The organism is Thalassospira alkalitolerans (assembly GCF_002115745.1).
Classification (GTDB): Bacteria; Pseudomonadota; Alphaproteobacteria; order Rhodospirillales; family Thalassospiraceae; genus Thalassospira; species Thalassospira alkalitolerans.
In genome coordinates, this window is the sequence record NZ_JFKB01000025.1 from 1 (window position 1) to 46,927 (window position 46,927).

A 46,927-nucleotide genomic window follows, 5' to 3' on the forward strand; every position below is an offset into this window, starting at 1 on the left:
GCACGGGAGAGTAGGTCACCGCCGGGCCTTCCAAACACAGCATTCTTATTCCCTATTTATCGAACACATAAAACCCCTGACCTTTATTGGTCAGGGGTTTTGTTGTTGTGGTCTTTTTATCGAAATCCTTTACCGCGTTTTAAGCCATTCCTGACCGGGAAGTGAGCTTAAAAGCGTTTTGGTATAGGGATGTTGCGGCGTGTTCAGAACATCTGATGCCGCGCCATGTTCCACAATTTCACCTGATTTCATCACCGCGACGCGGTCACATATCTGGGCGGCAACGCACAGATCATGGGTGATGAAAACAACCGCGAGATTGAATTTATCGCGGATATCCAAAAGAAGTTCCAAGACCTGTTTTTGAACCGACACATCAAGGGCGGAGACCGGTTCATCGGCAAGCAGAAAATCAGGTTCAATCGCCAAAGCGCGCGCAATACCGATCCGCTGACGCTGGCCACCGGAAAATTCATGCGGGAAACGATTGGCGGCCTCTTTGCCAAGTCCGACAAGAGATAACAGGCGATTTGTCCGTTCTGTGGCTTCTGTCGATGAACATCCGCGTAATTTGGGGCCTTCGGCGATGATACGCCCGACCTTGTGACGCGGATTAAGCGTTGAATAAGGATCCTGAAAAATCATCTGAATGCGATGGCGCTCATTGCGCAGCCGTATCGGGTTCATTTTAAGGAAGTTCTCGCCTTCAAGGAGGACTTCACCACTATCAGGTTCGATCAGGCGGATGATCAGCCGCGCCAGTGTGGATTTTCCTGAGCCGGACTCCCCGACAATGCCAAGGATTTCGCCGCGCTGGACATTTAGGTCAATATTTTTGACGGCTTCGACCGTGCGTGTCGGCTTTCCCAATAATCCGCCGGAACTGACAAATGTCTTGTTCAAACCTTGAATGGCAAGGCCGTCATTTGTGGATTTTTTCAAGGGTCGCGTATGGGTTTTAAGGCCCGGAACGGCGGCAATCAGAGCTTGAGTATAGCTGTGTTTGGGGGATTCAAGGACTTCTTTTGCCGTGCCGGTTTCGACAACCAGCCCTTTTTCCATCACCACAACATGATCCGCAATTTCCGCAACAACCCCAAAATCATGGGTGATAAACATCACCGCTGTTCCGTGATCTTTGCGAAGTGTATTGATCAGCGACAGAATTTGCGCCTGTGTTGTGACGTCCAGTGCTGTGGTCGGTTCATCGGCAATCAGCAATCCCGGCGAAAGAATAAGCGCCATGGCGATCATGGCGCGCTGGCGTTGTCCACCGGAAAGCTGATGCGGATAGGCATCATAAACATCTGATGGATGAGGCATTTGAACTTCATCAAGGGCCTCGACAACTTTTTCACGCCGTTCCCGGGCATTCATGTTGCGATGGTTTTCAAGGACCTCGTCTATTTGGCGCCCGACCGTCAACAACGGGTTTAAGGCCGTCATTGGTTCCTGAAAGATCATGCCGATCCGGTCGCCACGAATTTCGCGCATTTCGGCTGGTGTGCAAGACAGTAGATCCGTGCCATCAAGTTCAATTTTGCCTGATTGTACCTGAACACGCGGGACGGGTAACAGACCAAGAATAGCGCGCGTCAGCATGGACTTGCCAGAGCCGGATTCCCCGACGACACATAAAATTTCACCGGGTTTGATCTGCATGTCGATGTTCTGTGCGGCATAGGGGCGATCGGCCCCTTGCGGCAATGAAATCGACAGGTTGCTTATCTGTAAAACGGGGTGTGTGGTCTGTGTGTTTTCTGTGCTCATTCGTCTTTCTCCCGCAGGCGAGGGTTGAGCACATCATTAAGGCCTTCGCCGACAAGATTGATGGCCATAACGGTTAACAAGATTGCAATGCCCGGAAAGGTGCAAACCCACCAGGCGGTTCTAAGGATGGAACGCCCGGAACCAATCAAAAAGCCCCAGCTCATGATATTGGGATCACCAAGCCCCAGAAACGACAGGCCAGATTCCAGCAAAATGGCCGTGGCAATCATCAGGGACGCCGAGACGATGATCGGCGACAGCGCATTTGGCAGGATTTGCTGCAAAATGATTTTCCAGCTTGGCATGCCCATCGTAATGGCCGCCTGAACAAATTCACGTTTGCGCAGGGATAAAAATTCGGCGCGAACAAGTCTGGCGACAGTTGGCCAGGACACGACAGCGATGGCGATGACGACAGATTTCAATGACGGCGACAGAATGGCGACAAGCAGAACCGCAAAGATAAACGATGGGATGGTTTGAAAAAGCTCTGTCAGCCGCATCAAAAGGTTATCAACCTTGCCACCGTGAAATCCGGCAAGCCCGCCGATAACCGTGCCGAGCAAGACGGCAACAGATGTTGCGACCAGCCCGATCAACAAGGATGTTCTTGCACCATGGGCAATTCCCGATGCAACACTGCGGCCAAGGCTGTCAGTCCCTAAAAGAAACTCGGTTGAGGGCGGTTCCATCGGTTTGCCGAGCAGTTTGAATGGATCGGCGGGAAACAGGACATTTGCCAGAAGTGCCAGAAGAATGAGTGCAAGCAGGATTGTCAGCCCAAAAACAGCCGACTTGTTCCTGGAATATTGTTGCCAGAAATTTTTCATTGCAGATCAATCCTCGGATCGAGAAACGTATAAAGGAGATCAACACAAAGATTCATGATGACGACAAGGCACGCACAGGTGAAAAAGATCCCCAAAAGAAGATTGAGGTCGCGCGAAAACAGCGCGTCATAAGCCAGCATGCCAAGCCCCGGCCAGCCAAAAACAGATTCAACAAGAACCGATCCGCCTAACATGCTGCCAGTTTGCACACCGGCCAGCGTGATGACAGGCAGCAGTGCATTGCGCAGAATATGGCGGAATGTCACAACCCGCTCGGGAAGGCCTTTGGCCTGTGCGGTCATGACATAATCCATCCCCCGTTGTTCGAGCATGGAGGCGCGCATCAAGCGCGTATAGGCGGCCAGATAAAACAGCGATAGCGTGGTAACCGGCAAAATCATATGCCATGCGATATCGACAACCCGGTCCCAGCCTTCATAAAAGGCACCAATGGTTTCCATGCCGCTGGTCGGCAGCCAATGCAGGTGGATTGAAAAAACCACAATGAACATCAACGCGATCCAGAAAAGCGGGGTGGCATATGACACCAGCGCAAATATCGAAATCAGATTGTCGCGCCATGTGTTTAACCCGACGGCGGCAAAAAGCCCCAACAAGCAGCCAAATGTCGCAGACAGAACCAAGGTCGATACCATCAGAAGAAGTGTCGGGACCAAGCGCGTCAGGATCAGGTCAAGAACCGGTGCGTCCTGACGAAATGAATAACCAAGGTCAAGTTGTGCCATATTGACCATGTAATGGCCCAGTTGCGTGTACCAAGGTTGGTCAAGGCCAAAGCTTTCACGCAGTTGGGCAAGGTATTCCGGGGTGGCGGAACCGGCTTCGCCGGCCATGACGTCAACGGCATCGCCGTCCGCCAATTGCAGCAACAAAAAGTTAAGGACGACAATCGCGATCAGCACCGGGATCGCTTGCAACAATCGCCGCAAAAGATAATTTAATCGATTCATGATGTTCCTGATCCTGGTCGAAGATGGAGGCCCCGGTTAAGGGGCCCCCGGGTCTTTTTCACTGTTCAATCCAGGCGCGGTCAAAGCTGCTGTAGGCGCCAAGCGGGCTTACAATCGTGTCTTTGACTTTGTCGAGATAAACGGTGGTAAATTCCATTTCTACCAATGGGATAACAGGAAGATCTTCGGCAAGAATCTGCTGAATCTTGGTGTAGATGTCCGAACGTGTCATGGGATTGATTTCCTGGGCACCTTTGTGCATCAGGTCGTCAACTTCCGGGTTGGAATAGCGGCTTGAGTTAACAAAAACCGTTCCCTGTTTGATCTGTTCGGACAGGTATTGGCGATGCATGCCAAGTACGGGATCGGCCAATTGATAGAAAAAGTTCGAATTGACCTGAAAATCATAGTCGGTGAAGACACGTTTGAGCCAGGTCGGAACATCTTCGTAGCGCAGGGTGACGGCAATGCCGATATCGCCCAAGGTCTGTTTGATGTATTCACCCAGTCGCTGCCAATCTTCGCCATAGGCAATGATGTCATGCACGATTTCAAAGCGCACACCATCTTCCCCGCGCGGGAAACCGGCTTCGTCAAGAAGGGCATTGGCTTTTTCAATGCGGTCTGCAACGGCATAGTCGCGGACTTCGTCGGAATAAAGCCAGACAGAGGCAAAGTTGGAACTGATGGAGCCGGTGGCAGGCTTGCCATAGCCATAAAAGATATTGTCGATGATGAACTGGCGATCGATTGCGTAAGAGATCGCCTGACGGACTTTGACATTATCAATCGGTGCGCTTTTGGTGTTCATTTCCAAAAGCATCATCGGGTTGATCATGCTATAGCCTTCGGTCGTGACCGTTATGCCATTGATTGCGTTAAGACGTTTCGCATCGACATTTGGCACGGCGTTAAACGCGGCAAACTGAACTTCCTGATTTTCCAGTGCGGCGGCACGGGTTGCAGCATCGGGGATGAAACGGGCCACGATCCTGTCAAGATAGGGAAGCCCCTTTTTCCAGTAGTTTTCGTTCTTGTCCAAACGGACATACTGGCCTTTTTTCCATTCAACGAATTTGAACGGACCGGTGCCAATCGGCGCGTTTGCTGTCGGGTTCTGACGTGCGTCTGTTCCCTCGAACAAAGGCTTGGAGACAATGGGGGACTCATAACCGCTAAAGGCGCGGATCATATACGGGGCCGGGTTGGCCAGTTTGAAAACAGCCGTATAGGGATCGGGCGTTTCAACCGCGGTCAGTTCCTTAAAGCTGCTTGAGGCGCGCGGATGTACTTTTTTCAGAACATCCATAAACGTGTATTGGACATCTGCGCTGGTGAAGTCAGAACCATCGTGGAATTTCACACCTTTTTGCAGATGGAAAGTGATGGTCTTGCCGTCGTCGCTGATATCCCATGTTTCCGCGAGGCCGGGGATCGGTTTCAAATCGAAATCATATTCGAGAAGACCGTCATAGATTTTGGTTGTTACCTGTCCAATCGGCCCGGATGTCGAAAGATATGATGCAAGGGTCGGCGGTTCAGGTTGAACCACCATAATCAGCGTTCCCCCGGATTCCGGTGTTTGCGCCGCAGCAGCGCCAATCCAGCCAAAAAGGCCGAAGGCGAAAGTGGCCGCCAGTCCAAGACATTTACGTCTTATCATTGTGAAGCTCCTTATTCCCTGATTGGTTGTCCGTTTATTTTTTTGGTGCGTTTCCCCACAGTTTCTTTATGGCGCGACTGAAAAGTCTCCGTCATGTGCCTGTTCAAATGCATAAGCCGCCTGCAAAACGGCAAGATCGGCATATTTGGGGCCAACAATCTGTAACCCGACAGGCAGACCTTGATCGGTCAATCCGCAGGGGACTGAACAGGCCGGCTGTTGCGTCAGATTGAAGGGATAGTTAAATCCGGCCCAATCGGTCCAGCGTGTGTCACTTGACTGTGCCGGAAATTCCAGCCCTGCATCAAAGGCCGGAATGGGGGTGGTTGGTGTCAGCAGATAATCATAGTTTTCATGAAACGCGATCATCTTTGCGCCCATCTCTGCGCGAAGCTGACCAGCTTCGATATATTGATGCAGGCTGATCTGCTGACCTTGGGTCGCAATTTCGACAAGCCCTGGGTCCAGCTGTGCTTTTTGGCTATCGCTTAGGTGTCTGATCCGATATCCCGCACCGGCAAACCAGTGATCATGGAATATCGACTGACAGGGATCGACGGGCGAGGCGACCTCGGTAACGTCGGCACCCAATGCTTCGAATACCTTGATCGCATTTAGAAAGGCATCTGCGATCTGCGGATCGACCTTGATGTGGCCAAGGTCGAGGCTATAGCCAAATTTTTTGCCTTTAAGGCTTGTTGCCAAATGGTCTTCATACCGAATGCCATCGGGCTTTAAGGCGTGCCAGTCCCGGTTATCGGGGCTACTGATAATGCTCAGCATGGCGGCGGTGTCATAGACCGTGCGCGCCATCGGCCCCACATGGGCAACGGTTCCAAATGGGCTGATCGGATAGGCCGGAACACGGCCAAAACTTGGCTTATGCCCAACAATGCCACAAAAACTTGCCGGAATGCGGATCGATCCCCCGCCATCTGTGCCGACATGAAGAACGCCAAGATCGGCGGCGGCGGCGGCCGCGGCCCCACCGCTACTGCCGCCCGGGGTTTTGGTCGTATCCCAAGGGTTGCGGGTAATGCCAAATTTTTTGGAATCCGTCACAGCCTTCCACCCCAGTTCCGGTGTGGTGGTCAGTCCAACAATCACGGCACCGGCTTCTTTAAGTCGGGCGACAATCGGTGAGTCATCTTTGGCCGGGCTATCTTGTCCTAAAACGGCACTGCCAAATGTGGTTGGCCAGTCTTTTGACAGGACGATGTCCTTGACGGTGCAGGGAACGCCATCAATCGGAGAAAGAGGTTTTCCGGTTTTCCAGCGCGCTTCTGACGCGCGAGCAGACGACATCGCATCTTCAATGCATAAATGGGAAAAGGCATTTATCGCCGGGTTGCGCTGTTCGATGCGATCAAAGACCGCCGCGCATGTTTCGACCGGCGATGTTTCGCCCGCGTTAAACTGTTGCGTTAACTGTCGCAGGTCGGTTTTTTGCGGAGCATTTTTTTGTTGCATAGACCGTCAACTCCTTGAAGGGATGACCGATGTTTGCAAAAAAAGTTTGCTCTGAATAATTCATTAATAGATTGTATATCATCGGAAAAGCCGATCAATCGGTGATTGCCCGTTGGTAGCTGCTACGCAGCGTTGCGACAAAATTGTTCAAAAGACAGGTCGCCGCAGTGTTTTGAAGCATGACACCCGACGACGGTAAAAGTTCGATATCAGGAGGAAATAAAACATAACATCAGGGAAAACCGATGAACTTCACGCTGAAACAGCTTACATACGTTCAAGCCGCAGCTGATCATCGCTCTATCGCCTCTGCGGCGCAAAAACTTCGTATTTCTGCTTCGTCTATCGGGGCGGCTATTGATGGGTTCGAACAACGCTTTGAAATCCAGATCTTTGTAAGGCAGCCCAGCAAAGGGCTGATGTTGACCCCGCCCGGCAAGGTTTTGATCGAGAAGATCAACCATCTTTTGCTGGAAGCCAAAACTTTTGATGCGCAACTTTCCGGTCATGATGAAAGCCTCGTCGGGGAACTTGTAGTTGGCTGTTTCGCGCCAATTACCCCCCATATTCTGCCCTTGATTGTTCGGGCAATGAAAAGCCGGTTTCCCGGCCTTATCATTCGGATACTTGAAGGCGACCTCAGAGAGGTCAATGGCTTTCTGGCAAGTGGTGCCGCCGAAATCACCCTTGGTTACGATCTTGGCTTGCCCGAAGGAATATCGTTTACAAAACTTGGCGAAGTCCGGCCGCATGCGATTTTCAGCACGTCCGATCCGTTGGCAAACCGAAAAAGCGTATCGATCACGGAATTGGTTGGCCCGCCAATGATCCTGCTTGATTTGCCGGAATCCCGAACATATTTCGATCTTCTTTTTTCCTATGTTCGCAAAACACCGAATATTGCGTTTCGAACCGGAACATATGAAACAGTCCGCAGTCTGGTTGCGGCGGGTATGGGGTTTTCGATCCTTAATCTGCGTCCGGCAATTGATCAGACCTATACGGGCAATGAAGTGGTCTGTGTTCCGCTTGAAGAAGACCTTCCTGCACCGTCAATTGGTTTTGGCTTTCGAATACGGGATTATATCTCGCCTGCGGCACGTGAATTTGCCGAAGAATGCAAACGTGTTTTTGCGACCGAAAGAGTGGCAAGCATGTTTGTTCCGCAATATCGGGGCGATCGGATTCTTCAAAGTGTTTAGGGGGAAATACTTTGTGTTTTCAGCCCTTAACCAAGGGTGTCGATATGGATTTTCGCTTTTAAACCGTTGTGTGTTGGTGCCTTGGGCAGGATTCAGGGCCCTGTTGGGGGTGCGGTATTGCAAAACGCGTTGTTATATGGCTCACAAAATTGTGAGGCTGGGATATCTGTTATGTCACAGGGACTTGATAACCCGTGTGCAAAAGGTGCAATGACCTGCATCCCTTGGGTTGTTACTTGATAGGTATCGCTATTACAGGCGATCAGGTTTCACGCAAAGGATGACATCATGAAAAATGCACTTGTATTGGGCGCTGCACTGACCGCCGCTATTTCACTTGCCGCGGTTAATTCTGCGCAGGCACAGGGTGCCAAGGAAAAATGCTTTGGTGTTTCACTGGCCGGTCAAAACGATTGTGCCGCCGGTCCGGGGACAACTTGTGCCGGAACATCGAAAGTCGATTATCAGGGCAATGCCTGGAAACTTGTCCCGGCAGGAAGCTGCGAAGATATGAGCTTTACCACAGCCGATGGCCGCGATGTCACGGGTAGCCTTGAAAGGCTTGATCGCGATATCCCGAAATCCTGAAGCGCTTAAAGCCCCGGTTTAAACCAACATGCCGACCGGAAATGGCCGGTCGGCGGTTTTACCCGAAGGATTACGGATAAGGATCGCGGATGATGTTTGAAACCACACAGGCAAACAGATTGCCAAATCAATTACCCAATCGGGCCGGTGTCGGCTTTAAGGGCGAGCATGCCCATGATGTGATCGGCAAGCCCGGACAAGTTGGTTGGTTTGAAATTCATCCGGAAAATTACATGGTCGCAGGCGGGCCGCGCTTGGCGATGCTTAAAGCCCTGCGGGCCGATCATCCGCTTTCCATGCACGGGGTCGGACTGTCGCTGGGCGGCGGAGAACGGTTGGATGTTAATCATCTGGCCGATCTTAAGCGTCTGGTGGATATGTTCGATCCCGCCATGGTTTCCGAACATATTGCATGGTCAGCCCATGACGGGCTTTATCTTGCCGATTTGCTGCCAATCCCGATGACCCAAATCGCCCTTGATCAATTGGTTGATGCCATTGATCAGGTTCAAAACGCGATTGGTCGTAAAATCCTGATTGAAAATCCGACGTCATATCTGGCGCTTCCAGTCAATTCGATCCCGGAAATCGACTTTATCACGGATGCGGCAAGGCGATCAGGCTGTGGGCTCTTGATCGATGTAAACAATATTTACATTTCTGGCCATAATCTTGGCTTTGACGCCAATGAATACGTTGATGCCATATCGGCTGATTTGGTCGGTGAAATCCATTTGGCCGGGCACGAAGCCGATGCAGATCCAACCGATAATGTCCTGATCGATACCCATTCATGCCCGGTTTCCGATCCGGTATGGGATTTGTTTGATCGGTTGATCGGGCGAATTGGTGTGCGGCCGACCCTGATTGAATGGGATAATGATGTGCCCGATTGGCCGAGTTTACATGCCGAGGCCGCATTGGCGGATCATCATTTGGCACGCGCGGAAAATGCTGTGTCAGGGGATGTTGGGTCTGGGAATACGGCGGCGGAAACACCGCGTGCCAAGGTCGCATCATGAACCGGGCAGGGGCATTTTATGATGATTTTAGCAATGCATTGATGGCCTCGGATGACGCAGAGGCCCCGACCGGCATCGACCCGGCGATGACCGGGCGGTTTGCGATTTATCGCAACAATGTTCATCGCGGGCTTGGCGATGCGCTATCTGCGGCCTATCCGGTGGTGTGCAAACTGGTGGGCACGGATTTCTTTGATGGCATGGCGCGCGAATTTTTTCGAACTGAGCATAAGCGTGCCGGGTCATTGGCTTTATATGGCGCGAGTTTTGCCGATTTTATCGAAGTCTTCCCTGCGGCATCGTCGTTACCCTATTTGGCTGATATGGCCCGGTTGGAACGCGCCCGGTTGGAAGTCCTGCATGAAGCCGATGCCAACACAATCGCAACGGAAACCTTGACCACCCGTCAGGATGATCTGGCATCGCTTGCCTTTGTGATCCATCCGGCTTGTCGCCTGATATGCTCGGCATTTCCGATCCAGTCGATCTGGTTGCGTCAACAGGATGACGGCGAAAAAGACCCGATCCGTCACATTGGTGAAAATGTTCTGATCACCCGGCCGCAAATGACGGTGAAGCATGTCAATCTTGATCTGGCCGGGGTGCTGTTCATGCGATCCCTGATGGATGGTGCAATGGTGGGCGATGCCTACGCCGCTGCCATCGATATTGATCCGAAATTCGATGTTACCGCCAATTTTGCCAAATTGATTACGGCCGGGGTCTTTGCCGGTCTGAGGGAAGACTGAAATGCAAACGGAAACGGAAACCGGCCGTAGCAGCCTGATTGAAACAATAACCGGCCTGCATGACCGGGTGTTTGGCTGTCTGATGGTAAAAACAAATGGCTGGTTTATCGGTTTTGCGGCGCGTTTGTGGTTCGCGGCGATCCTGTTGCCGTATTATTTTAACAGCGCGCTGACCAAGGTGGCAGGCGACAGCTTTCCGTCGGCGGGGGCCTTTGCCCAGATATTGCCCTCGATCGCCGAACAATATGTTTATGACACCGCCGCGATTCCGTTCTTCCCCTGGCATCTGATTGTGATTGCCGGAACGATTGCCGAATTTGTCCTGCCGGTTCTGATTGTTGCCGGGCTGTTTACCCGGCTAAGTGCGCTTGCGATGATCGGCTTTGTCGGGGTTCAAACGATTGTTGATATTGTCTTTCACGGGGCGGTGACGGGCGAACTGTTTGACGGATTGCCCGATCAGTTGATCGATCAGCGCATGTTATGGGCGTTTATCCTGATGATTTTGGTGGTCAAGGGCGGCGGCAGGATATCGATTGATTATATCCTGTCTCGTCGTTCGTAATCGCGATTGGCAGGGAGGTTAATGGTGCAGCCAAGGCAGGCTATTTTCCCGCCAGCGCGGCCAAGCGTTGATTGCTGTCACGCAAGGTTGCCAGATATTCCTGACTAACGTCATGAACCGACATGATATGGGCATACAGCAATTCTTCGGCGGCCTTGTGATCGCCGCGTAGGATGGCGTCAACAATGCCCTGATGTTCTTCATGTGATGATGCCAGGCGCGGCAGGCTGTTAAATTGTACGCGCCGGAACGGGGCAACGCGCCGACGGACCGATTGGGTGACTTCCACCAGCACATCATTATGAGTGCCGCCATAAATCGCATTATGAAATTCGCGGTTCTGGCTTTCATAGGCCGCATTATCGCCAATGCGCATCGAGTGGGCCAATTCGTGATGCAAGTCTTCAAGCGCGTGCCGTTCGCCGCTTGTCATGCGTTTGGCAGCAAGCCGTCCGCACATGGCTTCAAGTTCGGCCATGCTTTCAAACATTTCGGTTAACCGTTCCGGCGTTGCCAGCGAAACATAAACACCGCGATTGGGGATTTTTTCGGCCAGTTCGGTTGCGGTTAGCAATTGCAATGCTTCGCGGACCGGGGTGCGCGATACGCCAAACCGTTTTGCAAGCTGGGTTTCTTCAAGCCGCGCACCGGGAACAAGCAGGCCGGTGACAATATCGTCTTCAAGCGTCTGACAGAGTTTCTGGGCAATGCCGACCGGCTCTGGCGGGTGCTGCGGTGCTTGTTGCAGGTGGATCATCTGACGTTTCGGCCCTTTGGCAATGTTTTTCTATGATGTTCTGAGCATCCTATACATCCGATGTATACATGATAATGGGCGTGAAATCCAAGGACAACTGCGACGTGTGGGATTTTCGCTCCGGGCCTGACATCTGAATGTTTAATTAATATGCACGTATGGTGTGCAATTAATATATTTGATTAAATAATAATCAGTAAAATATCTCTAAAAGGTTGGTGTTATCAGTTAAGTTATTGAAAAATAAAGAATGGCACGTCAGTTGCACGGTGTATACACAATGCGGACGGAAATCCGTTGAGATTACCTTTCCTCGTATTGTGCTATCTCTAAAGGGAGACACCGATGACCAACCTTAAACGGCGTGACTTTTTGAAAAAGTCCACCATTGGCACCGCAGCGGCGGGGGCCGCTGTTTTTGCCACGCCTCATATCGCGCGTGCCCAGGAAACCTATAACTGGAAAATGACCAATGCCTATGGCCCGGGATCACCGTTTTATGTGACCGGTCCCGGCAGTCCCGAGGATTTCTGTAAGCGCGTGACCGAAATGTCGAGCGGGCGTTTGAACATCCAGCATTTTGCCGCTGGTGAACTGATCCCGGCCCTTGAAGGTTTTGATGCGGTTCAGGCCGGTACGGTCGAAATGAATGCTGCCAATGCCTATTTCTGGGCCGGCAAGATTTTTGCCGCACAGTATTTTACCACCGTTCCGTTTGGCCTGAATTTTCAGGGTGTAAACGCATGGCTGTATCATGGTGGCGGGCTTGAACTTTGGCACGAGCTGTATCAGCCCTATGGCCTGATTGCGTTCCCGATGGGCAATACCGGCGTTCAGATGACCGGTTGGTTCCGCGAGCCGATCAACAGCCTTGATGATTTCAACGGCCTGAAAATGCGTATTCCGGGTCTGGCAGGCAAGGTCTATCAGCAGATCGGGGTCGAGGTTAAGTTGCTTCCGGGTGGCGAGATTTTCCCCGCCCTTGAACGTGGTGTGATCGATGCGGCTGAATTCGTCGGTCCGTATCAGGATCGTCGTTTGGGTCTTCAGAAAGCTGCCAAATATTACTACACCACCGGCTGGCACGAACCATCCAATGTGACCGAACTTTTGATCAATCAGAAAGCATGGGAAAGCCTTCCGGCGGATCTTCAGGCGATTGTCAAAAATGCTGCACAGGCGTGTAATCTTGACAGCCATTCATGGTGCGAAGCCAATAATGCCGAGGCCCTTCGTGATCTTGTTGAAAACGATGGCGTGATCGCACAAACCCTGCCAGACGATATCGTCAACAAGCTTAAAACCATCACCAAGGATACGCTGGAGGCAGAGGCCGCCAAGGATCCGCGGACCAAAAAGGTTCATGATGCGTTTATGGCCTTCCGCGATACCCATCGTGAATGGGCCGCAATCAGTGAAAAGCCCTATCACGGCATCATTTCATCCAAAGACGGGATGGGCTGATATGAATTCGACCCGCACAGAACCGTTTTTGGATCGCATATTGGGCCGCATCGTCGATGTCGCCGGATGGGGGGCCGCGCTAAGCGGTCTTGCCCTTGTTCTGGTGGTCGGCGGTAATGTGCTTTTGCGCTACGTGTTTAATACCGGCAGCGTCGCCATGCAGGAATTGGAATGGCATTTGGTATCGCCAATTGCCCTTTTGGGGATGGCCTATGGCCTGCGCCATGGCGGTCATGTGCGGGTCGATTTTCTTTATGACCGGCTAAGTCGCCGTACACGGGCCGGAATTGATCTGTTTTCGGCCCTGTTGATGGTTGTTCTTGGCGCGGCGGTTATCTGGTTTTCAATCCCCTATGTCGGGCAATCAATCATGATGGCCGAAGGATCACCTGATCCCGGGGGATTGCCGTATCGCTTTTTGCTTAAGGCATTCATTCCCATCGGGTTTGGATTGCTGTTTGTTCAGGCCATCGCACAGGCCTTGATCAACTATCGCGATGTTATTGGCATGGTTGATCCTGCCGGTTATGCCACCGAAATGCCTGGGGAATAATCAAAAATGACTGGAAATGAATGGCTGGCCATTGGCATGGTCGGGGGCTTTTTTGCCTTTCTTGTACTTGGCGTGCCGGTGGCGATTTCGCTGGCGATTTCGGGTTTTGCCTTTGGTATTCTGGGCTTTGGTACAGGGCTTTTTAATCTGTTGCCCGCGCGTATCTATGGCGTGGTGACGAACTATACGCTTTTGGCCTTGCCGCTTTTCATCTTCATGGGGGTGATGCTTGAAAAGTCAAAACTGGCCGAGGAGCTGATCGATGTCATCGGCCATGCCATGGGCCGTTTGCGCGGCGGTATGGGGCTTGCGATTGTCATTGTCGGGGTTCTGATGGGCGCCTCATCGGGCGTTGTCGGGGCCACCGTGGTCACGGTTGGTCTGCTATCGCTTCAGCCGCTGATCAATCGAGGATATGACAAGGGGGTGGCGTGTGGCGTGATTTGCGCATCGGGCACTTTGGGCCAAATCATTCCGCCCAGTCTTGTTCTGATCCTGCTTGCCGATATTCTGGGTGAATCCGTCGGCACATTATTTGCCGCCGCCATGGTGCCGGGCTTGATTTTGGCCGGGATGCTGGGACTTTATCTGGTGCTGTTGGGGATTTTCAAACCCGAAATGGTGCCCGCCATCCCGCAGGAAGAACGCGATGCCATGGGCAGACGCGAACTTTTGATAAAAATCGTCAAGGTGGTTGTGCCGCCACTGGCCCTTGTCTTTGCGGTTCTGGGATCCATCGTTGGCGGGATTGCCGCCCCGACCGAGGCCGCATCCATGGGCGCGCTTGGCGCGTTGATCCTTGCTCTGATCGCCGGGCGTTTGAATTTCCGCGTGATGCGCGAAGTCCTTCATAGCACGCTGATCACCAGTGCGATGGTGTTCTTTATCCTGATCTGTGCGCAGCCCTTTGGCCTTGCATTCCGCGGTTTGGGTGGCGAGGGGTTGGTTCATGCCATGTTTGAATGGGTGCCGGGTGGCGACATGGGCAATTTGCTGTTCATGATGGCGGTAATCTTTGTTCTGGGCTTCTTCCTGGAATGGATCGAGATTTCCTATATCGCGCTTCCGATGTTCTTGCCGGTATTTCAAAACAGCGGCATCGACATGGCCTGGCTTGCCATCCTTGTGGCGATGAACCTGCAAACCAGCTTCCTGACACCGCCGTTTGGCTGGGCGTTGTTCTTCCTGAAAGGGGTTGCGCCCAAAAGCGTCACCACAATGGATATCTATCGCGGGGTGATCCCGTTTATCGGTATTCAGGCGCTGGCGCTGATCCTGTTGTTTGTCTTCCCGGGGCTGACAAGTTGGCTGCCCAATTTGATCGGGTGGTAGGTTTCTGATCCACGATGTGAAATTCGTCTGATGCGCACAACGTTTTGGCGTTAGGATTTATCGAAATACATCGAAATACATCGAAATAAACGGACATGCCGGTTTCATCCGGCATGTCCCGATTTTTTAGCACGCCGGAGGTCCCTTGAAATGCTGAGAACCCGAACAAGCCTTGGCGGCATGGTTACCGCCCCGCATCATTTGGCCGCACAGGCCGGGCGCGATGTTTTGCGCGAAGGCGGCAACGCGGTCGAAGCGATGATTGCCGCGGCGGCAACCATCGCGGTTGTCTATCCGCATATGAATGCGATTGGCGGTGATGGGTTCTGGTTGATTGCCGAACCGGGCAAGGACCCGGTGGCAATTCGGGCCTGCGGCGGGGCGGCGGGGCTGGCAACGCCGGAATTTTACCGCGATCTTGGTCATGATAAAATCCCGGCCCGTGGTCCCCTGGCGGCATTGACCGTTGGTGGGGTGATTGGGGGCTGGATAGATGCTGCAAAAATCGCACAAAAACTTGGTGGCAAGCTGCCAATGTCGCGCCTTGTCGCCGATGCGGTCCATCATGCGCGCATCGGTGTTCCGATTACGAAATCGCAACACGAATTAACCCGCGATAAAATGCCCGAACTGAAAGACGTGCCGGGCTATGTCGCGACCTATGCCGCAAACGGCATCCCCAAAATCGGGGATGTTTTAAAACAGCCCGCCCTTGGCGCGACGCTGGAACGGCTTGGTGATGTTGGGCTGGATGATTTTTATCGCGGCGATATCGCACGCACCAATGCCAAGGGGCTTGAGGCCGTCGGAAGCCCGCTGCGCCTGTCTGATTTTGAAAACTATCATGCCAAAACCATGACCCCGCTTTCGGTTAAACTTTCATCGGGCACTGTCTTTAACATGGTGCCACCAACCCAGGGCACCGCATCGCTGATGATCCTTGGCCTGTTTGACCGGTTGGGGGTAAAAACCGGCGAGGGATTTGATCATATCCATGGCGTGATCGAGGCCACCAAGCGCGCCTTTATCAAACGCGATGCCCATATCGGCGACCCCGACCGGATGGATATCGATCCGATGTTGCTTTTGACCGATGCGATGCTGGCAGGCGAGGCCGCCAAAATCGATATGCAATCAGCTTTGCCTTGGCCCCATGTTGCCAAGCCGGGCGATACGATCTGGATGGGGACAGCCGATAAAAACGGTACGGTGGTTAGCTATATCCAAAGCATTTTCTGGGAATTCGGATCGGGCATTGTTGTGCCGGAAACTGGCGTGCTGTGGCAAAATCGCGGGGCGAGCTTTACGCTGCATGATGGCCCCAATCAACTCGGCCCCAACCGCCTGCCATTCCATACGCTTAACCCCGCCATGGCGCGGCTTAACAATGGCAATGTCCTGACCTATGGCACCATGGGGGGTGAGGGACAACCGCAAACCCAGGCCGCCGTCTTTACCCGCCATGTGATGTTCGGACAGGATTTGCAGGCCGCCATCACCGCGCCGCGCTGGTTGCTGGGTAAAACCTGGGGCGATGAAACCACGACGCTGAAACTTGAAAACCGCTTTGCCCCGGCCTTGATCGCAAGCCTTGAAAAAGCCGGTCACGCGGTCGAAGTCGTCGGCGATTTCGAAGACATGATGGGCCATGCGGGCGGCATTTTGATGCATGCCAATGGCATGATGGAGGGGGCAACCGATCCGCGCGCCGATGGGGTGGTTGCTGCGCTTTGACGGTGCGACGGGGCCGAGCCGGTTTGCAAACTTTTACGTGCAATCGATTGCTTTTGTGAAACTTTCCGCTACGCTTTAAGTCCTTGATCGCGTTGATATGCGCTTTGCAAAATAAGGACGGATGGTGTGAGCGGAATTTCCCTTGTCGCTGCCGGTGTGGCGGTCGTTCTGGTTCTGGTGCTTTTTGCGGTTGTTAAGATTTACAACCGTCTGGTCGCCCTGCGTCAAAGTACCCGCGAAGGATGGAGCGGCATCGACGTGCAACTTAAACGTCGTGCAAATCTGATCCCCAATATCGTTGAAACGGTCAAGGGATACGCATCGCACGAAAAGAATTTGTTCGAAGAAGTCACCCGGCTGCGTGCCGAAACCGGCATGATTGCATCCGATGATGCCGCCGGGCGTCAGGTGGTCGAAGGGCAGCTTTCAAATGCGTTGATGCGTATCTTTGCCGTGGCCGAAAATTATCCTGAATTGCGCGCCGACAAGACATTCATCGAATTGCAAAGCACCCTTGCCGAACTTGAAGATCAAATTCAAATGGTGCGACGTTATTACAACGGAACTGTGCGCGATCTGAATATCTCGGTGGAAACATTCCCCAATAATATCATTGCCAATATGTTCGGTTTCGCGACCGAAGAATATTACGAAGTTGAACAGGTCATCGACAAAGCCGTTCCCGACGTGAAGTTCAATTGATAGCGCGAAAAGGGCGGTGGTGATGGCGATGTTACACCGGTTGGCCTGTTTCCTGATGGGGCTGATTGTCATTCTGGTGCTTGGCAATCACGGTGCTGTCGCGCAATCAAATTCTGAACGGAATGAACGCATAATATCCTTTGCGGCATATATTACCGTTCTTGAAAATGGCGATATCCGCGTGATCGAAAAGATCAAGGTCAATGCCACCGGTGACAAGATCAAGCGGGGCATTTATCGCGATATTCCCGTCATATCCCTTTCGCAATTCGGGCTTTATGACGTATCGGGTTTTGATATCGAATATCTGTTGCGCGATGACAAGGGCGAACCCTTTTTTACCAAAACATTCGGCCCCGGAATTCGCATTTATATCGGTGATCCCGATCATTTTATTACCAAGGGCGTTCATGCCTATGAAATTGCCTATGTGATGTCGGGGCAACTTGGCCATGGCAACGGCCTTGATGAGTTGTATTGGAATGTTACCGGCAATGGTTGGGATTTGGGCATTGACGAGGCAACGGTTCACATCGAAGTCCCAACGGGCGCAACCATCGGACAGTTTTCGGCCTATACCGGGGCCGAGGGCCAAACCGAAAGCGATTATAAGGTTTTGGAAAATAGCGGCGGGGAACTTTGGCTTGCGACAACGGGCCGACTATCGCCGCGCGAAGGATTGACCATTGCAGTGTCCTGGCCCGAAGGATTTGTTCAGCATCCGGGGCTGACCGAACAATTGTTTAAATTGGCGACGGATAACCGGGGGCTGCTGGCCGGGGTTTTCGGGGTGATGATCCTGCTGGTTTATTTTGGGGCGGCATGGCATCAGGTCGGGCGTGATCCCCGGGCTGAAACCGTTATTCCCCGGTTTGAACCGCCCAAAGGCATGTCACCCGCCATGGTTGGTTTTTTGTGGGGGCAGGGCAATGGCGGTGAAAGCTTTGTCACCAATGCCTTTGCCGTCATTCTGACAAGCCTTGCGACCAAACGGATTGTCACCATTCGTGTGACACCATTTAAAGAATACCAAATAGGCAAGGTGCAGGGCGACCGATCCGACCTGCCCGAAGAAGAAATCGATATGTATAATACGCTTTTGGGCAGTTCAAAGGCACCGGAAATAACGATTGGCGATGGCTATCTTCCCCAAGTTAGAACCGCCCGCGATGGCATTGCGCGCCATTTCAACACCGATTTGCAAAACACCTATATCATCCGCAATGGCCGGGAATGGAAAACCGGCTGTGTGATCGGCCTTATGGCGATTATTGCGATACTGGTTCTGGACCCATCTGTTGGTATGGTTGATCTTGAATCCGCCTTGGTTGCTGGATTTTGCGGTGTGTTTGCATTCGGGGCCGGGATGATCTTGTTCAATATCTTTCGGCGGCTTTTGGCCAATTTTGGGGTTCGGCGCGGCGGTAAACTCCCCGATGCGGTCAAGCTGGTTATTGTCAGCACAGTTGTTGCCGCCCCCGTTTTGGGTGTGATGGGGGGGCTGGTGAATACGGTTTCACCATTGGCCATTTTCACAATCATTCTGATCATTATCATTTGCGGCACATTTTCGATTTGGCTCGAAGCCCCGACCAAAGCATTCCAGCAATTGCTTGGCCATATCGCGGGCTATCGTCGCTATCTGACGGTGGCCGAAGAAGACCGTTTGAATTTTGCCGGTGAAGAAAGTGAAATAACCGCTGCTTTGTTTGAAAAACATCTGCCCTATGCCATGGCACTGGGCGTCGAAGACGTCTGGACCGACAAGTTCGAAGCCAGCCTGCGAAAACAGGCTGCAAACGTTGGCCCGGATGGTGATGCTGATCTTGATGGTGTAAGCCGCTATAACCCGACTTGGTATCGCGACACACGGGGCGATTGGCGCGGATTACGCAGTTTCTCAGCACAAAGCGTTGGACGGTTTAGCTCGGCGGCTGTTTCGTTTGGTGCGCCGGCCCCGGCCCCGGCAAAATCAATTGGATTTTCATCCTCTGGCGGGGGATTTTCCGGTGGTGGTCGCGGCGGCGGTGGTGGCGGTGGCTGGTAATGCACCATATGACAAAGGCCCCGCAATTGCGGGGCCTTGTGCGATTAACTAAATTCCCACTCGATCACATGCCGGTATGTTTCACCGGGATTAAGCCAGGCACTTGGAAAGTCCGGGCGATTTGGGGCGTCGGTGAAGGCCTGCGGTTCAAGCGCGATGCCAACGAATTTATCAAGGGCGGTGCCGTCTTTGGCGGTCATCGCATTGGTGAAATGCTGTGCCAGATAAAGCTGCAAACCGGGTTCGGTTGAAAACAGTTTAAAGCCCCGGCCGCTGTCGGGATCGGTCAGGGTGGCAATCTGGCGCAAGTCGCCGCGTTGCCCGTTCAGGCAATAACTGTGATCAAACCCCTGATCGGCATGGGCCATGTTTTGTGCGATCTCGGACGGGTTCCTGAAATCATATCCAGTGCCGGTAACGTTTTGGCGCCCGGGCAAGGGGATCAGGCTGTCGTCAAGGCGAAGATAGGCATCCGCATCAATTTGCAAGATGTGATTGGTTGCCGGTTTATCAAGGCGCCCCGACAGGTTCCAATAGGCATGATTGGTCATATTGACCGGGCAGGTTTGATCGCAGGTCGCCGTCATTTCAAGTCGCAGGCGGTTATCGGCGATGATGCTATAGGTCGCGGTGGCATCGAAATTTCCCGGATATCCCTGGTCGCCATCGGCACTGTGCAGGTCAAACCGAATGGCGGTTTTGCTGGTGTTCTGCACCTGCCAGTTGTGATCGTTAAATCCAATTTTGCCGCCATGCAGATGGGTTTTGCCTTCATTCGCACTTAGCACGAATTCGGTCCCATCCGGGCTGGTATAGCGCGCATTGGCAATGCGTGATGCAAAACGACCGCAAATCGCCCCGATATAACTGTCCTGTGCTGCATAGGCCGCGTCATCGGCAAGGCTGACGGTGATGTTGGTTTCTGTCCCGTCATCATTACGCAGCCACAGCTCGTGAAGGCGTGCGCCATAGGGCGATAGGACAAGGCGCATTTTCGCCGTTTCAAGTTGCAACATATTGTCTTTTTCCTGTTTGGTTCCGGCCGGAACCGTGGCGACGATGGCGGGTTTGTTAATCATGGCGCAATGCTTCTGAAATCCCTGCTTCTTGTTGTTTTTGCTGCTTTTTTGGCTGTTGTCAACCGCGCTTTATACGCGAAAGACATGACCTTGATTTAGTCCGTTGAGTTATTTCAAATCATATTGTATTACTATATGGCTTTTGCAATAAAGCAGATTTTAGGGAGGAAATAATGAAAAGTCTTAAGCAGTTTGCCGTCTCAGCCGCGGCCCTTGGTGTTGCGCTTGGTCTGTCATTTGCCGCACAGGCAGAAATGATGATCGGCTTCTCGCAGATTGGTTCTGAAAGTGGCTGGCGCACCTCGGAAACCGCATCGATCAAGGCCGAAGCCGAAAAACGCGGCATTGATTTGAAATTTTCCGATGCGCAGCAAAAACAGGAAAACCAGATCAAGGCCGTTCGGTCGTTTATCGCCCAAGGCGTTGATGGCATTCTTTTGGCCCCGGTGGTTGAAACCGGCTGGGATCAGGTTCTCAAAGAAGCCAAGGATGCCGGTATTCCGGTTGTTCTGGTTGATCGGGGCGTTGCCGCCGATGACAGTCTTTATCTGACCAAAGTGGCATCGGATTTCGTGGTTGAAGGTGCACTTGCCGCCGCATGGCTTGCGGCAGAAACCAATGCAGTTTGTGACGTTGTTGAATTGCAGGGGACTGTTGGTTCATCGGCGGCCAATGATCGCAAGGCCGGTTTTGAATCGGTTGTTGGCAATTTCCCGGCAATCAACATCATCCGGTCGCAATCAGGTGACTTTACCCGTTCAGGCGGCAAGGAAGTGATGGAAAGCTTCTTGAAAGCTGAAGATGGCGGTAAAAACATCTGTGCGGTTTATGCCCATAATGATGACATGGCCCTTGGTGCGGTTCAGGCGATCAAGGAAGCTGGTCTGAAACCGGGTACAGATATCCTGATCGTATCGATTGATGCGGTTCCCGATATCTTTAAAGCGATGGCCGATGGCGATACCAATGCGACCATCGAATTGAACCCGCATTTGGGCGGGCCGTCGTTTGATGCGATTGCGGCGGCCAAAGAAGGCAAAGATGTGCCGAAATGGATCAAAGCCAATGGTCCGCTTTTCCTGCCTGATACGGCTGCCGAAGAATACAAAATGCGCAGCAAGTAAGGCCGTCTTGTTCTTTTGTCCGGGCAACACGGGCAGGGGATAAAGACAAATGTGTAAGGCCCGAACGCACCCTTGTCATCGCACAAGCGGTGCGTTCGGGTACCTCTGGCCCGGAAAATCCGGGGACCGGATAAAAAAACATAGAGGGAGAGGCGCCTATCCATGTCTGAACAGACGCAATCCGTGCTTTCGATCCGTGGGGCGGCCAAATTTTTCCCCGGCGTCAAAGCGTTGCAGGATGTCGATTTCGATTTGCAATCGGGTGAAATTCACGCGCTTTTGGGGGAAAACGGCGCGGGGAAATCGACCCTGATCAAGGTGATTACCGGGGTTCATCCGCGTGATGCCGGTTCGGTCACGCTTTCGGGCCGCGAAATCCATCCAAAACATCCAGGCGATGCGCAGGCGCTTGGTATTTCCACGGTTTATCAGGAAGTTAATCTGGTGCCGACGCTGTCGGTTGCCGAAAACCTGATGTTGGAACGCCAAACCTTGAAATTCGGGTTTATCGCGTGGAAAAAAACCGAAAGTGATGCCAAGGCCGCGCTTGATACGCTTGGCCTTGATATTGATGTTAATCGGCCGCTGGGATCGTATTCGGTCGCGATCCAGCAATTGATTGCGATTGCACGCGCGGTGGCGCTTGATGCGCGGGTTTTGATCCTTGATGAACCAACCGCAAGCCTTGACGGCGAGGAAATCAAAACCCTGTTTCGCATCATGGGTGAATTGCGCGCCAAGGGGCTTGGCATTATTTTTGTCACTCATTTTCTGGATCAGGTTTACGCAATTACCGACCGCATCACGGTTTTGCGCAATGGCCGCTTGGTCGGCACCTTTGTCACCCGTGATTTGCCACAGATCGATTTGATCAATCATATGCTGGGCCGTGAATTGGCCGAGGTCAGTTCGCACCGTCATCTTGATGAAAGCGGTTTTACCGGCAAGGGCCGCCAGATCCAGATTAAGAACCTTGGCAAAAAGCGCGTGCTTGAGCCGGTATCACTTGATCTTTCGGGCGGTGAAATCGTTGGTTTGGCCGGGCTTTTGGGATCGGGGCGGACGGAATTGTCCGAATTGATTTTTGGCGCGACAAAGGCTGATAGCGGCTTGGTTTTCCTTGACGGGGAACCGGTGATGTTACGATCCCCGCGTCATGCAATCCGGGCCGGTTTCGGGTTGTGTCCCGAAGACCGCAAACAGGATGGCATTGTTGCCGAGCTTAGCGTGCGTGAAAACATCATGCTGGCCCTTCAGGGGCGGCGCGGATGGTTGCGCCCGATTGCGCGTGCCGAACAACAAAAAACCGCCGACGAGATGATCAAGGCGCTGGGGATTGCGACACCCGATAGTGAAAAACCGGTCGGGCAGTTAAGTGGTGGCAATCAGCAAAAAGTCATTCTGGCGCGCTGGCTGGTGTCCAAGCCGATCTTCCTGATTTTGGATGAACCGACACGCGGCATTGATGTTGGCGCGCACGCCGATATCATCAAGCTGATCAAAGAGCTGTGTGACGAGGGGCTGGCATTGCTGGTCGCGTCAAGCGAGCTTGATGAAATCGTCGCCTTTGCCGACCGTGTGGCGGTGATGCGGGATCGTGAAAAGGTTTCCGAACTTACGGGTGCTGATATCACCCAGGATAAAATCATCGCGGCGATTGCCCAATGACCAGCTTGCAAAACAAAAACAAATTACGCGAAAGCAGCACCATGTCCATGTCTGCATCTTCTTTGATTAGCCGGCAATGGTTTGGCCCGGTCGCGGCACTTGTGCTGATTATCATCGGCATCGGAATCATATCACCGGACTTTTTCAATATTCGTATTGTTGACGGGCATCTGTATGGATCGCTGGTTGATGTGGTGCATCGCGGGGCGTCAACCGCCCTTGTTGCGGTGGGGATGGCGGTTGTTATCGGCACACGCGGGATTGATCTTTCGGTCGGGTCGGTGATTGCGATTTCCGGGGCCACCATGGCGGTTCTGATCCGCGATACCGATCTGCATCCGGCGATTATCATTCTGGCCGCCCTTGGGGCCGGGGTTTTGTGCGGGCTGTGGAACGGGCTTTTGGTGGCCTATCTTGATATCCAGCCGATCATTGCTACCCTGATTTTGATGGTGGCCGGGCGGGGCATCGCACAGATGATCACCGGTGGCCAAATCGTGACCTTCCACGGTGCGTTTTTCGAAGGCATCGGCAGTGGCTATATCCTTGGCATTCCCTGGCGGGTGATCATTGCGGCGGCGGTTATTGGCATTCTCTATGCCGTGATGCGCAAAACGGCCCTTGGTTTGTTTGTTGAATCGGTTGGCGGCAATGCCCGCGCCAGCCGGTTGGCGGGCATTGATGCCCGCGGGATCAAGCTTTTGGCCTATGCGATTTCGGGGCTGTGTTCGGCCTTTGCCGGGATCATTATTGCGGCTGATATTCGCGGCGCGGATGCCAATAATGCCGGGCTGTGGCTTGAACTGGATGCGATTTTGGCGGTTGTCATCGGCGGGGCATCACTGATGGGCGGGCGGTTCTTCCTTGGCATGACTGTGATCGGGGTTTTGATCATTCAAGCACTTAGCACGGGGATTTTGCTGTCGGGGTTGCCGTCGCAATACACGTTGATCGTCAAGGCCGGGGTGGTGATGGTGGTTTTGCTGGTGCAGGCACCGAAATCACGTGAGTTGATTGGCACGGCGTGGGGTAAGTTGATGCGGGGAAAATCCAATGAAAATTAATGAACGCTATTACCCGCTTTTGGCGACGCTGGCGGTTTTGGTGCTGCTGTATGGTTACGGCATTGTCGAACACCGGGCGTTTTCAGATACTTATGTTCTGGGCGCACTTCTGACCGATAATGCGTTTTTGATCATTACTGCCGTTGGCATGACCTTTGTCATTCTGTCGGGCGGGATTGATCTTTCAGTCGGCTCGATGATTGCCTTTGTTGGTGTTCTGATGGCCGAACTTGTGACCGGATTTGGCCTGCATCCGTTGATTGCTGTGGTGATTTCGATGGCGGTGGGCACGGCATTTGGCGCGTTTATGGGGCTGATCATCGCCAAATTCGATATTCAGCCGTTTATCATCACGCTGGCCGGGATGTTTTTCCTGCGCGGGATGTGCTTCCTGATTAATCTTGATTCCGTGCCGATTGATCATCCATTCGTGTCGGATTTCGGCGGGTTTAAAATTCCACTGCCCGGTCGTGGCTGGATCAGTGCGGCGGCTCTTTTGATGTTGATCACCGTGATTGCCGGGGTTGTGATTGCGCATTACACCCGGTTCGGGCGCAATGTTTATGCCATTGGCGGCGACCGGCAATCGGCGGAATTACTCGGTATTCCGGTGCATGGCACAATCATTCGGGTTTACACTTTATCGGGGTTTTTCAGTGCTTTGGCCGGTGTTGTTTTTGCGTTTTACACCGCATCGGCTTATCCACTGGCAGCGGTCGGGGTGGAGCTTGACGCGATTGCCGCCGTGGTGATTGGCGGAACGCTTTTGACCGGGGGGATGGGCTTTGTTGTCGGCACGTTCTTTGGCGGGATTATCATGGGGGTGATCCAGACCCTGATTGCGTTTGACGGGTCGCTTAATAGCTGGTGGACCAAGATCATGATCGGCGCACTTTTGTTTGGTTTTATCGTGCTGCAACGCCTGATCACCCGGTCATTTTCGGGGATGCGCGCCGGGGCAACATGACGGGATTATCGCGCAGAAAGTAGCCGTTTTTAGCGGTTTTTGTGAATGGGGCAGCAGCTTGAATCGTTACGCCTTTTCTTGATTTGGTCTTGCTTTGGTCTTGTTGTGTGCGGGACTGCGAGTGTGCGGTTTGGTCACTTGGGCCTGCGGGTTTTGAGGCCGGATTGAGCCTGTTTGGCGGGGTGTTTCGGGGGTGAAATTTGCGTGTTTTTGGGTGAGTTTCCGGGCCTGATTTAGTCTGTCAGGAAGCTGATTTTCTGTCCCGGAAACAGGTCGGAAAGTCGATCTTGCGGGGGTGTTTTTGAGGGGTAATCGGGGGTGTGGTTATTAACTTAAAATACGCAATGGTAAGAATTATTCATTTTTGGTGAGTAATGGGGGGTTTGTTTACTGCGCCGGGCGGGGGTGCTGGGCGGTGCCGGATTTCGGGGCTGTTTTAAATGGTATGAGGATAGCAAAACGGGGCGGCCAAATTGGCTGCCCCGGATCGGTTTTTGGAGTGGTCAAACGTTCGGATCGGTTTTGGTGCCATCAGGTGTATCGAAAACGTTACAGCCTGATCTGTGGCCCGTTCATCTATCGCCGGATCATCTTAACCCGGATCAAAGCTTGATCATCCCCAGTCAGATCATCCCCAGTCAGATCATCTCAAACCGGATCAAAGCCCGATCACATCCCAGTCATGTTCGCTTTTCATGCCGAGTTGCTGACGGAGCTGTCGCATGGTGCGGCGAAGCAGGCGGCGCATGGCTTCGCGGGCGTCGCCGGGTTCGCGCTGGCCGATGGCGTTGTAAACCGCCAGATGATCGGGCAGGGATTTGACATGCGCCTTTGGCCCGCCCGAAGACAGGCGGAAAGAGCCGATCAGGGCGGTTTCGATCAACATGCCGAAGGATTTCATGAAATCATTGCCCGAGGCATCCAAAATGGCCTGATGGAAAGCCAGATCGGTCATATAGACCGCATCGGTGCCGAGTTCGGCATTTTCCATGCCGACATAGGCGGCCTCGATCGTGGCAAGCTGTTCTTCGGTGGCGCGTTCGGCGGCCATGGCGGCGGTATTGGGCTCGATAATCATGCGGGTTTCAAACAACCCGTATAAAAACGCCGGGTCGGGATCGGGGAAATGCCAGGACAGAACATCAGGGTCCAGCAGGTTCCAGCTTGTGCGCGGTTTAACCCGCGTGCCGGTTTTGGGCCGACTTTCAATCAATCCCTTGGCCGACAGGATTTTGATCGCCTCGCGCAGGGCGGTGCGTGACACGTCAAGCGATTCACTTAAGGCAGCCTCGGTCGGCAGAACCTCGCCCGGGGCCAGTTTGCCCGAGACAATCCGTGCGCCCAGATCGTGCGCAACGATGCTGTGCAGGCTGCGTTTGGCATAGGTTCTCGACATGGACGACGACATTGGACTTCCTCCGGCGCGGTCTGTGGGAAGGCGACAGGTCAAGGGTGACCGCGCTCTGATATTATTCATATAATATGAATTAATTTTTAGGGCAACTTCTGTGCGACCACCAATGCCTTGTGTTGCAACGCATATATTTATTTCGGTGGGTTTGTGCAGGCCCTGATTGTAGCCCGGTTGCCCCGCGTCCAAGGTGATTTTATATAGCCCAGTTATCGCCAAAGCGGAAGCAATGACTTTGGGGTTTGTCGCTTGACAGGGCGATACATCCTGCTAATTAATGTTATTGTATGAAGAATAAACAATGAAGAATAAAGCTGTCAGGAGGAAGCATCATGTGCAGGACAAAGGATCATCCCGACCGGGGGTAGCGGCAAATCGGGCATTTGTTTGCCAGGCCATCCCGGATGATGAAATTTTTTTGCCTTGTTGCAATGCACCGGCCACAATCGGCCGTACCTTTTACCAGCTTTAATCATGATCTTATTGGTCCACCGGCGGGGTGTTTGCCGATGGACCGATCCGCCGACATCGTGATTGCGCCGTTTACCGGCGGATCGCGAGACAGAGCAGATGCAGACGAATAACGAACAGACGAATAGCGACCAGATCAAGACCAGATGACGGGAGAGAATTGACCATGCCGGACCGCAAACCGACGACTTATACAAGCCTTGCCGATGCGTCGGTATTTATCACCGGTGGAGCATCGGGCATTGGCGAGGCGCTTGTCAGTGCCTTTGTCGCACAGGGGGCGAAGGTCGCCTTTGTCGATATCGCCGAGGATGCCGGTATCGCGCTTGTTGAAAAGCTTGGCAAGGATGCCAAACATACGCCGCTGTTTATCACATGCGATATTACCGATATTGCGGCCCTGCATAAGGCGATTGCCGATGCGGCCAAGGCGCATGGCCCGATCACGGCATTATTGAACAATGCCGCCAATGATACCCGCCATAAATGGCAGGATGTGACGCCGGAATATTGGGATGAACGCCAGGCGATTAATATCCGCCCGTCGTTTTTTGCCATTCAGGCAGTCGCCCCGATGATGCAAAAGGCCGGCGGCGGCGCGATTATCAATTTCGGCTCGGTCAGCTGGATGATGGGGCAGGGCGGGATGCCCGGCTATACCACGGCAAAGGCCGCCACCCATGGATTGACGCGCGGCATGGCGCGTGACCTTGGCAAGGATGGCATTCGGGTTAATACGCTGGTGCCCGGCTGGGTCATGACGCAGCGCCAGCTTGACCTTTGGGTGGATGACGCCGCCGAGCGCGAAATAGACGAGCGTCAGTGCCTTAAAGACAGGGTAATGCCCGATGATATTGCCCGGATGGCGCTTTTCCTAAGCTCGGATGAAAGCCGCATGGTGACGGCACAGAACTTTATTGTTGATGGCGGCTGGGTCTGATCGACGGATCGGAAGGGGCTGTTTTTCTTATGCCAAGAATATCAGGACGGATTACATGAGACTGGTTCAATACACAGATACTGCCGGGGCACAGCATGTTGCGATTGTCGAGGATGCCGATACCCTGATCCCGCTTGTCGGGGTTTCAACCACGCGCGAATTGGCAAATATTGCGATTTCATTGGCGGGCACCATGATGGATACCGCCAAGACCCACAAGGGCGATACGCGGATTGATTATAACGAGGTTGTCGAAAGCGGGCGTTTATTGCCGCCCGTTACCCATGCCGATCCGGCGCATTTCCTGGTTACCGGCACCGGTTTGACCCATTTGGGATCGGCATCGGCGCGCGCCAATATGCATAAGGCCGATAACAAGGCCGCCGACGAAACGGATTCAATGAAAATGTTTCGCATGGGCGTTGAAGGCGGCAAGCCAAAACCCGGCGAACACGGCGTGCAGCCGGAATGGTTTTACAAGGGCGATGGATCGATTGTGGCCCATCCCGGCGCGGATATGCCCAGCCCGTCCTTTGCGCTTGATGGCAGCGAAGAACCCGAAATTGCCGCGATTTACGTGATTGATCCCTATGGCAATCCGGCGCGGATCGGCTTTGCGATTGGCAATGAATTTTCCGATCATGTGACCGAACGCCAGAATTACCTTTATCTGGCGCATTCAAAATTGCGCGCCTGTTCGATGGGGCCGGAATTGCTTTTGGGCGATCTGCCCAGCCATGTCGAAGGCATGTCGCGGGTTTATCGCGATGGCAAGGTGATTTGGGAAAAACCGTTTGTTAGTGGCGAGGACAATATGTCTCACAGCTTGGCGAACCTTGAATACCATCATTTCAAATATGATTTGTTTTGCCGCCCGGGCGATGTGCATGCGCATTTCTTTGGCACGGCAACGCTGAGCTTTGCCGATGGCATTACAACGCAGGATGGCGATCAGTTTGAAATCGAGGCCGCCCCGTTTGGCCGTGCGCTGCGTAACCGGCTTAAAGTGCAGGCGGAACGCAAGGTGACGGTTAAGGCGATCTGATCGGCAAGAGACACCAAGATTTTATCAAGGGGCAAAAGCCCTGTCTCCCTCCAGAGCGACCACTCCCCGGCTCAAGCAATTGGGCCGGTTTTTTTTTGTTTTCGGGGTGGGGGCATTGCGGTTGGACCACAATTCTTCTTCTGCTAAAATCCGCTGCCAGACTGGCCGCGTCTCATGTCAGTTGCGGTTGGACCACAATTCTTCTTCTGCTAAAATTCAATCCCCTTTTTTGTATTGCATCCAATAGTTGCGGTTGGACCACAATTCTTCTTCTGCTAAAATGGCCTTCCAGCCGATCAAACGGTTGATCGTGTTGCGGTTGGACCACAATTCTTCTTCTGCTAAAATGCACTGATTGGATACTAGACACAATAGATGGTTGCGGTTGGACCACAATTCTTCTTCTGCTAAAATATGAGTAATAACAGCACCACCGGCATATTTGTTGCGGTTGGACCACAATTCTTCTTCTGCTAAAATGGCTTAGAAGGTCGTTCGGCTTTTGCGCGAGTTGCGGTTGGACCACAATTCTTCTTCTGCTAAAATGGGGCGGCTATCATCATTGGCGGCCTGCCGGTTGCGGTTGGACCACAATTCTTCTTCTGCTAAAATTTCGATCCGAGAAAGCTCCGCCTTCTTGTAGTTGCGGTTGGACCACAATTCTTCTTCTGCTAAAATAGCCCGATGAAACATAAGCGTTGCTGTGTTGTTGCGGTTGGACCACAATTCTTCTTCTGCTAAAATAGGAACTTCTGCCGGGGTTGATTGTGTTTGGTTGCGGTTGGACCACAATTCTTCTTCTGCTAAAATGAATACATCGCGCTATATGGCGAGGACTTAGTTGCGGTTGGACCACAATTCTTCTTCTGCTAAAATTGATGTTCAGCACATCATAACCAGAATAAGTTGCGGTTGGACCACAATTCTTCTTCTGCTAAAATGTTGTATTCGCCAACGCCATCTTCGCCTGCGTTGCGGTTGGACCACAATTCTTCTTCTGCTAAAATGCGCAGAAAGGGCAGGAGCTTTCGACACTTGTTGCGGTTGGACCACAATTCTTCTTCTGCTAAAATGACCTTGCGCAGGAATACGGAGTTGACCCAGTTGCGGTTGGACCACAATTCTTCTTCTGCTAAAATGGTAAGATGGTCGTACATCACATTGTATGCGTTGCGGTTGGACCACAATTCTTCTTCTGCTAAAATGTTGTATTCGCCAACGCCATCTTCGCCTGCGTTGCGGTTGGACCACAATTCTTCTTCTGCTAAAATGCGCAGAAAGGGCAGGAGCTTTCGACACTTGTTGCGGTTGGACCACAATTCTTCTTCTGCTAAAATGACCTTGCGCAGGAATACGGAGTTGACCCAGTTGCGGTTGGACCACAATTCTTCTTCTGCTAAAATGGCAGCCCGATGGGCCTTAAGGCCGAGACTGTTGCGGTTGGACCACAATTCTTCTTCTGCTAAAATGTCACATCACCAATCACAGAAAAACCAAAAGTTGCGGTTGGACCACAATTCTTCTTCTGCTAAAATAGCCTTTGGAAAAGCCCCTGATTTCAGGGGCTTTTTTGCGTGTTTGACAGGGCAAAAACCGGTATTTTCAGGTGTCAGAACAGTTCGAACTGGCCGGGATTTTTTCGTGAATCCTGTTTTGTTCTTCCGGTGTAAGAAACGATGTTTTCATATTGTTTGTCGGTAAAATACAAAATATCGACTTTGCCGCCACTGGGCAGTTTGGTTCGGACCTTGCGGGTTATGCTTTCGGATTGTTCCTTGCCTGCACAAAACCGCAGATAGACTGAAAATTGTGCCATTTCAAAACCAAGATCAAGCAAATGGGTGCGAAAGCCGGTTGCGGCCTTGCGTTCCTTTTTGGTCATCACCGGCAAGTCAAACAACACCATGATCCACATCATCCGATATCCCGATAGCATGATCAGCCCAATTCAAGCGGCAGGGGGGCAAGAGGCAGCGTAAGTTTTTCGATGTCGCCCAGATAGCATTGCGCCAGTGACCCGGCGAGGCGATGTAGGCATTGCATGACCGGGGATGCCCCGGCATCGGTTGGCAGATCATGGGCGGTTATGGTCGCCATAAGCCGTTTTGTATCGCTGTCGAGGTCAAAATCAGCGTCGTCCGTGTGATGTGCACAGTGGCGAAAGACAATCAGATCGACAATCGGACGAAAGGGTTCGATCAGATCATCAACCAAATTCATTGGATTGACTGTGCTGCGATGATGCAGGCCAAGAGAGGGATGTAACCCCGCCGCCAGCGTTGCCCGTGCGGTGGCGGCCCGCAGGACGGCATAGCCATAATTTAACATGGCATTGGGGCCACTGCCGAACCGGTCCCGGCGAAAGTCATTGCCAAACATCAATTGCCAATACCGTTGGGCGGCCTGGGCTTCGATATTGTCGGGGTCGCCGGATTTAACCTGGCGGATTAAGGACCCGACCGGCACATGCGGTTTGCCAAGGGTTTGCAGTACAGCGGCCTGGGCTTCGATTTTGGCTTGAACCAATTGTTTCCACAGCCGGTTTTTCATTGATTTTGATGCGTCGGCCTGTGCCATGATGCGTTTGGATTGCTGGTGATGGGCATTTGCCGCCATCAGATAGCCAATCGGCATGTGGTTGGGGCCGCATAATACGACCGGTACGGATCGTTCGGCCAGTTTGGCGATCAGATTGTTGGAATAGGTCAGGCCATGGGCGGAACAGATCAGTGCGCCAATATCATCAAGCGGTACTCGACCGATGACATCATTGCCGGATCGGATTTCCATTGATCCGCGTGCGACCGCCAGATGGCGGTCATCACTGGCGATTTCAATAATACGGTCCATTATCCGTCCTCTGGCGTATCGCCGCGCAGCTTGCCCAAGGGATCGACAAACAGTTTTCGGGCGCGGCGTTTGCGAAGGGCGTCACCGGAACAATAAGTATATTTAAACGGATCGTCCTTGTCGCGGTTGCGGCTGTCGGTATTGGCTTCATGGTGGCGGGTAAGGGTGATCATGCCAGACGATAATTGGACCACTTTGCAAACGGTCATTGTGCCGTCGATGTCAACCATCAACATATCGTCGCGGAACAGGCGCATGACCCGGCGAGCGGTTGGAAAATTGCGTTGCCATTGCGGGGTGAATCCGGGTTGCACGGCATCAAAGCGCGATATTATTTCGTCGCCCCATTTGCCATCCGGGCGCTGATAGATTTCAGCACACAGATTGCCGTCGCCTTTGTATCCTTTATAGACCTTGCCCGCGCGGTCATGGATCGGGATGACCGATAGTTTGGTTTCAACGCGCACGCGCTTTGTGCCGGTTTGGACCGACCAGTTGCGCAGGGCATCCTTGAATGGCGCCCCTGCACCGGTATCGGCAACGGCATCCACAAGACTTTGGCGGATGGTCAGATCGCGGATGGTTTCAATATCCTTTTTTGAGCCAAAGGACATGACATCCTTGCGGGTGACAACAGTTGAAATGCCCTTGGCATTGGTTTCCACAATGCCATAGGCGGTATCATTATGAAGGGCACCGGGGGTTGCGGCCCCGTGTCGATGACCGGGAACAAAACCGGCATCAGGTTTGTGCGATACGATGATTTCATCGACTTTGTGGCGCACTTTTTCGCGAAAATCGGCAAAAGGTTCGGGCATATCAGCGATGATACGGTCGAGGTCTTCGGCCTCGGCGATGGCGGCAGCGCGGGAAATGCGGTTTAAAATGCCCCGGTCGGTAACGCCGATGACGATGGCATCAATGGCGTGGTGACGGTGATCGTCGCGGTTTTTGGTGGCATTGCCGGTCGACAGAATGCTTTCAAGGCCCCAATGACGGCGCAGCCATGCGGTCAGACGGCCCGGTGTCACCCAAACCGCGTTCGGATCACAGATTTTCGATACATATTCCCGCGCGATACGGCTTAGATATTGGGTGTCGGTTAATTGCCGATCCAGAAAATCGCCATCACGTTCAAGGCGTTCCATCGCATCGGGGGCAAAACGCCATGATTTGTTATGGGGCAGACGTGCCCCGCGGGTGGCGATTTCGGCCCAGTCATAACCGGTTTCGCCATCGCGCCCGAAGGCTTCCCATGGGGTTCTGTTGCCTTTTGCCCGGTTAGCCCCGCGAAGACATAAGGTTTTATTGGCCGGGCTGTTATCAAGCGAGCGTGAAAAAGGCAGGATATGTTCAATTTCGATTTCGGGGGAAAACAGCCGTGATATTGAAATGTTTTCGCCGGAAAACGGGCAGGAGCGCGCGGCAATATTATGTTCGTCAAGTTCGTCCCAAAGGCGCAGGCGCAGCATGTTTTCGCCGTTTATGGCAATGCCGAGTTCCTGCAATTTGGTGCGGCGTTGATCGTTTTTATCCTGATTTTTCTTTTGCTGTTTGTTGATTTCGTCGCGTTTGGCCTTGCTTTGTTTCAGGTCGCGGGCGATTTCCAATACGACCTGATCGGGATGCCCGTATCGGGCAATCAGGGCATTGATCACATGGCGCAATTGATTAAGCGCGATATGGACCGTTGGGTTGGCGATTTTGCCGTAGCGTTTTTCGGGATTGTCACTTTCACCATCGCCAAAGGCAACGTGGCGTTCAAGGGCGATACCGTAATAGGGCAGTTCATCCAGAATTTCGCCATCGGGCAGCAAGGCGTGGTCATATCCGGCCTTTTTGCAGGCCAGATCATAGGGAAGATGATCATCGCGCATAATTTCGACAAGGGTTTCAAGGGCTGTTTTACCCAGTCGTGAATAGCCATCGGGGATTTTGGCATCGGCGATGGCTTCGCATTTGGTGCGATCAAATCCGAAACGATTGTGCAGGGTTTCGATCAGGATTTCTTCGTTTTCTTCGTGGATCAGTTTATCGACAATTTCGGTTTGATCGGCCATGGACATATCGCGCCATTTGGGACCGAAATATTTGGGGGTGCCAAGGATGGCAGCGGTCAAGTCGCCTTTGACATCGGTTTGTTTTTCGGTTTCATGGGAAAAGGTAAATTCCGATCCGATGCCGATGGTCTTGCGGATTGCCTTAAAGGTCAGTTTCGGTTTTGCCAAAAGGGCGCGATAGAGCAATGTGCGTTGGTCACGATCCAGCGGGTGCCGAACAAGACCGGCATCAATCAGGCGCAAATCACCAACAAATTGTAAAATACGAAAATGCTGCACGATGGGCATTGCGGTTGGCAGGCGGCGTTCGGCATTGTTGAACGTGCATTTACCGACATCGGGTGTTTTGAGTTTGCGTTGAAAGAAAATCGTATCGTGGATTTTTTCACGTGCATCGGCGGTTAAAATATCCGGGTGAAACGCGGCTTGGGCATCCCACAGTTGATCGAATTCATCGGCGATCGCATCGCGCGAGGGATAAAAATCGTAATAGGCCTTGGCCCCTTCGCCGCGCACTTTGGCGCGGACCGATTGGGGGGCGGTATCGGCAGCGGGGGTTTGGTTTGCCTGATGGTGGCGGTGTTGCAATTCACCAAGGGTACGGCATCCTTCGGCCTTTAAGGCATCTTGCAGATTTTTCATGCCGATTTTGGTGATGCCGGAATCGTCATTGCCCCGGTCGGTTTTACGATTGGATTTAAATCCGCGCCGCTGGTTAAGGTGGAATAATGCCCGGCCAAGATGATGCGGATGCAACGCATCATCCAGACCGGTTGCACGCAGGGCATAGGGATCAAGGTGTTCAAGTTGCTTTTGTCCGTCGCGATCCGAGGGCATCAGGCCAAAGGTCACGAGGCGGCCCATCAATTCATCGCGGCGTTTCAGATAACGGTCGCGACGACGGCGGGCGGATCGGGCTTCGCGCCGGGCAACGGCAAGGGATTGTTTATCCTTTGGGTTGCGCCCATCGGGAAAAATTCGTGCGCCGCAATCAATCAGATCAATTGGTTTGCCCGATGAATCAAGTGACAGGATGCTCCAGCCAATTGAATTGGTGCCAAGATCAAAAGAAAAGCGACGTTTCGTCATGTGAATGCCCCTGGAAATATGCGCATTTTTTTATGTGCAAAGTAATTGATGTTAGGGCAGGGGAAGGGGGGCGTCTGCTCTTCTTTCGGCTTAGGTTTCCTATCCAAGAGAGGGGGATGTATCGCGTTGACGTAGCGATGGTTTTGTTCGAAGATAATTTGTCTTTTAGCAGAAGACGAGTTGTGGTCTGGCTGTTAACAAGCTTTAGAGCACAAAATTGCAGGGCAGGCTCCGGCCTGTCCTGCCTTTGTTTTTAAGGGGGAAAATGCAGTCCCCTTTTCCAATAGTCGTCATACCGGGCGGTGCGAAGCCATGATCCGGAATCCCTAACCCTCTATTGTGACACATGGATTCCCGCGTTTAAACAAAAGGGGACAGGACAAAAAAAAGGGGACAGATTTATTTTCCCCAAAAGATGCTGTGTAAGTTCGTCTGTTGTGTAGATACAAAAGTTGACACTTTTACCGGGTGGATTTACAGTAGCTACATATGTAGCTACGCCATATCCGGGAGAATGTTATGCAAAGTGAAATCAAGCGTTGGGGCAACAGTGCCGCTGTGCGGCTTTCCAGCAAGATTTTGGCGCAGGCGCGGCTGGATGTTGCCAGTCCGATCAGCATTGACGTCAAGGCGGGAAAAATCATTATCGAGGCGGCCCGCACAACGACCCGAAAGGTCAATCTTCCTTTTTCAGAAGCAGACCTTTTGGTTGGGCTTGATGCCCATGGTGCGCATGAAGATGAGCTTGCGCAGCCTTCTGCGGTGGAAACGGGCGCGTGATGGCGGGGCCGTATGTGCCGGAGCGCAATGACATTATCTGGCTGGATTTTGAGCCGACCAAAGGCAAAGAGATTGGCAAATATCGACCGGCGCTGGTGCTATCGTCGCGCCCGTACAATATGCAAACCGGCCTGATGATTTTCTGTCCGATCAGCACAAGCATTCGCGGGGGCGTAACGGAGGTTCCGGTTGATAATCTTGATAAGCCTTCTGTGGTGGCGGCCAGCCTTATTCAAACTCTGTCGTGGAAAGATCGGAAGGCTGCTTTCATTGCCAAGGCCATGTCGGGCGTGATGGAACAAGTTCTCGTCCGCATCATTCCGTTGATCGGTGCCGATGCGGTGATTGAAAAATTTATTGAGTGAGAGCGCGTTCCAAACGGAACGAAATGCGATCCTTGGATGCCTTTCCAAATAAGGACTTCCTCTGAAAAAGAGGGCGTCTTTTTTTTGCTTTTTCGATGGTCGGAAAATTGTACCAATAACCATCATGTCGGCGGTGCGAAGCCGTGCCCCGGAAGGTATCGCCCGGTGCGGATCATTCATAACCCATTGTGACACATGGATTCCCGCCTTCGCGGGAATGATGGCGTGGGGGTGTGGTTGGGGCAGGATGCTTGATGCTTGATGCATGGTTTATGGTGGCGGGGTGTGGTTGGGCGGATAAAGAAGCACCCCGGCAATCTGGTGACTGCCGGGGTGGGCTGGGCCGTTGAGGTGCATCGTTGGGGGAAGGGGCGATGCTTATCCCTGTTCCGCCGGAACAGGGGCAGTTCGCAGGCCCAGAGTGACGATGATTGAAGCGCCGACCAGAAGCAGACCGGCGATGGTGAAGACGCCAAGTACGCCGCTGGCATCAAAGACAAGTCCACCGACGCCCGAACCCGTCGCAATGGCGAGCTGGAAGCCTGCGACCAGAAGGCCGCCGCCGCTTTCGGCTTCGTCAGGGACGGTGCGGGTGATCCAGGTGGACCAGGCGACCGGAACACCGCCGAATGCCATGCCCCAGATGGCGACAAGCACGGCGGTCGGGGCAATTGCGCCCTGAATGCTGACCATGCCGATCCCGGCAAGGCCCATGATCATCGGCATCATGATAAGGGTCATGCGAAGCGAGCGTGCGACAAGCGCGCCGCCGATATAGGTGCCGATAAAGTTGGCAACACCAAAGCCGAGAAGAATGCCCGCAACACCGGCTGTTGCAACGCCGGTGACGTTTTCAAGAAACGGCCGGACATAGGTGAACAGGGCGAAATGGCCGGTAATGATCAGCACCAGCGCAAACAGGCCAAATTTCATGCGCGGGCGGCCCATGATTTCAACCAAAGTGCGCAGGCTGGCCCGGCCGCGTGGTGCCATTTTGGGCAGGGTCAAAAACTGTGTGACCAAGGCCAGAACGCCCAAAAGCGACGCTAGCAGAAACACACTGCGCCAGCCAATGACATCACCAAGGTAGCTTCCGAGCGGGGCGGCAAAGATGGTGGCGGCGGAAACGCCGCTAAACAGGATCGACAGCGCGCGCGGAATGCGATTTTGCGGGACCAGCCGCATGACGGTGGCAGCCGCCATGGTCCAGAAACCGCCCAGCCCGATGCCCAGCAGGATGCGGCCCGCCAGCAGCAATTCAAAGTTTGGTGCCATCGAGACGATGATGTTCGAGATAATCAGCAAAACCGAAAAGCTGAGCAGAACATAACGACGATCGAGTTTTCGGGTGACGGTCGCGGTCAGGAGGCTGGTGATCAGGGCGAGAACGGCGGTGGTTGACATGGCCTGACCGGCCAGACCCTCGGTCACGTGTAAATCGGCGGCCATCGGGGTAAGCAGGCTGACGGGGAGGAATTCGGCTGTGACCAGCCCGAAAACACCCAGCGTCATGGAAATGACGGCCCACCAGGCCGGCGCGTCTTGCGCGGCTGCGGCCGGGGACCTATTTGCTGTATCTGTCATCGGAAGTCCTTCGTAAAAGGTGTTTGTGCGTTGCAGCGAAGATACAGGGTCTGACCCGGACGTGCTATGTCAGTTTCTCTGAGATTATTGATCATTCGTCCGAAACTGGTTAGAAGGGGTCTAACACTTCGGGAAAAATGACATGCAGATGCTTTCAAGTGACCTGATCAGCGAGCTTCTTTTGGGGATGCGGATTGACGGGGTGCATTACAACCGGATCCAGATATCGCCGCCGTTTGGCGTGCGGTTTGGGGTTGATCCGGGGCGGGCACAATTTCATTTTATCGCGCGTGGCACGGTTTATTTGCGCACGGACGGCGGGGCGGTTCATACGCTTTGCGGTGGCGATGCTGTGCTTTTGCCGCGCGGCGGGCTGCATTCCCTGTTGTCTGATCCGGGTATTCCATGCCGGGATGTGACGGATTTTGATGCCAGAATGATCTGCAAGCGGGTTGATGATATTCATGTCTGCAAGACCGAGATATGCCGCAGCAATGACACCCTGATTTTCAGCGGCTGCATGGAATTTGACCTGGGCAGTATGCATCCGCTGGTGGCGATGATGCCCGAGGTGATGCAGGTGGGGGATCTGATTGACCGCAACCCGGAAATCCTGCCCATTCTGGAAGCCATGGCACGTGAGGTCAAAGCCGAGCGGGCCGGATATGCCGGTATTCTGACCCGGCTTGCCGATGTGGTGTCGGCATCCCTTGTGCGTGACTGGGTTGAATGTGGCTGTGGCGATGCGGCGGGCTGGGTCGAGGCATTGCGTGATCCGCGCATGGGGCGGGTGATTGCCGCCCTGCATCGTGATCCGGGGCGCAATTGGACGGTGGCGGCGATGGCATCGGAAATGGGCAGTTCGCGGTCGGTCTTTGCCGAACGGTTTTTGGCCGCAACCGGGGTGACGCCGCTTCGCTATGTCACCGAACTTCGCATGCGCCTTGCCAGCCAATGGATCGGGCGCGACCGCATGAGCATTGAAATTGTCGCCGAGCGGCTGGGCTATGGGTCGCAGGCGGCATTCAGCCGGGCGTTCAAACGCACCATGGGAAAATCGCCCGGTGCCATGCGGGTTGTTTCCCCGGTTGGTGATATGCGCGAAATCGGCGTGGCCTGATTGCCAGAGGTTCAGGCGGCTAGGTCCTGCGGCTAAAGCACGGCAAAGCCAACTGATACAATCAGCATCACGGCAAAGATAATATTGATTACCCGCCCGGCGCGCGGGCTTGACAGCAGGCGTGAAAAGCTTGCGCCAAAGATCAGCCAGATTGTGTTAACCATAGCAATGACCAGCGCAAGAGCCGCGAGTTTTAGCGCGTTGTTCAGCCATGCAGAGTGCAGGATGATGTGGTGGCTGGCATAGACCGCGCCAATCGCGGCAAAGGCCTTTGGGTTGGCGATGGCCAGCATCAGGCCACCCCGGAAATCGGGGGCGGTGCTTTCGGGGCTTTTTGCACTTTTCGTACTTTCGGGGGTTAGCCGGGATGATATGCCGGGGCTGACCGGTGCGGTGGCGATTTTCCAGGCAAGATAAAGGATATAGGCCGCCGCGATCAGGGTCAGGATATTGCCAGCAACGGGATGGGCCAAAAGGGCGGTGGCGACCCCGGTTGCGGTCAGGATCAGAACACCTGTGGTGCCCGCGATGATGCCGCACAGGTAACCAAGGCTTGGCCTTATGCCAAAGGCGGAGCCGGTTGCCGCAAGGCTTATGGTGGCGGGGCCGGGGCTTCCCATCAGGGGCAGGGCAGCCAGCCAGAGGAGTAGCAGATTTTCCGTTATCATCGTTGTGATGTTCCCGATTGTCCGGCAAAGCATGACAGGCAGCGTGCCATATTTTGCGCGGGTCGGTCTTGAACGATTGTGACGGTTGGGATGGTCAGAGAATTTCAGGCCTTGCCGTAAAGTGCCTGTTGCCCGGCATTGGCGGCTTGGCGAAGGGCGGTCAGCACCGCATCACGTTTTTCGGTGATCAGGCTGGGCGTTGCACCAAACACCGATAGGGCCGAAATCATATTGCCATGTTGGGTCAGGACCGGCACAGCAAGGGCGAAAATTTCGCTTTCGCGTTCGCCGTTATTGGTCGAGAAGCCCTGTTGGCGGATGGTGGCCAATTCGTCTTTTAACATCGCAAGATCGGTGATGGTGCGGTCTGTCATACCGGTCAGATCGGCATTGGCGAAATAATGGTCCTGATCGGCCGCGCTCATGAAGGCCAGCCAGAGTTTGCCGTGGGCGGTGCAAAACGCATCAAGGCGCGATCCGATGCGGATATCTACATAAAGCGCACGGTCGGGCAGGGCCTTGGCAATGCAAACCGCCATGTCGCGATCAAACTCTGTGGCCATGCAGGCTTCGCCGGTTTGCCGCGCCAGATCATCCAAAACCGGTTGGATCACGGTTGGCAGGCTGCCGTCATGGCGCACCCGGTCGCCCAAATCAGCAAAGACATAGCCCAGTCGAAACACCCCGCGCGCCACCATACGCAACGCCCCGGCATGTTCGAGCGTATGCAAAAAACGATGGGCGGTGATCATGTTGATGTCCAATGCCGTCGCCGTTTCCCCCGCCGTCAGTTCAGACCGGCCTTCGGCAAAGAGTTCCAGAATGCGAAAGGCCTTAAGCACCGATCCGTTAAGCTGGCTTGTCATGGCGGGTGGGGTCCTTGGCTGTGGGCGTGTTGTTATGTGGCGCGGTGATTTTGCCCGCGCGGTGTCTTGACGCGGGCGCGTTTCCCGGAATAAACTATATTATAAATTAAATTTCAAATATAGAAATATGATAGGGTATCACATGGCAAAGAGCAAGGCACAAATCACCCTGACCGCAGGCGGGGCCGTTTTGGCCCGGATGAAAGCGATTGGGGTCGATTATATCTTTGCCAATTCCGGGACTGATTTTCCGCCGATCATCGAAGGGCTGGCCGAAGCCAATGCCAAGGATATTGACCTTCCCGATGCCTTGATCATGCCGCATGAAAATGCCGCGATGGGCATGGCGCATGGCTATTACCTTGCGACCGGGAAAACTCAAGCCGCAATGGCCCATACCAATGTCGGGCTGGCCAATTGCGCGATTGGCGCGATCAATGCCGCGACCGAACATGTGCCGGTGATCCTGATGTCGGGCAGAACGCCGGTGATGGAACAGGGGCGGCTGGGGGCGCGCACCGTGCCGATTGGCTGGGGCCAGGAAATGCGCGATCAGGCCGCGATGGTGCGCGAGGCCTCGAAATGGGAATATGAACTTAAATTCCCCGAACAGGTGCCAGATGTTGTCGATCGGGCCTATGCGATTGCATCATCCGTCCCCAAGGGGCCGGTTTATGTGTCGTTGCCGCGGGAAGTTTTGTGCGAGCCTTGCCCCGGTGCGGGGATTGACGCGCCGCTTCGGATGCAGCCCGTTCGCGTGGCGCCGCCGCCCGCATCGCTTGCGGAAGCCGCCAGTATTCTTGCCAATGCGAAAAACCCGGTGATCATTGCCCAGCGCGGCGCGGGCACGGCCGAGGCGTTTGATCGGCTGTCGTCCTTGGTGGATCAATGGGGCATTCCGGTGGTGCAATATTGGGCGATCCAGCTTGCGCTTGGCACCGATCATCCGATGATGGCGGGCATGGACCCGGCACCTTGGTTAAAAGATGCCGACGCGGTTTTGGTGATTGATTGCATGGCGCCCTGGTCGCCGGAAATTCACAAATTGCGCGATGATTGCAAGGTGATCCAGATCGGGCAGAACCCGCTTTATTCGCGGGTGCCGGGGCGCAATTTTGCCGCTGATGTTTCGCTGACCGGGGAAACTGGCGATGTGATTATCGCACTTGCCGATGTATTGGACCGTCATCACGCCGATCATCGCGATGTTTGTGCGACGCGGCACGATGCGGTGGCGAAACTCAACGGAGTTAACCGGGCAAAGGCTTTGGCCGCCGCTGATGCCGGGGCAGTTGACCCGATGACCAAGGCGTTTGTATCGCGCTGTCTTTCCGAGGCGATTGCCGGGCGCGATGCGACGGTGTTTTCCGAGCTTGGCTGCCCGTTAGAACCGCTTTCACTATCAAAGCATGGAAGCTGGTATCAGGAACCGCATTCCGGCGGGTTGGGCTGGTCTTTCCCGGCGTCGATGGGCTATCAATTGGCCGACAAAGACAAGCTGGTGATCGCGACGATGGGGGATGGATCATACATGTTTGCCAATCCAACCGCGTGCCATCAGATTGCCGAGGCGCTGGAGCTGCCGATCCTGATATTGGTGCTGAACAATAATGAATGGGGCGCGGTGCGCCAGTCTGTGACGGGGATGTATCCCGATGGCTATGCGGCAAAAACCAACCAGATGCCGCTGACCGGGCTTAAACCCAGCCCCGATTTCACCAAGGTTGCCGAGGCCAGCCGAGCGTGGACGGCAAAGGCCGAACGGGCGGCGGATTTGCCGGGCATTCTGCGTCAGGCGATAGCGCATATCGACACCAAGCGGACTCATGCGCTGGTCGAGGTGACGATTGCGCCGTAAGGCGATGGTGGTCTGTTTTTGATGTGTATCCTGCGCCCGGCCTTGTTGTGAAACTTGTGCCGGGCGTTTGACGTTCGGGGCAGGGCTGGAATGCATCTGCCTGCTTTATTAGCACGTTGAAATCGTTGCTTGCATCATGGGCAATTTCATTATTTGATTGCGACAGTATTTCAAAATTGCCTGCCTATAGGAGCCAGTATGGATCGTGTTATCGGAACCTCGGGGCGTATTGCGTTCGCAAGTGCCATGCGCAATCTGCTTGCGGATGTCTATCCGGAACATGATCACGCAGAATTGGTGCGCCGGGTTTTTGAGGCGCTGAACCTGCCGCTTGAGGGCGAGGGGGCGGAGCCCTGCGAGGAATATCTTCGAAAATGGGATCAGCGTGATGCGTTTCTGATTACCTATGGCGACAGCATTTCACGCGACGGGCATCACGGGCTTGAAAGCCTTGGCGATTTTTACCGCACCTGGCTTAAGGACTGGCTGACAGGGATCCATATCCTGCCATTTCATCCGTTTACATCCGATGATGGTTTTTCGGTCAGTGATTTCAGTGTGTTGCGCCCGGAACTTGGCAATTGGGATGACGTCAAAGCCTTATCACGCGATGCAACCGTGATGGCCGATCTGGTGGCGAACCATATTTCGGCGTCGCATGTCTGGTTCCAGCAGTTTCTGGCCGGTGATGCGCCCGGTGTGGATTACATCAAAACTGCCAGCCCCGATGATGACCTTTCCGACGTGGTGCGCCCGCGCAGCCATCCGTTGTTAAGCAAGGTTACGACATCGAATGGGGAAAAGCATGTCTGGTGTACGTTTAGCTATGATCAGGTCGATCTGGATTACGGCAACCCGGATGTGTTTTTTGAAATCCTGAAAATCGTTCTGGATTACCTGAAACACGGCATTCGGGTGGTGCGGCTTGATGCGATTGGCTTTATCTGGAAAGAAGCCGGGACCAGTTCGATCAATCTGGAACAGACCCATAAAATCATCAAGGCGCTGCGTCTGGCGACAACGGCGGTGCATCCGGATGTTTTGTTTATTACTGAAACCAATCTGCCGTTGCTTGAAAACCTGTCGTATTTTGGCGATCAGGACGAAGCGCATCTGATTTATAATTTCAGCCTGCCGCCGGTGATTATTCATGCGTTGTTAAGCGGGCGTAGTGATTGCGTGCGCAAATGCATCATGTCGATGCCGCCCGCCCCGGCGGGGTGCACATTTTTCAATTTCACCGCCAGCCATGATGGCATCGGGTTGCGCCCGGCCGAAAACCTGATCCCCGATAGCGAAATTGATGCCATGACCGAACATGCGCGCAAGATGGGCGGGCAGGTCAGCTATCGCGCGCTTAAGGGCGGCGGGCAGAAGGCATATGAGCTTAACGTCACGCTGTTTAGCATGTTGGCGGAAAACTTTGACGGCGACACGACATACGGTCTGGAACGGTTTGTCATGAGCCAGGCGATTGCCATGTCGCTGGAAGGGGTTCCGGCGATTTATGTGCAATCCATTCTGGCAACAGAAAATGATCAAAAGGGATATGAGGAAACCGGTATCCCAAGGCGTTTGAACCGCAAAATCTGGCAATTGCCGGATGCCGAAGCGCGCCTGTCTGAAGACGGCATTGCCAAATCGGCCTTTGATCAATTGCGCGCGTTGATGTCGATCCGTATGGGCCAGCCAGCATTTCATCCCAATGCGACGCAATATACCCTTAATCTTGGGCCGAATTTGCTGGGCGTCTGGCGGCAGGGCCATTTGAACGATCAAAGCATTTTCTGTGTCTTTAACCTGACCGATAAGCCGCAGGATCTTGATCTTTCCAAGATCAATCTGATCATGACGGTTGGCTGGACCGATTTGCTGTCCCAGCAGGTGATCGAGGATTACAACGGCATTTTGCCGCTGGCCCCGTATCAGATTGTCTGGATTTCCAATGTTGATGGCCGCAACCGGATTGAAAGCCGGTTGTTGCAACGGTATCGCGATGCGATGCCGGTTTAGGTGAAATCTTCGGGGATGTTTGGAAACGGTGTTCCGTGTTGTCGTGTTAATACGAAGGTTAGACAACCAGTGATTGTTGCGTCATTCTGTCTGTGAATGACAGAGGACGGTTGCGGAACATGATACAAAACAAAATTCCCACAGTTTTTGCGGTTGGTTTTGCCGCGATGGCGTTTTTGCTGCTTGGCGGGTGTCAGACGACGCAATCCTATAATGCAGGACATATGGCAGAATATGGTCCCGAGCGGGCGAGATTGTTGCAGATTGCCCGTGATATATGCATTGATCATCTTGGGGATGCGGCGGCCATCGACAGGCTTGCCTTGCCGTTGGCGAATGAACCGCCCGTACTCGAAGAAGAGCAGATCGGGTTCGAAACCGTCACAACACGCGTATACGGGATCCTTTATAAGGGGCGCCGTATCGGGGCATTGTCGAACGGCGAAGGACGGGTGTGCAGTGTTGCTGCCGCGGCCGGGATCGGGATTCCTGATTATTTCACAGATCAACTTGGCCTTGTATTCGAAGACAGGGATTTTGGTGTGGTGGGCAGTCAAATCGACGAAATGCGATATGGTTATCGTGAAATGCCAACGCATCCGGTCAAGAAGATCGTTACGCGGATCAATGTCATTGGCAAAATCGATGTCATCTTGTTCATGACCGACGAGGCCTATCAGATCGAACGCGGTTTTATCGATGATAAAACAACAATGATCACAAATGCCATGCGACCGGAAATTCGCGGCGATGATATGCCGGTCAAGGTTTTGCAGGATATTTGTACGCCAAATATGGGCAACACTATTGCCATGCGCGAAGCGGCGGGGCAATTCACCCGCACGGATGGCAAGGTTGTTACCGATAAGCGGCTGCGGATGTTTGGCAATAAAATCGAGATTTTCCCGTTGCTGCACAAACCTGATGGAACGATCAGTGTGGTGATGATGTCACCGGATGCCAAATCTTGCGGTATTTGGGAAATCGGCGCCCCAAAACCGGTCAAGAATTTGTTTGCGCATTTCGGCGTGGAGGTTTTGGGGGAAAAGGCTATTGATGATGGCCTTTTGCGATATGGTTATCGTGGCGCGGATGAAACCGTATTGATAAATTTAACGCGTGTGCGCCCAGAGCAAACCATTAATGGTATGTTCTTTATGCAGCGCGAAGCCTTTGACCGCATTCCCAAAGGGATCGCACCGGCGTTGCCGCAGGGTATTTGACGCTTTTATTCTGCGGCGTGATAAGATTTAAGGTAAGGATGTTTGCATGTTGCGGCGCATTATGTTGCGGCGTGATGCGTTCTTATGATCAGATTAAAGTGTCGGGGGGCACGTTGTGCGATGGCTTATGCGCAAGAAATCCGGCTGGATCACCTGCCGGAGGATGCGGACGGGCGTATTTTCCGATTGTTCGATATTTGGCAAGATGCGTGCCCTGACGGGGATATTCCCGACCGGCGTGATCTTGGCGCGGATCGGCTTGCGCCCTGGCGTGATGATATCGGGGTTTATGAATATCTGCCCGCCCGCCATGATTTTATCATTCGCATTGACGCGCCCAATATGATTGCGGCGAGCGGCGAGAATTATCAGGGATCGACCCCGCGCCAGATTGATATGGATTTCGGGACAGCCGTGTTTGCCACCTTGTGCAATGTGATTGCAACTGTTGCGCCGCAATTTCACATGATCGGGGTCCAGCGCGTGCAATGGGAAAACTGGTTGCGGGTGATGTTGCCGGTTCGGACCCGGTGCCGCAAGGGTGACCCGGTCATACAGGTCTTGGTTGTGCATTTCCTGTATCGCGTTTGAAAACAATTTCTTTTGAGTTTGCTACTTGTTCTGACGTCATTGTTTCCCAATTTATCGATATCTGGGGGAGAATGAATGGTTAAAGTTATGTCTATTTCTGATTGTGGGTCTGGCGAGGGACATATCGGCATATTTGGTGATATATCCTGATATGGAAATGTTGCTTGATAAATTGCCTGATAATGCCCCGCAGGCCGCATGCGATCTTTTGGATTTCTGGCATCGCAGCCGACAGGAAGATGGCCTGCCAAGTCGGACAGAATTTTCGCCGACGCATTTGGGGCCGTGGCTTGATGATATCAGTATCTATGAATATGTGCCGAGCAAGAATGATTTTCAGATCGTGATTGACGGGGAAAATATCGTCAAAATGATGGGCGAGGACTGGCGCGGGGGATATGCGCGCGAAATCGATTTTCGGTCTGATACAAGCATTCACAGTGCATTAAGTGTGGTCCGCGAAACCGAACAGCCGCAAATACATTTGATCCATATTTTTCGCAAAGACTGGTCGCGGGGGGTGCGTTTGCTAATGCCGGTTCTGCGGCCATGTGTGGGGAAAAAAGACGTCTTGCAAGTCTTTATGGCGGTGTTTCCGATTGAATTTGCGGCGGATACCGATCCGTTTTATTAGGACCAGATCCTAGGTGTTGTTTACATTCATTGACAACA

General features: G+C 53.3%; 39 protein-coding genes and 1 CRISPR repeat array. Of the genes, 25 read left to right on the forward strand and 14 right to left on the reverse strand.

From position 1 onward, the window contains the following. Positions 1–129: 129 nt before the first annotated feature. The 5 genes from TALK_RS20525 to TALK_RS20545 all read right to left on the reverse strand — a co-directional run bounded on the left by TALK_RS20525 (position 130) and on the right by TALK_RS20545 (position 6,704). Positions 130–1,770 (reverse strand): ABC transporter ATP-binding protein, encoded by a 1,641-nt coding sequence (locus TALK_RS20525; RefSeq protein ID WP_085621038.1) that lies wholly within the window; start codon positions 1,768–1,770, stop codon positions 130–132. Then, positions 1,767–2,600, reverse strand: a complete 834-nt coding sequence (locus TALK_RS20530) for an ABC transporter permease (RefSeq protein WP_085621039.1) — start codon at positions 2,598–2,600, stop codon at positions 1,767–1,769. The genes TALK_RS20525 and TALK_RS20530 overlap by 4 nt, the downstream gene beginning before the upstream one ends. Then, positions 2,597–3,571 carry an ABC transporter permease gene (locus TALK_RS20535; RefSeq protein WP_085621040.1) on the reverse strand — a complete coding sequence of 325 codons (975 nt, stop codon included), beginning with the start codon at positions 3,569–3,571 and terminating at the stop codon, positions 2,597–2,599. Before TALK_RS20535 ends, TALK_RS20530 begins: the two co-directional genes overlap by 4 nt. Positions 3,572–3,629: 58 nt before the next feature. Then, positions 3,630–5,234: an ABC transporter substrate-binding protein gene (locus tag TALK_RS20540; protein WP_085621041.1), complete on the reverse strand. Its 1,605-nt coding sequence runs from the start codon at positions 5,232–5,234 to the stop codon at positions 3,630–3,632. 66 nt (positions 5,235–5,300) lie between these two features. Then, positions 5,301–6,704 (reverse strand): amidase, encoded by a 1,404-nt coding sequence (locus TALK_RS20545; protein WP_085621042.1) that lies wholly within the window; start codon positions 6,702–6,704, stop codon positions 5,301–5,303. Between the two features lie 245 nt (positions 6,705–6,949). On the opposite strand from TALK_RS20545, the gene TALK_RS20550 reads away from it, so the two are divergent. The 5 genes from TALK_RS20550 to TALK_RS20570 all read left to right on the forward strand — a co-directional run bounded on the left by TALK_RS20550 (position 6,950) and on the right by TALK_RS20570 (position 10,830). After that, positions 6,950–7,906, forward strand: a complete 957-nt coding sequence (locus tag TALK_RS20550) for a LysR family transcriptional regulator (RefSeq protein ID WP_085621043.1) — start codon at positions 6,950–6,952, stop codon at positions 7,904–7,906. A gap of 288 nt (positions 7,907–8,194) precedes the next feature. Beyond that, positions 8,195–8,494, forward strand: a complete 300-nt coding sequence (locus TALK_RS20555) for a BufA1 family periplasmic bufferin-type metallophore (protein WP_085621044.1) — start codon at positions 8,195–8,197, stop codon at positions 8,492–8,494. Positions 8,495–8,583: 89 nt separating this feature from the next. Then, entirely contained in the window at positions 8,584–9,516 is a 933-nt protein-coding gene (gene bufB, locus TALK_RS20560; protein ID WP_245830062.1) for an MNIO family bufferin maturase, read from the forward strand. Further along, the gene (locus TALK_RS20565) at positions 9,513–10,265 is read left to right on the forward strand and encodes an HvfC/BufC N-terminal domain-containing protein (protein ID WP_085621045.1); all 753 of its coding nucleotides are present in this window, start codon (positions 9,513–9,515) and stop codon (positions 10,263–10,265) included. The genes bufB and TALK_RS20565 overlap by 4 nt, the downstream gene beginning before the upstream one ends. Before the next feature lies 1 nt (position 10,266). Next, complete coding sequence (locus TALK_RS20570) at positions 10,267–10,830, forward strand: DoxX family protein (protein WP_085621046.1); 564 nt, start codon at positions 10,267–10,269, stop codon at positions 10,828–10,830. Between the two features lie 40 nt (positions 10,831–10,870). Here the strand turns inward: TALK_RS20570 and TALK_RS20575 are convergent, their stop codons facing one another. Further along, positions 10,871–11,587: a GntR family transcriptional regulator gene (locus TALK_RS20575; protein ID WP_085621047.1), complete on the reverse strand. Its 717-nt coding sequence runs from the start codon at positions 11,585–11,587 to the stop codon at positions 10,871–10,873. A 345-nt stretch (positions 11,588–11,932) separates the two neighbouring features. On the opposite strand from TALK_RS20575, the gene TALK_RS20580 reads away from it, so the two are divergent. The 6 genes from TALK_RS20580 to TALK_RS20605 all read left to right on the forward strand — a co-directional run bounded on the left by TALK_RS20580 (position 11,933) and on the right by TALK_RS20605 (position 19,419). Further along, positions 11,933–13,051, forward strand: coding sequence for a TRAP transporter substrate-binding protein (locus tag TALK_RS20580; RefSeq protein WP_085621048.1), 1,119 nt, complete (start codon positions 11,933–11,935; stop codon positions 13,049–13,051). Position 13,052: 1 nt separating this feature from the next. Next, positions 13,053–13,604, forward strand: coding sequence for a TRAP transporter small permease subunit (locus TALK_RS20585; protein ID WP_085621049.1), 552 nt, complete (start codon positions 13,053–13,055; stop codon positions 13,602–13,604). A gap of 6 nt (positions 13,605–13,610) precedes the next feature. Continuing rightward, positions 13,611–14,936, forward strand: coding sequence for a TRAP transporter large permease (locus TALK_RS20590; RefSeq protein ID WP_085621050.1), 1,326 nt, complete (start codon positions 13,611–13,613; stop codon positions 14,934–14,936). 150 nt (positions 14,937–15,086) lie between these two features. After that, positions 15,087–16,670 carry a gamma-glutamyltransferase family protein gene (locus TALK_RS20595; protein ID WP_085621051.1) on the forward strand — a complete coding sequence of 528 codons (1,584 nt, stop codon included), beginning with the start codon at positions 15,087–15,089 and terminating at the stop codon, positions 16,668–16,670. 126 nt (positions 16,671–16,796) lie between these two features. Then, positions 16,797–17,372 carry a LemA family protein gene (locus tag TALK_RS20600; RefSeq protein ID WP_245830063.1) on the forward strand — a complete coding sequence of 192 codons (576 nt, stop codon included), beginning with the start codon at positions 16,797–16,799 and terminating at the stop codon, positions 17,370–17,372. Positions 17,373–17,394: 22 nt separating this feature from the next. Then, entirely contained in the window at positions 17,395–19,419 is a 2,025-nt protein-coding gene (locus TALK_RS20605) for a DUF2207 domain-containing protein (protein ID WP_085621052.1), read from the forward strand. A 44-nt stretch (positions 19,420–19,463) separates the two neighbouring features. On the opposite strand, the gene TALK_RS20610 is transcribed toward TALK_RS20605, so the two are convergent. After that, a complete protein-coding gene (locus TALK_RS20610; RefSeq protein ID WP_085621053.1) occupies positions 19,464–20,498 on the reverse strand; it encodes an aldose epimerase family protein in 1,035 nt (344 codons plus the stop codon). 173 nt (positions 20,499–20,671) lie between these two features. Here TALK_RS20610 and TALK_RS20615 point away from each other — a divergent pair, with 173 nt between their 5' ends. From TALK_RS20615 to yjfF, 4 genes are all read left to right on the forward strand, one after another. Continuing rightward, positions 20,672–21,622 (forward strand): ABC transporter substrate-binding protein, encoded by a 951-nt coding sequence (locus tag TALK_RS20615; RefSeq protein ID WP_085621054.1) that lies wholly within the window; start codon positions 20,672–20,674, stop codon positions 21,620–21,622. A 162-nt stretch (positions 21,623–21,784) separates the two neighbouring features. Then, positions 21,785–23,290 (forward strand): sugar ABC transporter ATP-binding protein, encoded by a 1,506-nt coding sequence (locus TALK_RS20620; protein WP_085621055.1) that lies wholly within the window; start codon positions 21,785–21,787, stop codon positions 23,288–23,290. Positions 23,291–23,337: 47 nt separating this feature from the next. Continuing rightward, complete coding sequence (locus TALK_RS20625; RefSeq protein WP_169715086.1) at positions 23,338–24,354, forward strand: ABC transporter permease; 1,017 nt, start codon at positions 23,338–23,340, stop codon at positions 24,352–24,354. After that, entirely contained in the window at positions 24,344–25,321 is a 978-nt protein-coding gene (gene yjfF / locus TALK_RS20630; RefSeq protein ID WP_085621057.1) for a galactofuranose ABC transporter, permease protein YjfF, read from the forward strand. The genes TALK_RS20625 and yjfF overlap by 11 nt, the downstream gene beginning before the upstream one ends. Before the next feature lie 658 nt (positions 25,322–25,979). On the opposite strand, the gene TALK_RS20635 is transcribed toward yjfF, so the two are convergent. Continuing rightward, positions 25,980–26,729: a FadR/GntR family transcriptional regulator gene (locus TALK_RS20635; RefSeq protein WP_085621058.1), complete on the reverse strand. Its 750-nt coding sequence runs from the start codon at positions 26,727–26,729 to the stop codon at positions 25,980–25,982. 640 nt (positions 26,730–27,369) lie between these two features. Here TALK_RS20635 and TALK_RS20640 point away from each other — a divergent pair. Both TALK_RS20640 and araD1 read left to right on the forward strand, forming a co-directional pair. Continuing rightward, positions 27,370–28,143 carry an SDR family NAD(P)-dependent oxidoreductase gene (locus tag TALK_RS20640; protein ID WP_085621059.1) on the forward strand — a complete coding sequence of 258 codons (774 nt, stop codon included), beginning with the start codon at positions 27,370–27,372 and terminating at the stop codon, positions 28,141–28,143. A 55-nt stretch (positions 28,144–28,198) separates the two neighbouring features. Then, positions 28,199–29,188, forward strand: a complete 990-nt coding sequence (gene araD1 / locus TALK_RS20645; RefSeq protein ID WP_085621060.1) for an AraD1 family protein — start codon at positions 28,199–28,201, stop codon at positions 29,186–29,188. A 114-nt stretch (positions 29,189–29,302) separates the two neighbouring features. Continuing rightward, positions 29,303–30,724: direct repeats of the CRISPR family, unit length 37 nt; unit sequence GTTGCGGTTGGACCACAATTCTTCTTCTGCTAAAATG. A 73-nt stretch (positions 30,725–30,797) separates the two neighbouring features. Here araD1 and cas2 read toward each other — a convergent pair. From cas2 to cas9, 3 genes are read right to left on the reverse strand one after another with little or no spacing between them, the layout of a single operon-like run. After that, a complete protein-coding gene (gene cas2 / locus TALK_RS20650) occupies positions 30,798–31,106 on the reverse strand; it encodes a CRISPR-associated endonuclease Cas2 (RefSeq protein WP_245830064.1) in 309 nt (102 codons plus the stop codon). 20 nt (positions 31,107–31,126) lie between these two features. Beyond that, the gene (gene cas1 / locus TALK_RS20655) at positions 31,127–32,038 is read right to left on the reverse strand and encodes a type II CRISPR-associated endonuclease Cas1 (RefSeq protein ID WP_211274864.1); all 912 of its coding nucleotides are present in this window, start codon (positions 32,036–32,038) and stop codon (positions 31,127–31,129) included. Further along, positions 32,038–35,187: a type II CRISPR RNA-guided endonuclease Cas9 gene (gene cas9, locus TALK_RS20660; protein ID WP_085621063.1), complete on the reverse strand. Its 3,150-nt coding sequence runs from the start codon at positions 35,185–35,187 to the stop codon at positions 32,038–32,040. The genes cas1 and cas9 overlap by 1 nt, the downstream gene beginning before the upstream one ends. Before the next feature lie 519 nt (positions 35,188–35,706). On the opposite strand from cas9, the gene TALK_RS20665 reads away from it, so the two are divergent. Continuing rightward, complete coding sequence (locus TALK_RS20665) at positions 35,707–35,967, forward strand: AbrB/MazE/SpoVT family DNA-binding domain-containing protein (RefSeq protein WP_211274865.1); 261 nt, start codon at positions 35,707–35,709, stop codon at positions 35,965–35,967. Beyond that, positions 35,967–36,332, forward strand: a complete 366-nt coding sequence (locus TALK_RS20670) for a type II toxin-antitoxin system PemK/MazF family toxin (RefSeq protein ID WP_085621064.1) — start codon at positions 35,967–35,969, stop codon at positions 36,330–36,332. The genes TALK_RS20665 and TALK_RS20670 overlap by 1 nt, the downstream gene beginning before the upstream one ends. Before the next feature lie 378 nt (positions 36,333–36,710). Here TALK_RS20670 and TALK_RS20675 read toward each other — a convergent pair whose 3' ends face one another. Continuing rightward, positions 36,711–37,916, reverse strand: coding sequence for an MFS transporter (locus tag TALK_RS20675; protein ID WP_085621065.1), 1,206 nt, complete (start codon positions 37,914–37,916; stop codon positions 36,711–36,713). 142 nt (positions 37,917–38,058) lie between these two features. On the opposite strand from TALK_RS20675, the gene TALK_RS20680 reads away from it, so the two are divergent. Continuing rightward, the gene (locus TALK_RS20680; protein ID WP_139833898.1) at positions 38,059–39,036 is read left to right on the forward strand and encodes an AraC family transcriptional regulator; all 978 of its coding nucleotides are present in this window, start codon (positions 38,059–38,061) and stop codon (positions 39,034–39,036) included. A 32-nt stretch (positions 39,037–39,068) separates the two neighbouring features. On the opposite strand, the gene TALK_RS20685 is transcribed toward TALK_RS20680, so the two are convergent. After that, positions 39,069–39,704, reverse strand: a complete 636-nt coding sequence (locus TALK_RS20685) for a LysE family translocator (protein WP_085621066.1) — start codon at positions 39,702–39,704, stop codon at positions 39,069–39,071. A 104-nt stretch (positions 39,705–39,808) separates the two neighbouring features. Then, on the reverse strand, positions 39,809–40,570 hold the full coding sequence (locus TALK_RS20690; protein WP_085621067.1) for an IclR family transcriptional regulator: 762 nt from the start codon (positions 40,568–40,570) through the stop codon (positions 39,809–39,811). Between the two features lie 142 nt (positions 40,571–40,712). On the opposite strand from TALK_RS20690, the gene TALK_RS20695 reads away from it, so the two are divergent. From TALK_RS20695 to TALK_RS20715, 5 genes are all read left to right on the forward strand, one after another. Then, positions 40,713–42,428: a thiamine pyrophosphate-requiring protein gene (locus TALK_RS20695; protein ID WP_085621068.1), complete on the forward strand. Its 1,716-nt coding sequence runs from the start codon at positions 40,713–40,715 to the stop codon at positions 42,426–42,428. 198 nt (positions 42,429–42,626) lie between these two features. Further along, on the forward strand, positions 42,627–44,441 hold the full coding sequence (locus TALK_RS20700; RefSeq protein ID WP_085621069.1) for an alpha-amylase family glycosyl hydrolase: 1,815 nt from the start codon (positions 42,627–42,629) through the stop codon (positions 44,439–44,441). A 119-nt stretch (positions 44,442–44,560) separates the two neighbouring features. Further along, positions 44,561–45,664, forward strand: coding sequence for a hypothetical protein (locus tag TALK_RS20705; RefSeq protein WP_085621070.1), 1,104 nt, complete (start codon positions 44,561–44,563; stop codon positions 45,662–45,664). Between the two features lie 120 nt (positions 45,665–45,784). Further along, on the forward strand, positions 45,785–46,255 hold the full coding sequence (locus TALK_RS20710; protein WP_085621071.1) for a hypothetical protein: 471 nt from the start codon (positions 45,785–45,787) through the stop codon (positions 46,253–46,255). A gap of 151 nt (positions 46,256–46,406) precedes the next feature. Further along, complete coding sequence (locus TALK_RS20715) at positions 46,407–46,889, forward strand: PAS domain-containing protein (RefSeq protein WP_085621072.1); 483 nt, start codon at positions 46,407–46,409, stop codon at positions 46,887–46,889. The last annotated feature ends 38 nt before the right edge of the window (positions 46,890–46,927 follow it).

What these genes read in the sequence shown, in the direction of transcription:
- TALK_RS20525 (WP_085621038.1), bottom strand. Translation starts at nt 1,770, where the DNA reads ATGAGCACAGAAAACACACAGACCACACACCCCGTTTTACAGATAAGC.
- TALK_RS20530 (WP_085621039.1), bottom strand. Translation starts at nt 2,600, where the DNA reads ATGAAAAATTTCTGGCAACAATATTCCAGGAACAAGTCGGCTGTTTTT.
- TALK_RS20535 (WP_085621040.1), bottom strand. Translation starts at nt 3,571, where the DNA reads ATGAATCGATTAAATTATCTTTTGCGGCGATTGTTGCAAGCGATCCCG.
- TALK_RS20540 (WP_085621041.1), bottom strand. Translation starts at nt 5,234, where the DNA reads ATGATAAGACGTAAATGTCTTGGACTGGCGGCCACTTTCGCCTTCGGC.
- TALK_RS20545 (WP_085621042.1), bottom strand. Translation starts at nt 6,704, where the DNA reads ATGCAACAAAAAAATGCTCCGCAAAAAACCGACCTGCGACAGTTAACG.
- TALK_RS20550 (WP_085621043.1), top strand. Translation starts at nt 6,950, where the DNA reads ATGAACTTCACGCTGAAACAGCTTACATACGTTCAAGCCGCAGCTGAT.
- TALK_RS20555 (WP_085621044.1), top strand. Translation starts at nt 8,195, where the DNA reads ATGAAAAATGCACTTGTATTGGGCGCTGCACTGACCGCCGCTATTTCA.
- bufB (WP_245830062.1), top strand. Translation starts at nt 8,584, where the DNA reads ATGATGTTTGAAACCACACAGGCAAACAGATTGCCAAATCAATTACCC.
- TALK_RS20565 (WP_085621045.1), top strand. Translation starts at nt 9,513, where the DNA reads ATGAACCGGGCAGGGGCATTTTATGATGATTTTAGCAATGCATTGATG.
- TALK_RS20570 (WP_085621046.1), top strand. Translation starts at nt 10,267, where the DNA reads ATGCAAACGGAAACGGAAACCGGCCGTAGCAGCCTGATTGAAACAATA.
- TALK_RS20575 (WP_085621047.1), bottom strand. Translation starts at nt 11,587, where the DNA reads ATGATCCACCTGCAACAAGCACCGCAGCACCCGCCAGAGCCGGTCGGC.
- TALK_RS20580 (WP_085621048.1), top strand. Translation starts at nt 11,933, where the DNA reads ATGACCAACCTTAAACGGCGTGACTTTTTGAAAAAGTCCACCATTGGC.
- TALK_RS20585 (WP_085621049.1), top strand. Translation starts at nt 13,053, where the DNA reads ATGAATTCGACCCGCACAGAACCGTTTTTGGATCGCATATTGGGCCGC.
- TALK_RS20590 (WP_085621050.1), top strand. Translation starts at nt 13,611, where the DNA reads ATGACTGGAAATGAATGGCTGGCCATTGGCATGGTCGGGGGCTTTTTT.
- TALK_RS20595 (WP_085621051.1), top strand. Translation starts at nt 15,087, where the DNA reads ATGCTGAGAACCCGAACAAGCCTTGGCGGCATGGTTACCGCCCCGCAT.
- TALK_RS20605 (WP_085621052.1), top strand. Translation starts at nt 17,395, where the DNA reads ATGGCGATGTTACACCGGTTGGCCTGTTTCCTGATGGGGCTGATTGTC.
- TALK_RS20610 (WP_085621053.1), bottom strand. Translation starts at nt 20,498, where the DNA reads ATGATTAACAAACCCGCCATCGTCGCCACGGTTCCGGCCGGAACCAAA.
- TALK_RS20615 (WP_085621054.1), top strand. Translation starts at nt 20,672, where the DNA reads ATGAAAAGTCTTAAGCAGTTTGCCGTCTCAGCCGCGGCCCTTGGTGTT.
- TALK_RS20620 (WP_085621055.1), top strand. Translation starts at nt 21,785, where the DNA reads ATGTCTGAACAGACGCAATCCGTGCTTTCGATCCGTGGGGCGGCCAAA.
- TALK_RS20625 (WP_169715086.1), top strand. Translation starts at nt 23,338, where the DNA reads ATGTCTGCATCTTCTTTGATTAGCCGGCAATGGTTTGGCCCGGTCGCG.
- yjfF (WP_085621057.1), top strand. Translation starts at nt 24,344, where the DNA reads ATGAAAATTAATGAACGCTATTACCCGCTTTTGGCGACGCTGGCGGTT.
- TALK_RS20635 (WP_085621058.1), bottom strand. Translation starts at nt 26,729, where the DNA reads ATGTCGTCGTCCATGTCGAGAACCTATGCCAAACGCAGCCTGCACAGC.
- TALK_RS20640 (WP_085621059.1), top strand. Translation starts at nt 27,370, where the DNA reads ATGCCGGACCGCAAACCGACGACTTATACAAGCCTTGCCGATGCGTCG.
- araD1 (WP_085621060.1), top strand. Translation starts at nt 28,199, where the DNA reads ATGAGACTGGTTCAATACACAGATACTGCCGGGGCACAGCATGTTGCG.
- cas2 (WP_245830064.1), bottom strand. Translation starts at nt 31,106, where the DNA reads ATGATGTGGATCATGGTGTTGTTTGACTTGCCGGTGATGACCAAAAAG.
- cas1 (WP_211274864.1), bottom strand. Translation starts at nt 32,038, where the DNA reads ATGGACCGTATTATTGAAATCGCCAGTGATGACCGCCATCTGGCGGTC.
- cas9 (WP_085621063.1), bottom strand. Translation starts at nt 35,187, where the DNA reads ATGACGAAACGTCGCTTTTCTTTTGATCTTGGCACCAATTCAATTGGC.
- TALK_RS20665 (WP_211274865.1), top strand. Translation starts at nt 35,707, where the DNA reads ATGCAAAGTGAAATCAAGCGTTGGGGCAACAGTGCCGCTGTGCGGCTT.
- TALK_RS20670 (WP_085621064.1), top strand. Translation starts at nt 35,967, where the DNA reads ATGGCGGGGCCGTATGTGCCGGAGCGCAATGACATTATCTGGCTGGAT.
- TALK_RS20675 (WP_085621065.1), bottom strand. Translation starts at nt 37,916, where the DNA reads ATGACAGATACAGCAAATAGGTCCCCGGCCGCAGCCGCGCAAGACGCG.
- TALK_RS20680 (WP_139833898.1), top strand. Translation starts at nt 38,059, where the DNA reads ATGCAGATGCTTTCAAGTGACCTGATCAGCGAGCTTCTTTTGGGGATG.
- TALK_RS20685 (WP_085621066.1), bottom strand. Translation starts at nt 39,704, where the DNA reads ATGATAACGGAAAATCTGCTACTCCTCTGGCTGGCTGCCCTGCCCCTG.
- TALK_RS20690 (WP_085621067.1), bottom strand. Translation starts at nt 40,570, where the DNA reads ATGACAAGCCAGCTTAACGGATCGGTGCTTAAGGCCTTTCGCATTCTG.
- TALK_RS20695 (WP_085621068.1), top strand. Translation starts at nt 40,713, where the DNA reads ATGGCAAAGAGCAAGGCACAAATCACCCTGACCGCAGGCGGGGCCGTT.
- TALK_RS20700 (WP_085621069.1), top strand. Translation starts at nt 42,627, where the DNA reads ATGGATCGTGTTATCGGAACCTCGGGGCGTATTGCGTTCGCAAGTGCC.
- TALK_RS20705 (WP_085621070.1), top strand. Translation starts at nt 44,561, where the DNA reads ATGATACAAAACAAAATTCCCACAGTTTTTGCGGTTGGTTTTGCCGCG.
- TALK_RS20710 (WP_085621071.1), top strand. Translation starts at nt 45,785, where the DNA reads ATGGCTTATGCGCAAGAAATCCGGCTGGATCACCTGCCGGAGGATGCG.
- TALK_RS20715 (WP_085621072.1), top strand. Translation starts at nt 46,407, where the DNA reads ATGGAAATGTTGCTTGATAAATTGCCTGATAATGCCCCGCAGGCCGCA.